We start from the raw sequence: 57,671 nt of genomic DNA on the forward strand, positions 1-57,671 counted from the left end.
TTTTAGATCGTAAAAACCGATCTATTCATCATGAATAATCTAATTTTAACGAGCTTTCTGAGGGTGTAAGATAGTAATTACGAAGTATTCACCCAATAGAGAGAATAAAAGTGAAACATCTGCACCGTTTTTTTAGTAGCGACGCCTCGGGAGGTATCATTCTGATCATCGCTGCCGCAGTCGCTATGATGATGGCAAATATCGGGGTTACCAGTGGATGGTACCACGCCTTTCTGGAAACACCTGTCCAACTGCGGGTTGGCGCGCTTGAGATCAACAAAAATATGCTGCTGTGGATCAACGACGCGTTGATGGCGGTGTTTTTCCTGTTGATTGGTCTGGAAGTGAAGCGTGAGTTAATGCAGGGTTCGCTTGCCAGCCTGCGTCAGGCGGCGTTTCCGATCATTGCCGCGATCGGGGGCATGATTGTCCCGGCGTTGCTGTATCTGGCATTCAACTATGCCGACCCTATCACTCGTGAAGGATGGGCAATTCCGGCAGCAACGGATATCGCTTTTGCATTAGGCGTGTTGGCACTGTTGGGCAGTCGTGTTCCGCTGGCGTTGAAAATCTTCCTGATGGCGCTGGCGATTATCGATGACCTCGGCGCCATCGTGATCATCGCGTTGTTCTACACCAGCGATCTCTCTTTGTTGTCTCTGGGCGTCGCCGCGTGCGCAATTCTCGTCCTGGCGGCATTGAATCTGTGTGGTGTGAGACGTACCGGTATTTATATTCTGGTTGGCGTCGTGTTGTGGACGGCAGTGCTGAAGTCCGGCGTGCATGCCACTCTGGCAGGGGTGATCGTCGGTTTCTTTATTCCGTTGAAGGAAAAACATGGGCGTTCACCCGCGAAGCGATTGGAGCATGTCCTGCATCCGTGGGTGGCCTATCTGATCCTGCCGCTGTTTGCTTTTGCTAATGCGGGTGTTTCACTGCAGGGCGTGACGATGGACGGGTTGACCTCCATCCTGCCGCTGGGGATTATTGCCGGCCTGCTTATCGGTAAGCCACTGGGGATCAGCCTGTTCTGCTGGCTGGCATTACGGCTCAAGGTAGCGCAGCTGCCTGAAGGCACGAATTTCCAGCAAATTATGGCGGTCGGTATTCTGTGCGGCATTGGCTTTACGATGTCGATTTTCATCGCCAGCCTGGCGTTTGGTAACGTTGATCCAGAGCTGATTAACTGGGCAAAACTGGGGATCCTGATCGGCTCTCTGCTGTCGGCAGTTATCGGTTATAGCTGGCTGCGTACCCGGTTGAATACGTCAGCCTGAGCAGATAACTCTTGGTGACAATTTCAGGGAGAGAGTATGTCTCATATAAATTACAACCACCTGTATTACTTCTGGCATGTGTATAAAGAAGGATCGGTGGTAGGTGCCGCAGAAGCGCTTTATCTGACACCACAAACTATTACCGGGCAGATCAAAGCGCTTGAGGAACGCTTACAAGGGAAGTTGTTTAAGCGTAAGGGGCGCGGGCTGGAACCCAGTGAGCTGGGGGAATTAGTCTTTCGGTATGCAGACAAAATGTTCACCTTAAGCCAGGAAATGCTGGATATCGTGAACTATCGCAAAGAGTCGAATTTGCTGTTTGATGTCGGTGTGGCGGATGCATTGTCCAAACAACTGGTCAGCAGCGTGCTGGATGCCGCGGTGGTTGAGAATGAGCAAATCCACCTGCGTTGTTTTGAATCAACGCACGAGATGCTGCTGGAGCAACTCAGCCAGCATAAGCTGGACATGATCATTTCCGATTGTCCGATCGACTCAACGCAGCAGGAAGGGCTGTTCTCGGTGCGGATAGGCGAATGCAGCGTGAGTTTTTGGTGTACCAAGCCGCTGCCTGAGAAACCGTTTCCGGCCTGTCTGGAAGAGCGTCGATTGCTGATCCCTGGACGTCGTTCGATGCTCGGACGTAAGCTGTTGAACTGGATTAACTCACAAGGACTGAACGTTGAAATCCTTGGCGAGTTTGATGACGCCGCGCTGATGAAAGCGTTTGGCGCAACGCATAACGCTATTTTCGTTGCGCCTACGCTGTATTCGCATAATTTCTATGCTGATGATTCTATTGTTGAAATTGGACGCGTAGAGAATGTGATGGAGGAGTATCACGCCATATTTGCGGAGAGGATGATCCAGCATCCGGCTGTGCAGCGTATTTGTAATGCGGACTACTCGACATTATTTAAGCCGCAGTAATCAAGAAAGCCGTCATGATTCCGGCTGCGGTATGTTCCCGCAGCCGGAATCATTCTACATCTGCGGATCGCGGTTGCCTTCGAAGTTGGTTGCACAAACAACAGGCATAAAAAAACCCGCTTTCGCGGGTTTTTTCACAAAGCGACAACAGACGGGCGATTAAGCCAGTTTGTTGATCTGTGCAGTCAGGTTTGCTTTATGACGTGCAGCTTTGTTTTTGTGGATCAGACCTTTAGCAGCCTGACGGTCCACGAGTGGTTGCATTTCGTTAAATGCTTTCAGTGCAGTAGCTTTGTCGCCAGCTTCAATAGCTGCGTATACTTTCTTGATGAAAGTACGCATCATAGAGCGACGGCTAGCGTTGTGCTTGCGGGCCTTTTCAGACTGAACGGCGCGCTTCTTAGCTGATTTGATATTAGCCAAGGTCCAACTCCCAAATGTGTTCTATATGGACAATTCAAAGGCCGAGGAATATGCCCTTTTAGCCTTCTTTTGTCAATGGATTTGTGCAAATAAGCGCCGTTTAAATTCCAGCACTCGTTGCGTAGTGATGGCGCAGGATTCTACCAGCTTGCGTGGCGTGAATACAGCTTTTCCACGAGAAAAATTGCATTGGTGTGCCCGTGAAGGGCGTCAATTTGATTCATAACAATGAAAAGCATCCTCTTTCTGTTTCGTAGAAACAATCGCCGGTTAACGTTGACCGCGGTACAGGGTATACTTTCACGATTTTCACTGTTTTGAGCCAGACATGAAGCTGATACGAGGCATACATAATCTCAGTCAGGCCCCGCATGGGTGTGTGCTGACTATTGGTAATTTCGACGGCGTGCACCGGGGCCACCGTGCGTTACTGCAGGGGTTACGGGAAGAAGGGCGCAAGCGCAATTTACCGGTAATGGTGATGATTTTCGAGCCGCAGCCGCTGGAGCTGTTTGCGACAGACAAGTCGCCTGCGCGCCTTACTCGTCTGCGGGAAAAACTGCGTTATCTGGCGGAATGTGGCGTGGATTACGTACTGTGCGTGCGTTTTGACAGGCGTTTTGCCGCATTAACGGCGCAGACCTTTATCAGCGATCTGCTGGTTAATCGCCTTGGTGTACAATTTCTTGCCGTTGGTGATGATTTCCGCTTTGGCGCTAGCCGTGCGGGCGATTTCTTGTTATTACAGGAAGCGGGCGCTGAGTATGGTTTTGATATCACCAGCACCCAAACCTTCTGTGAGGGCGGTGTGCGCATCAGCAGCACCGCGGTCCGTCAGGCACTGGCAGAAGATAACCTGCAACTGGCCGAAAGTCTGCTTGGGCATCCTTTTACTATCTCAGGACGTGTAGTTCATGGTGACGAGTTAGGGCGCACGATCGGTTTTCCGACGGCAAACTTACCGCTTCGTCGCCAGGTTTCTCCAGTGAAAGGGGTTTATGCGGTTGAAGTGACTGGACTGGGTGACAAACCTTTCCCCGGCGTCGCCAACATCGGCACCCGTCCGACGGTAGCAGGCGTACGCCAACAGTTGGAAGTGCATCTGTTGGATGTTGTAATGGACCTGTATGGTCGCCATATAGATGTAGTGCTGCGTAAAAAAATACGCAGCGAACAGCGATTTGCCTCGCTGGATGAACTAAAAGCGCAGATTGCGCGTGATGAGTTGACTGCCCGCGAATTTTTTGGGCTAACAAAACCGGCTTAATGCCTATACGAGTTTTAAATACGGAACCGAGAATCTGATGAGTGACTATAAATCAACCCTGAATTTGCCGGAAACAGGGTTCCCGATGCGCGGCGATCTCGCCAAGCGTGAACCGGGAATGCTGGCGCGTTGGACTGATGATGACCTGTACGGCATCATTCGTGCGGCCAAAAAAGGCAAAAAAACCTTCATTCTGCATGATGGCCCTCCTTATGCGAATGGCAGCATTCATATTGGTCACTCGGTTAACAAGATTCTGAAAGACATTATCGTGAAGTCCAAAGGACTCACGGGCTATGACTCGCCGTACGTTCCGGGCTGGGACTGCCACGGTCTGCCTATCGAGCTCAAAGTAGAGCAGGAATATGGCAAGCCGGGCGAGAAGTTCACCGCCGCTGAGTTCCGCGCCAAGTGCCGTGAATACGCCGCTACGCAGGTTGACGGACAGCGTAAAGACTTTATCCGTCTTGGCGTGCTGGGCGACTGGTCACATCCGTACCTGACCATGGACTTCAAAACCGAAGCCAACATCATTCGCGCGCTGGGTAAGATCATCGGTAACGGTCATCTGCATAAAGGTGCGAAGCCGGTTCACTGGTGCGTTGACTGCCGTTCCGCGCTGGCGGAAGCGGAAGTTGAGTATTACGACAAAACCTCCCCGTCCATCGACGTGGCGTTCCACGCTGTCGATCAGGATGCGGTGAAAGCGAAATTTGGCGTTTCTGACGTCAACGGCCCGATCTCACTGGTTATCTGGACTACCACCCCGTGGACGTTACCAGCGAACCGCGCAATCTCCCTGGCACCTGATTTTGACTATGCGCTGGTACAGATTGACGGTCAGGCCGTGATTCTGGCGAAAGATCTGGTTGAAAGCGTCATGCAGCGTATTGGCGCGGCTGAATACACCATTCTCGGCACCGTGAAAGGCGCTGAGCTGGAACTGCTGCGCTTTACCCACCCGTTTATGGGTTTTGACGTGCCGGCGATCCTGGGCGATCACGTTACGCTGGATGCGGGTACCGGGGCGGTACATACCGCGCCTGGCCACGGCCCGGACGACTATGTCATCGGTCAAAAATACGGTCTGGAAGTGGCGAACCCGGTGGGTCCGGATGGCGCTTACCTGGCGGGAACCTACCCGACCCTGGACGGTGTGAACGTTTTTAAAGCCAACGATATTGTTGTCGCTCTGCTGAGCGAAAAAGGCGCGCTGCTGCACGTTGAAAAAATGCAGCACAGCTACCCATGCTGCTGGCGCCACAAATCGCCGATCATCTTCCGTGCAACGCCGCAGTGGTTTGTTAGCATGGATCAGAAAGGCCTGCGCGCGCAGTCGCTAAAAGAGATCAAAGGCGTGCAGTGGATCCCGGACTGGGGCCAGGCGCGTATTGAATCGATGGTTGCCAACCGTCCTGACTGGTGTATCTCCCGTCAGCGTACGTGGGGTGTGCCGATGTCTCTGTTTGTCCACAAAGACACCGAAGAACTGCATCCGCGCGCTATCGAACTGATGGAAGAAGTGGCCAAACGCGTTGAAGTTGACGGCATCCAGGCGTGGTGGGATCTTGATCCGAAAGATATTCTCGGCGACGAAGCTGACCAGTATGTCAAAGTCCCGGATACGCTGGACGTATGGTTCGATTCTGGTTCAACCCACTCATCCGTCGTAGACGTGCGTCCTGAGTTTGCAGGGCATGCGGCAGATATGTATCTGGAAGGTTCTGACCAGCATCGCGGCTGGTTCATGTCATCTCTGATGATCTCCACCGCCATGAAAGGCAAAGCGCCATACCGTCAGGTACTGACCCACGGTTTCACCGTTGATGGGCAGGGGCGCAAAATGTCCAAGTCTATCGGCAATACCGTTTCTCCGCAGGACGTGATGAACAAACTGGGCGCGGATATTCTGCGTCTATGGGTCGCTTCAACCGACTACACCGGCGAAATGGCCGTTTCTGACGAAATCCTGAAACGTGCTGCCGACAGCTATCGTCGTATCCGTAACACCGCGCGCTTCCTGCTGGCGAACCTGAACGGGTTCGATCCGGTAAAAGATATGGTGAAACCGGAAGATATGGTGGTGCTGGATCGCTGGGCGGTAGGTTGCGCGCAAGCGGCGCAGGAAGAGATCCTGAAAGCTTACGAAGCCTATGACTTCCACGAAGTGGTACAGCGCCTGATGCGCTTCTGCTCCGTAGAAATGGGTTCGTTCTACCTCGACATCATTAAAGACCGCCAGTACACCGCGAAAGCCGACAGTGTGGCGCGTCGTAGCTGCCAGACCGCGCTGTTCCATATTGCAGAAGCCCTGGTTCGCTGGATGGCGCCGATCATGTCCTTCACCGCAGATGAAATCTGGGGTTACCTGCCGGGCGAGCGTGAGAAGTACGTCTTTACCGGTGAGTGGTATGAAGGCCTGTTTGGCTTAGGCGAAACCGAAGCGATGAACGATGCCTACTGGGACGAACTGCTGAAAGTGCGTGGCGAAGTGAACAAGGTCATCGAGCAGGCGCGTGCGGATAAGAAAGTCGGCGGTTCTCTGGAAGCGGCAGTGACCCTGTACGCTGAACCTGAACTGGCGGCGAAACTGACCGCATTGGGCGAAGAGTTGCGTTTTGTACTGCTGACCTCTGGTGCGACGGTTGCGGATTTTGCAGCGGCTCCTGCTGATGCTCAGCAGAGCGAACTGCTCAAAGGTCTGAAAATCGTACTGAGCAAAGCCGAAGGTGAGAAATGTCCGCGCTGCTGGCATTACACTACCGACGTCGGCCAGGTGGCGGAACATGCAGATATCTGCGGACGCTGTGTCAGCAACATCGCCGGTGATGGCGAACAACGTAAGTTTGCCTGATGAGTAAGCCTCTTTGTTCAACAGGACTACGCTGGCTGTGGCTGGTGGTAGTCGTGCTGATTATCGATTTAGGCAGCAAATACCTGATCCTCCAGAACTTTGCTCTGGGGGATACGGTGTCGCTGTTTCCATCGCTTAATCTGCACTATGCGCGTAACTATGGCGCGGCGTTTAGCTTCTTAGCTGACAGCGGTGGCTGGCAACGTTGGTTCTTTGCCGGTATCGCTATCGGAATTTGTGTCATTCTGATGGTGATGATGTATCGCTCAAAGGCGACGCAGAAGCTAAATAACATCGCGTATGCGTTAATCATTGGCGGTGCGCTGGGCAATCTGTTTGATCGCCTGTGGCACGGTTTCGTGGTTGATATGATTGACTTTTACGTTGGTGACTGGCATTTCGCGACATTCAACCTTGCCGATACGGCGATCTGTATCGGTGCGGCATTGATTGTTCTGGAAGGCTTCTTACCGTCGAAAGAGAAAAAAGCCGCATAAAAAAATGCCGGATGGCGCTATGCTAATCCGGCCGACAATTTACTGCGATCCTTGTAGGCCCGGTAAGCGTAGCGCCACCGGGCAGACAGGCGGCAGCAATTTTAAAGAGCAACCTGCATGTCTAAATCAGTACAGAGTAACAGTGCGGTGCTGGTGCACTTCACCCTTAAGCTCGACGATGGCTCCACCGCAGAGTCAACCCGCAATAACGGCAAGCCTGCGCTGTTTCGCCTGGGCGACGGTTCTCTGTCTGAAGGACTGGAGCAACACCTGCTGGGGTTAAAAGAAGGCGATAAAACCACTTTTGCTCTGGAGCCGGATGCCGCCTTTGGCGTGTCAAGTCCGGACTTAATTCAGTATTTCTCGCGTCGGGAATTTATGGACGCGGGTGAGCCAGAAATTGGCGCTATCATGCTCTTTACCGCAATGGACGGCAGTGAGATGCCAGGCGTGATCCGCGAAATCAATGGTGACTCGATCACGGTCGATTTCAACCATCCGCTGGCTGGGCATACCGTTCATTTTGATATTGAAGTGCTGGAAGTCGAACCGGCACTGGAGGCGTAAAATGCAGATCCTGTTGGCCAACCCGCGCGGTTTTTGCGCTGGCGTAGACCGCGCTATCAGCATTGTCGAAAACGCGTTGGCTATTTACGGCGCGCCGATTTATGTCCGTCATGAAGTGGTACATAACCGCTATGTGGTGGATAGCCTGCGCGAGCGCGGGGCCATTTTTATTGAGCAAATCAGCGAAGTGCCGGATGGCGCGATCCTGATCTTCTCTGCCCACGGCGTGTCTCAGGCGGTGCGTAACGAAGCCAAAGGCCGCGACCTCACGGTTTTTGATGCAACCTGTCCGCTGGTAACGAAAGTGCATATGGAAGTTGCCCGCGCCAGCCGTCGTGGCGAAGAGTCGATTCTGATTGGTCATGCCGGTCACCCGGAAGTCGAAGGCACGATGGGGCAGTACAGTAACCCGCAAGGGGGAATGTACCTGGTTGAATCACCGGAAGACGTGCTGAAACTGAATGTGAAAAATGAAGGCAAATTATCCTTCATGACGCAGACCACACTCTCCGTTGATGATACCTCTGACGTCATTGACGCACTGCGCCAACGTTTCCCGAAAATTGTCGGGCCGCGCAAAGATGATATCTGTTATGCCACCACCAACCGTCAGGAAGCGGTCCGTGCGCTGGCGGAACAGGCCGATGTGGTGCTGGTGGTCGGCTCGAAAAACTCCTCTAACTCCAACCGTCTGGCTGAACTGGCCCAGCGAATGGGGAAAGCGGCGTATTTGATTGACGATGCGACCGATATCCAGGAAGCATGGGTGAAAGAAGCCAGGTGCGTGGGCGTGACGGCTGGAGCCTCAGCGCCGGATATCCTGGTGCAAAACGTGATTGCTCGTCTGCAGGAGCTTGGCGGTGGGGAAGCTATTCCGCTGGAAGGCCGTGAAGAAAACATCGTTTTCGAAGTGCCGAAAGAGCTGCGTGTGGATGTTCGTGAAGTAGAGTAAGTCTTTCAGGTTACGATTATGAGAAGATGCCAGACTTAACGTCTGGCATTTTTTTATGGAGAAACCATGCGCTTACCGATCATTCTTGATACCGATCCCGGCATTGATGATGCCGCCGCTATTGCCGCTGCGCTGTTTGCCCCTGAGCTGGATCTGCAACTGATGACTACTGTCGCAGGCAATGTGTCGGTGGAAAAAACTACCCGTAATGCGTTGCAACTGCTGCACTTTTGGAATGCGGATATTCCGCTGGCGCAGGGGGCATCAATGCCGTTGGTGCGACCGCTGCGTGATGCCGCTTCCGTACACGGTGAGTCCGGTATGGAAGGGTATGATTTTGTCGAGCACGACCGCCACGCGATGGCAAAACCCGCCTTCCAGGCCATTCGCGATGTGCTGATGCACGCCTCACAGCCCATGACGCTGGTGGCAATTGGCCCCCTGACAAATATTGCGCTGCTGCTGACTCATTATCCTGAATGCGTGTTCAACATTAAGCGCCTGGTGATTATGGGCGGTTCTGCCGGGCGCGGAAACTTCACGCCAAACGCCGAGTTTAATATTGCTATCGATCCCGAGGCCGCCGCGAAAGTCTTCCAGAGCGGGCTGGAGATTGTGATGTGTGGGCTGGATGTCACTAATCAGGCCATGCTCGCCCCGGACTACCTGGCTACGTTGCCTCAGCTTAACCAGACGGGAAAAATGCTGCACGCGCTGTTCAGCCATTATCGTAGTGGCAGTATGAATACGGGGCTGCGCATGCACGATCTGTGCGCTATTGCCTGGCTGGTGCGCCCGGAGCTGTTTACCCTGCAACCATGCTTCGTGGCGGTTGAAACCCAGGGCGAGTATACCTCGGGTACGACGGTGGTGGACATTGAAGGACGTTTAGGTCATCAGGCAAATGCGCAGGTCGCGCTGGGGCTGGACGTTGAGGGATTTCAGCAGTGGGTGGCAGAGGTACTGGCGCTGGCCCCGTGAGGTTGTGATCCGGTCCGCAATATGCGGACAGAATTAGCAGGTTAATCGATTAATCTGCTAATCTGATGCTGTTGTTCTCCTCGGGCCGGAGACACATATGAACCTTTCTTTTATCCAGCCACCGCAGGTGGCGTGGGCAAGCGGCGCTTTAGCCGATGGCCCATTATTGCGTAAATCCACCCGTATTCAGGATCTTACTGACGTTTTTGCCGATGAAATCGCCCGTCAACAGTTGACCGGCGAGCAGGTTGTGTATGACGTTGAAATGCTGGATACGTCTCCCGCTGAAGGCGAACTCTATACCGGCGTTACTCATCTTTATCCTGGCCGGGTTGGTTGCGAATATTTTATGACTCGCGGGCATTTCCATGCGCGCCGCGAACAGGGGGAAGTCTATTTTGGCCTGCGTGGCAAGGGCCTGCTGTTGCTGCAGACTGAACAGGGCGACGCGCGGTTGGAAAAGGTATTCGCCGGATCTGTCCACATCATCCCCGGTTTTACCGCGCACCGGTTAATCAACACCGGGGAAGAGGTGCTGTCGGCGCTCGCCGTATGGCCAGGAATTGCGGGTCATGATTATGCGGCGCTCACCAGGGGCTTCAGAATAAGAGTCTTTGAGGAGAATAAGACGGTCCAGGCGAAGGAGGTACAGAATGGCTGACTTAGCACATTCTTACGGCCTGGATATGACGGTCCATCATCACCCACTTGGTTTTAGCTATGGGGACGACGTTACCGGACCGATGCCAGAGATTCGTCAACTCGATCACATTCGTGCCTCGCTGCGCGATCCGCACTGTGAAGGACCGCAGGAGGTGTATGCCATTGCGATGGATGTTGCGCGAATGCAGGATCGCGAAGAATTGAAAAAGCGGATGCTGCTGTTTGGCGTGGTGACCTATGCAGCGGGAAGGTTGGGGAAAGAACCGGTGCGTAGTCAGGGACATGTTCATCGTATCAGTCAGCACAGCGGCTGGTCTCCGCCGGAGCTTTACGAAATCTGGCAGGGAAAAGCGATCATTTATATGCAGGAATATGTTGAGGATGACCCTGGCCGGTGTTTTGCAGTCATTGCCGGACCGGGAGAGAAAGTGCTGGTACCGCCCGGCTGGGGACATGCGACCATCTCCGCAGACCCGGATGTACCATTAACCTTTGGCGCGTGGTGCGATCGTGAATATGGTTTTGAGTACGACGCCGTGCGTGCACATAAAGGATTGGCATGGTATCCGCTACTGCAGGGCAACAACATTATCTGGCAGCATAATCCCCGTTATATTCCCGGACGACTGCAGGCCGTAACTCCCCGGCAATATACGGAGTTCTCGATTACTTCCGCGCCTGTTTACCAGCAATTCATCGAGGATCCAGCGCGCTTTCAATTTATCTCGCGTCCGGACAAACACCCCGAGCTGTGGCAAAACTTTCATCCATAAAAAACCGGGGCATCGCCCCGGTTGTAATGTTTTCTGTGTATTAACCCGCAAACAGGCCCGTGGCGACGCCAAGAGCGGCCAGAATCAGCAGTAAAATCATTGCTTTCACTGGTGATACACCGCGCTTGGCCATCAGATACCAGGTGCCAAGCACCACAACCAGCGGCAGTAACTGCGGGAAGATACCGTCCAGCATCTGCTGAACGTGAATGTTCACCCCATCTTTAGTGATAAATTCCAGCCCGGTGCCAAGCTTCACGTAGCTTGCCGCTACGCCCCCCATGACAAATACTCCCAGCAGCGATAACGCTTCACGCAGACGGGCAGATTTGCTACTCACCAGCATTTCCACCGAGCCAGATCCCATTTTGTAACCTTTCAGAAACAGGAACCACGAACCAGGAATGATGATGGCCAGCCAGGCAACGGTATAAAACAGCGGTCCCAGAATGTTACCGCCGGCCGCCAGGGCCATGCCGATACTGAGCAGGATAGGGATCAACATCCCAGGGATCATGGAATCGCCGATCCCGGCGATCGGGCCCATCAGGCCAACCTTCAGGGTATTAATGGTCTCGCCATCGATCGGCTCACCGTTCGCTTTTTTCTCCTCCAGCCCCAGCACCATGCCATTTACGATTGCGCCAATCTGAGGTTCCGTATTATAGAACGAGGCGTGGCGGCGCAGCATTTCAGTACGTTGGGCTGGATCGGGATAGAGTTTTTTTGCCACCGGAAGCATGCTCAGACAAAAGCCAAAAGATTCCAGACGTTCAAAGCTCATCGATGACAAGTTGTGCATCATCCATGCACGCCAGCAGCGGCGAAGATCTTTACGCGTGAGTGTACGTTCTTCCATCAGAATTCATCCTCATCATCATCCACAACCGACTTTGCATTCGCGGTCTGCTGCGGTTCCGGTTTGTAGTTGTAATGGATCAACGCCAACAGCGAACCGACGATCACCAGCGCGACCATGTTGAGTTTTAAAAAGACGATGCAGACAAAACCCACGAGAAAGTAGATCAACATGGTGTAGTTTTTGATGATCTGTTTCAGCAAAATCGCGATCCCGACGGCGGGTAAAATGCCGCCCAGTACGTTCATCGTCGACAAGACCATTTTCGGCAAACTGTCCATAAAACCGCTGATGTATTGCGCCCCAAAGTAGACTGCAATAAAGGTCGGTACAAAACGCAGGACAAAGTTTGTTACCTGTGGCCAGATGGCGCTGTTCAGGTAAATACCGCGTTCGTCGCCTCGTTCCAGCGCCACATCTGCCCGGTGATTCCAGAAGGAATTCAGTACCATCATCGCGTTAAACAAAATGGTTCCGGCGATACCGATGGTGGCTGCCAGCGCGACCGCAACCTCGGGACCTTTTCCTGAAAGGATACCTAAAGCAATTGCCGGGTAAGCAACAAAGTTGAGATCGGCCGGCATCGAACCGCCGGGCGTTACCATCGCGATATACACTGCCTGAACCGCGACGCCAATCATGATTCCGGTTTTAATGTCGCCGAGGATAATCCCGACCAACATTCCGGAAATCAGTGGGCGGGTGATCAGATACCAGCCGCCGGTCAGTCCCAGAAGCCAGGGGCTGCTGAGGGCGCCGAGATAGCAAAGTATGCCAATCAACGTAGCTTCGATAATCATCGTGCGCTCCTTATTTCAGCTTCTGGCGTGCGTCCTGCCAGCTGTAGCTACTGGCATCAGGAACCAGGCGAAACTCAACCAGATGTCCATGCTGCGTCAGCCAGTCAAAGGCGGCAATTTCATCCCCGTTGACCGACTGATTCGGGCCGATGGTGGTAGTATCAGCACGAGCACTCATTGGACCCACATTAATCTTGCCGTTGGCATTTTTCAGGCTGATACCCGCTTCTTCAATGCGCTTGAGCGTGACGGGAGATTTGCCAATGACGAAATAACGCTTTTCGCTGGCAATGACTTTCGGCAATTTTTCAATCGCGGTAGCCGTATCAAACAACCAGACTTTAGTGTCCTGTACGGCGCCTTTCATCACCGAGGAGAGCAGAGGGTCGGCCGCGACGGCGTCGTCTATAGCGACAATCCCGTCACAGGGCAGCTCTTTGGCCCAACGTGTCACGAGCTGCCCATGAATTACGCGGTCATCGATACGTACAAAAGAAATACTCATAATGGTTTCCTTTAAAAATCGTCGGACTGAACGGATAAAACCGGGGCGGCTTTAATCAGCGTGGGTACTGTTAACGCCAACAGCTCGACGGCTGCGGCATGAACATCCGTTAAATGGCAGATCTCCTCACTTTGTAACAGCATCGGGAAATTAACGCCCGCGACGACAGCAACGGGAGGAACCGTTTGTGCAGAAAACGCATGATGGCAGGCGACATTCCACGGCGTACCGCTTTGCATGTCACACAGCACCAGAACGCCGTCAGCGTCTTTTCCCGCACTCGCGAGAACCTGAGTGAACGTCTGTTTAAACCCTTCGATACCCGCCTGTTCACTCAGCGTGACGGGGAAAACGTGCGGTAATTCTCCATAAACCATACGACCGCTGGCGAGAAGCGCTTCCGCCAGGGGACCATGGGTGGCAACAATAACGTTAATCATGCGCTTATCCTCTAACCCAGGCTTTAATCGTGGCGAGCTGTTGACCGATGCCTTTGCCAAAAGGCGAAATGCGATACTCTCCTACGGCGGCTGGGATGATAAAGGTCTCTGCATAGTTGACGACGAACGGGGGAAATGCGCCGTTCGGGCTTTCGACAACGGCCTGCGCGCCTTCGACCAGGTTCAGGACGTTGACGCCGCCATGGGTATGGTGAGTGACGGGCGCCGTAAACCAGTGGCGACGCGTTTCGATAAATTCGCGTTCGTGCATCCCGGTTCTTTCTTCCCGCCAACCGTCACCTTCAGCGATGGGTTCAATACGGTTGATCAGGTTGTCGTGCACCCATTGCGTGTCGCGCTGCCAGTCAATAACCTGCTGACCGTGATCAAGATGCACTGGGCGCGGTAAGCCGTCTAAGCCTAAACGACCCCAGTCCCACAGCTTGAAGGTGAAAATATAAGGTGTTGCGCTGATCTCCAGCACCATGGTTCCTGCTCCCGAGCAATGTACGGTGCCGGCGGGGATCAGGAAGTGATCATGTTTATGCGCGGGGATCTGATTCACGAATCGCTCATCATCAAAGATTTTTTCGCCACGTCCTGCGGCCCGGAGATCATCGAGCATATCCTGCGGTGCGATCCCAGTTTTTGTCCCGAGATACACCACGGCCCCCGGTTCGGCTTCGAGAATGTAATAGCTCTCATCCTGGGTATAGTGCATACCAAACTGCTGCTGTATGTATTCGGTGAGCGGATGAACCTGGAAGCTCAAATTCTGCCCGCCAATGGTGTCAAGGAAGTCAAAACGGATCGGGAATTCCGCGCCAAAGCGCGCGTGAACTTTTTCACCCAGCAGGGGGCGCGGATAAGTTAATACCAGGTCCTGAGAAGGGATCTCGATCCGCACGTTGCCAAAACGCAGTAACAGGCTGTTTTCCTCGGGCACGCAATCAAAACACCACGCGTAATTGGGGGCTGAGGGATCGAGATCGAAGTGTTGTTTCATCCATTGGCCGCCCCAGACGCCAGGGTCAAAGAAAGGGGCAACGCGAAACGGTTGTTCGGTTGTTTGTTGCAGGCCAGCGCGTAGCGCGTCACCGCTGACCATCGCGGGATTACTTTCTACCGTGGTATCAAGCAAATAATCGGCGCGTTTGAGTAACGGTGTTTTGTGTCTGTCGAATACCCGCCATTCAATGAAAAAAGCACGTTTGTAACGACGAAGAATATCTTCATCCTGGTTTTCTGCCCCCCAGTTTCCCAGCCCGTCATGGCGCATACGCTGTTGAATTTCCCAACGGGGAAGATCGGCATAAACCAGTATGTCACCAGAATGTGCCAGCGCAGCGCCAGAGCCGTACACCACGACAAGCCCTTCGGTAACGGCATCAATTTGTTGGCGGAGCTGGCGGAGTTTATTGCTATCAAAAAACTCATCCAGATGGTGGCAGGAGAGAACACCAAATACGCGATCGTCGGTCAGGTTGCGCGCCAGTAAATGATGCAGGGCCTGCTCATCGCGGCGGGCGGATTCAATATTCAGCACCAGTGCGGCATCTAACGTCGTAACGAGCTGTTGCTCCAGCTCGTCAAGCCGCACGCCCGGATAGCAATCGACGATCAATACGGTTTTTGCTGCATCAGAAACTCTGGCGTTAAGCACTGAATGGATCGACGACCACCCCTGCCAGGCGTGGTTGTCATAGCCCTGAACGGTAACCTCAGGGAATTTATTATAAGTTGTATGCATTTTCTGTCTCCGTGTTGGCTTATTTAAGATTAATCGATTAACCTTATTTTCATAGTGTGGTTAACGCGATTAACCCGCCATAATCTGAAACCAGTGCGATGAAAAGCACGCTGGCGTGATGTGAATCACACGTAAAAAGGCATTATTTAGGTTATTCGATTAACCTTTGAAAAAAACAGGAGAAGTCATGACCACAGTCACGCTGGCGCAGGTTGCTGAACGCGCGGGAGTGTCCACGGCAACCGTTTCAATGGTGCTGCGTAACCGGGGACGCATTTCTCAGGCAACACGTGACCGGGTACTTAAAGCGCTGGACGATGCTGGCTACGTTTATAATCAAACCGCTGCTAATCTGCGTAACCGGAGCAGTAATCAGGTTGGATTGTTGTTACACGACATCACTAACCCTTTTTATGGTGAGATGACAGCAGGGCTAAGCCATGAGATGGAGCGGCATGACCTGCTGTTGTTTCTGGCAAACAGCGAAGAGTCAGGAGAACGGCAGCAAAAATTTGTCGACTCATTAATGCGCAATAATGCCTGCGGGATGGTGCTCTGCGCGGCGCGCGAAACACCGACATCCTTTTTTGAAGCACTGAAAAGGCGCAATATTCCTGCCATCATGGTGGTCCGCCCCCTCAGCGATCCTGATTTTGATTTTGTGGGAACGGATAACTTTCTTGGTACGCAAATGGCCACTACTCATTTAGTCAGAATGGGGCATAAGAATATTGCGTTTATTGGGGGGAGCCCAAGTTCAGGTAGCCGGGCACAGCGTATCGGTGGCTTCACCAGCACGTTGCTGGAGCAGGGGATATCACCGAATCCGGAATGGATAGTCGCCACGCAGGCCAGCCAAATTGACGGCGCAAAAGCGGCGGAGTCTCTTTTTCTGCGTTTCCCGCAAATTACCGCCGCCGTTTGTTATCAGGACATCGTAGCGCTTGGGGTCATGCAGGCATTACGTAAAATGGGGCGTGAACCGGGGCGCGATTTTGCGCTGGTGGGATTCGATGACATCACCGAAGCGGCGCTGGTGCAACCTGCGCTTACTACCGTCTCAGTGGCCGCAAAAGAGATTGGTCGCAAGGCTGGAGAGCTGCTTTATAGCCGCATTCAGGGAAATGACGAACCACCGAAACGCATTATTCTGCCGCCTGCGCTGGTGGTCAGAGAATCATGTGGTTTTAGCTGATCGTCATGCCTTTTACTGATATCTCTGCCTGTTTATCATTAAATTCTAATTATCGACGTTTTCGGCTGGCGGTGCAGCGTTGCGCTGGTTAATCTGAAAACGATTTACGTAAAATTAACAAAAGAGAATAGCTATGCATGATGCACAAATCCGCGTTGCCATCGCGGGAGCCGGAGGACGCATGGGGCGTCAGTTGATTCAAGCCACTCTCGGCATGGATGGCGTACAGCTCGGCGCGGCGCTGGAGCGCGAAGGCTCGTCCTTACTGGGAAGCGATGCCGGAGAGTTAGCGGGAGCCGGGAAAACGGGCGTTACCGTACAAAGTAGCCTTGAAGCGGTGAAAGATGATTTTGATGTTTTCATCGATTTTACCCGCCCGGAAGGCACGCTGACGCATCTGGCGTTTTGCCGCCAGCACGGTAAAGGAATGGTGATTGGCACCACCGGCTTTGATGACACAGGTAAACAGGCTATTCGCGATGCCGCGCAGGAGATTGCTATTGTTTTCGCCGCGAACTTTAGCGTGGGTGTGAATGTCATGCTGAAGCTGCTGGAGAAGGCGGCGAAAGTGATGGGTGATTACACCGATATTGAGATTATCGAAGCGCACCACCGCCACAAGGTGGATGCGCCGTCAGGCACTGCGCTGGCCATGGGCGAGGCGATTGCTGGGGCGCTGGATAAAGATCTGAAAGACTGCGCAGTCTATTCCCGTGAGGGTTACACTGGCGAGCGCGTACCGGGCACGATCGGTTTTGCCACGGTACGAGCGGGGGATATCGTCGGGGAACACACCGCGATGTTCGCCGATATTGGCGAGCGTATTGAGATTACGCACAAGGCGTCCAGTCGCATGACCTTTGCTAACGGTGCGGTGAGATCGGCAATTTGGCTGAAATCAAAGTCAAATGGTCTTTTTGATATGAAAGATGTGCTTGATTTACGTAATTTATAGCTTTTACTACCCTTCGTGATGTGGTTATTGTAATCATAATTAATTGATTACATGGGGCAATACTTTATTGCCCTTTAATTTTTAGTGTTTGAGTATTGTTTTTCATTTAAATGCGATTTTACCAGTTTTTTGTGGTGGTATTTTGTTATCTGAATGTGAGTTTTGACCAAATGGTCCACTTTTTACTATCGCACTTCCTGTTTTTACACTCTTTATCTTCCGCAAGCGTTTTCCATCCCAAGTTAGCTGATCTTTTTGCCTGTTAAATCGTGTGATTTATCCCAGTGGCGTAAAATAATAATAAAAAATGTCCTTTTGGGTAGACTTTTACGTGGGCTGTCTCTAGAATGCCGCCGTTTGCCAGAAATCCATAGGTAAGCAAATTTGCATTGATTCATGATGTGTAAATGAATTAATATGCAAATAAAGTGAGTGAATATTCTCTGGAGGGTGTTTTGATTAAGTCAGCGCTATTGGTTCTGGAAGACGGAACCCAGTTTCACGGTCGGGCCATAGGGGCAACAGGTTCGGCGGTTGGGGAAGTCGTTTTCAATACTTCAATGACCGGTTATCAAGAAATCCTCACTGATCCTTCCTATTCCCGCCAAATCGTCACTCTTACTTATCCTCATATCGGTAATGTCGGCACCAATGAAGCCGATGCTGAATCTTCTCAGGTACATGCGCAAGGCCTGGTCATCCGCGACCTGCCGCTGATTGCCAGCAACTTCCGCGATACCGAAGACCTCTCTTCCTACCTCAAGCGCCATAACATTGTGGCGATTGCTGATATTGATACCCGTAAGTTGACGCGTTTGCTGCGTGAAAAAGGCGCACAAAACGGTTGCATCATTGCGGGCGATAACCCGGATGCCGTGCTGGCGCTGGAAAAAGCGAAAGCATTCCCGGGCCTCAATGGTATGGACCTTGCGAAAGAAGTCACCACCGCGGAGCCGTATAGCTGGACGCAAGGTAGTTGGACACTGGCCGGTGACCTGCCGGAAGCCAAATCTACCGATGAACTGCCGTTCCACGTTGTGGCGTACGATTTCGGCGCTAAACGTAACATTCTGCGTATGTTAGCGGACCGCGGCTGCCGCCTGACGGTGGTTCCAGCGAAAACCTCCGCTGAAGACGTTCTGAAGATGAATCCGGACGGTATCTTCCTGTCTAACGGCCCTGGTGACCCGGCACCGTGTGATTACGCGATCACGGCAATTCAAAAGTTCCTCGAAACCGATATTCCGGTATTTGGCATCTGCCTCGGCCATCAGTTGCTGGCGCTGGCGAGCGGTGCGAAGACCATCAAGATGAAGTTCGGCCATCACGGCGGTAACCACCCGGTAAAAGACATTGATAAAAATGTGGTGATGATTACCGCGCAGAACCACGGTTTTGCGGTTGATGAAACCACGCTGCCGGCTAACCTGCGCGTGACCCACAAGTCGCTGTTCGACGGCACCCTGCAAGGGATTCATCGCACCGACAAACCGGCGTTCAGTTTCCAGGGGCACCCGGAAGCGAGCCCGGGTCCGCACGATGCCGCACCGCTGTTCGACCACTTTATCGAGTTAATTGAGCAATACCGTCAGTCCGCGAAATAATCAGGAGTAAAAGAGCCATGCCAAAACGTACAGACATAAAAAGTATCCTGATTCTGGGCGCGGGTCCGATTGTTATCGGTCAGGCGTGTGAGTTTGACTATTCCGGCGCACAGGCGTGTAAAGCCCTGCGTGAAGAGGGTTACCGCGTTATTCTGGTGAACTCTAACCCGGCAACCATCATGACCGACCCGGAAATGGCCGATGCCACCTATATCGAGCCGATTCATTGGGAAGTGGTACGCAAAATTATTGAGAAAGAGCGCCCGGATGCGGTGCTGCCAACCATGGGCGGCCAGACAGCGCTGAACTGCGCGCTGGAGTTGGAGCGCCAGGGCGTACTGGCTGAGTTCGGTGTGACCATGATTGGCGCGACGGCGGATGCCATTGATAAAGCGGAAGACCGTCGTCGCTTCGATATCGCGATGAAGAAGATTGGTCTCGACACCGCGCGTTCAGGCATCGCTCACACCATGGAAGAAGCGCTGGCAGTTGCCGCTGACGTTGGCTTCCCGTGCATTATTCGCCCTAGCTTCACCATGGGCGGCACTGGCGGTGGTATCGCCTACAACCGTGAAGAGTTCGAAGAAATCTGTGAACGCGGTCTGGACCTTTCCCCAACCAACGAACTGCTGATTGATGAATCGCTGATTGGCTGGAAAGAGTACGAGATGGAAGTGGTTCGTGATAAAAACGACAACTGCATCATCGTCTGCTCCATCGAAAACTTCGACGCGATGGGCATCCATACCGGTGACTCCATCACTGTGGCGCCAGCCCAGACGTTAACCGACAAAGAATATCAAATCATGCGTAACGCCTCGATGGCGGTACTGCGTGAAATCGGCGTGGAAACCGGCGGCTCTAACGTCCAGTTTGCGGTAAACCCGAAAAACGGTCGTCTGATTGTTATTGAGATGAACCCGCGCGTGTCCCGCTCCTCAGCGCTGGCGTCCAAAGCAACCGGCTTCCCGATTGCTAAAGTCGCTGCCAAGCTGGCGGTAGGTTACACACTCGACGAGCTGATGAACGACATCACTGGCGGCCGCACTCCGGCTTCGTTTGAGCCGTCCATCGACTACGTTGTGACGAAAATTCCCCGTTTCAACTTCGAGAAATTCGTTGGCGCTAACGACCGTCTGACCACGCAGATGAAATCTGTCGGTGAAGTGATGGCGATTGGCCGTACCCAGCAGGAATCGCTGCAGAAAGCGCTGCGTGGTCTGGAAGTGGGCGCGACCGGCTTCGACCCGAAAGTAAGCCTGGACGATCCTGAAGCGCTGACCAAAATTCGCCGCGAGCTGAAAGACGCGGGCGCAGAGCGTATCTGGTATATCGCCGATGCCTTCCGCGCGGGCCTGTCCGTCGACGGCGTGTTCAACCTGACCAACATCGACCGCTGGTTCCTGGTGCAAATTGAAGAACTGGTACGCCTGGAAGAAAAAGTAGCCGACCTTGGCATCAACGGCCTCGACGCTGACTTCCTGCGCATGCTGAAACGTAAAGGTTTCGCCGATGCGCGTCTGGCGAAACTGGCCGGCGTTCGCGAAGCGGAAATTCGCAAACTGCGTGACCAGTACAATCTGCATCCGGTCTACAAGCGCGTGGATACCTGCGCAGCAGAATTTGCCACCGACACCGCCTACATGTACTCCACTTATGAAGATGAGTGTGAAGCAAATCCGTCCGTCGACCGCGATAAAATCATGGTGCTGGGCGGCGGTCCAAACCGTATCGGTCAGGGCATCGAGTTTGACTACTGCTGCGTACACGCCTCGCTGGCACTGCGCGAAGATGGTTTTGAGACCATCATGGTCAACTGTAACCCGGAAACCGTTTCTACCGACTACGACACCTCCGACCGTCTGTACTTCGAGCCGGTAACGTTGGAAGACGTACTGGAAATCGTGCGCATCGAGAAGCCGAAAGGCGTTATTGTGCAGTACGGTGGCCAGACTCCGCTGAAGCTGGCGCGCGCGCTGGAAGCAGCAGGCGTGCCGGTAATCGGTACCAGCCCGGATGCCATTGACCGTGCGGAAGACCGTGAGCGCTTCCAGCACGCGGTTGACCGTCTGAAGCTGAAACAACCGGCGAACGCCACCGTGACGGCCATTGAACAGGCTGTTGAGAAGGCGAAAGAAATTGGTTACCCGCTGGTGGTGCGCCCATCCTACGTTCTCGGTGGTCGCGCGATGGAAATCGTCTATGACGAAGCCGACCTGCGTCGCTACTTCCAGACTGCGGTCAGCGTGTCTAACGATGCACCGGTGCTGCTGGACCGTTTCCTTGATGATGCGGTTGAAGTGGACGTGGATGCTATCTGCGACGGCGAAATGGTGCTGATTGGCGGCATCATGGAGCACATCGAACAGGCGGGCGTACACTCTGGTGACTCCGCATGTTCTCTGCCTGCGTACACGCTGAGCCAGGAAATTCAGGATGTAATGCGCCAGCAGGTGCAGAAACTGGCCTTCGAACTGCAGGTTCGCGGTCTGATGAACGTCCAGTTTGCGGTGAAGAATAACGAAGTTTACCTGATTGAAGTCAACCCGCGTGCGGCACGTACCGTTCCATTCGTCTCCAAAGCAACGGGTGTACCGTTGGCGAAAGTCGCGGCGCGCGTAATGGTCGGAAAAACGCTGGCACAGCAGGGCGTCACCAAAGAAGTTATCCCGCCATACTACTCGGTAAAAGAAGTGGTGTTGCCGTTCAACAAGTTCCCGGGCGTTGACCCGCTGTTAGGGCCTGAAATGCGCTCTACCGGGGAAGTGATGGGCGTGGGTCGTACCTTCGCAGAAGCGTTCGCCAAGGCACAGCTGGGCAGCAGCTCCACCATGAAAAAACAGGGTCGTGCACTGCTCTCCGTTCGCGAAGGCGATAAAGAGCGCGTGGTTGACCTGGCGGCGAAGCTGCTGAAGTTTGGTTTTGAGCTGGATGCAACGCACGGCACGGCAATTGTGCTGGGCGAAGCGGGTATCAACCCACGTCTGGTGAACAAGGTGCATGAAGGGCGTCCGCACATTCAGGATCGTATCAAGAATGGCGAGTACACTTACATCATCAACACCACCGAAGGTCGTCAGGCGATTGAAGACTCTAAGCTGATTCGCCGCAGCGCGCTGCAGTACAAAGTGCATTATGACACCACTTTGAACGGCGGTTTCGCGACGGCGATGGCGCTGAATGCCGATGCCACTGAGAAGGTGACCTCGGTGCAGGAAATGCACGCGCAGATCAAAAAGGCATAAGCAAAGGGGCCGGTGATAATTGCGTTAACCGGACCTGTAATATTATCTTGAAAGGGTTTCTGTAAAGAAACCCTTTTTTACCTCTCGTAAGGTCATTCCTGGCCAAATGCAGTTTCATAACCACATTTTCAATGTAATAAGCACGATATTGCTCACACTAATCAACATTCAAGTCGCATACTATCTTTTATATCCACAATTTTAATATGGCTTAGTTTTTATTAATTTGGACAGGCCGTAGCCAGATTTTTAATTTGTGAAATGGTGTGCTTATGTGTGAAAAATATGTTGAAAGACCGCTTTATTTGTTAATTGCTGACTGGATGATGGCTGAAGATCGTTGGATCACCGCAAAGGAAATTTCCCGCCATTTTGATATTGAACACTGCAAGGCAATTAATACGCTCTCTTATATTTTGTCGGAAGTGGGAGAAATTGTTTGTGAAGTTAAGATGATCCCTAATCAGATTGCAGGCCGGGGCTGCCAGTGCCAGCGTCTGGTGAAAGTCATCAGTATTGATTCCCACCTCTACAACCGATTGAGCCACAATTTGCAGGAAAAAAAGGTGAGTGTGGCGAAAACGCCGCGACTGTCTGGCGTTCCGCCAACAGAGCTCAACCGTGAGCAGAAATGGCAGATGATGCTGTCAAAAAGTATGCGTCGCTAATGATTCGCTTACCTGATGGTAGCGTTAACGGTGATTGATTCGTAGGCCGGATAAGCGTTAGCGCATCCGGCATAGATTACTGGGCTGATTTGGGTTTCACGTCCGTCGTGCCTTTCAGGCGCGGCCGGTTTTCTTCGACCTGCGTTAATGGCTGCGTTTCACGTAAACCTGCCCGGCAGCGGACCGCAAGGTCCTGATACTCTTTAGTGTTCAGTCGCTTCCAGTGCAGTTCCTGGTCAGTGACTTCACGCAGTACGCGAGCAGGTGAACCGACCAGCAGTTGCCTTGCTTCCCCCTGAAATCCGGCTTTGACAAAGCTCATGGCGGCGACAATGCTCTCTTCGCCAATCACCGCGCCGTCCATAATTACGCTGTTCATGCCGATCAGCGCGTCCCTGCCCACCACGCAACCGTGCAGGATTGCACCGTGGCCGATGTGCCCATTTTCATGCACGATGGTGTCAGTGTCGCAATAACCATGCATGATGCAGCCATCCTGCAAGTTAGAACCCGCCTCCAGAATCAGGCGACCATAGTCACCGCGCAGTGAGACGTGTGGGCCGACGTAGACGCCAGCTCCCACGATCACATCACCAATCAACACGGCGCTGGGATGAACATACGCCTCTGGATGCACTACCGGAATCAGGCCTTCAAAGGCGTAATAGCTCATCGGTTATCAGCGTCCTTTCCACACCGGATCGCGTTTTTCTGCAAATGCCTGAGGTCCTTCGAGCGCATCTTCTGAGTGCAGCACCGACGGATAGTGCTTCAGTACTCCGCTGCGGATGTAACGGTAGCCTTCTTCTACCGGCATTTCACTGGTCGCACGATAAATTTCTTTCAGTGCGGCGATAGCCAGCGGGGCGCTATTCACCAACTGCTGCGCCAGTTCGCGCGCGCTATCCATCAGCTCGCTCTGGCTGACAACGCGGTTGACGATACCCCAACGCAGCGCTTCTTCTGCGCTCATTCGTCTGCCTGTCATCACCATTTCGTTGACGATAGCCGGTGGCAGCAGTTTAGGCAGACGCAGTACGCCGCCGCTGTCAGGTACGATCCCCAGTTTGGCTTCTGGTAGCGCAAAGCTGGCATTTTCCGCACAGACGATAAAATCCGCTGCCAGCGCCAGCTCAAAACCGCCACCAAACGCATAGCCGTTAACTGCGGCGATAACCGGCTTATCGAGGTCGAAAATTTCGGTTAAACCAGCAAAACCGCCGGGGCCAAAGTCGGCATCAGGCGCTTCACCTTCGGCCGCTGCTTTTAAGTCCCAGCCCGCAGAAAAGAATTTCTCACCGCCGCCGGTGATAATCGCGACGCGTAATTCCGGGTCGTCACGAAAATGAAGAAAAGCTTCCCCCATGGCAAAACTGGTTTTTGCGTCAATAGCGTTGGCTTTAGGACGATCGAGAGTAATTTCCAGGATCGGGCCATTACGGGTCAGATGTAATGATTCACTCATAGTTCATCTCCAGATAAATAAATTTCCCGGCAGGAGGAATTCCAGCCGGAAGGGTTATTTCAGATTTTTTTTGATTATTTTTCCTGAACAATTGCGTGGCAGGTCGGTTCTTATCTCCATAAACGAGGGAACCTTGAATTTCGCCATATTGTTTTCGCAGAAGCTAAAGAACTCAGCTTCGCTTAATGTTTCACCTTCATTGAGCACGATAAATGCTTTAATGGCTTCATCACGGATCGAATCTTTTATACCGACAACCACAATGTCCTGAATTTTCGGGTGCGCAGAAATAATATTTTCCAGCTCGACGCAGGAGACATTTTCCCCGCCGCGTTTAATCATGTTGCAGCGCCTGTCGACGAAATAAAAAAATCCGTCCGCATCCTGGTAACCCGAATCTCCGGTATGTAACCAACCCTCAGGTTCCAGCGCTTTGGCGGTAGCCTCCGGCTGCGCATAGTACTCTTTGAAGATAGTTTTGCCCGGCACGCCTTTAATGCAGATTTCGCCAATTTCTCCGGCGGGCAGGGGACGGTTTTGATCGTCACGGATTTCGGCTTCATAGCTAAAACCCACGCGACCTATAGAGGGCCAGCGCCGTTTGTCTCCTGGGCGATCGCCAATAATGCCAACGATGGTTTCGGTCATACCGTAGGACGTCAGCAGCCTGACGCCAAAGCGTTCGGTAAAGGCGTCTTTTTCCTGCTCGGATAAATTGAGATAGAACATCACTTCGCGCAGGCGATGCTGTCTGTCCGTTGGGGCCGCGGGTTGTACCATCAGGGTTCTGATCATCATCGGAATGCATTCGGTGACCGTCGCCTGGTATCTACGTACCTGATCCCAGAACGCCCTGGCGCTGTACTTCTCCAACAGCACAAAGGTGCTGCCTGCAGAGAATGCCGCCATGGCCGCCGTACACTGACAGTCGATATGAAAAGCGGGCATCACCGTCATGTAGACGTCGTCATCACGCAGGGCGATTTGCCAGGAGGTGTAATAGCCGGCAAATCGCAGGTTGTAGTGGGTAATGACAACCCCTTTAGGTCGTGAGGTGGTGCCAGAGGTAAACAGAATTTCTGCCGTATCATCAGTGGATAACGCGGGCGTATAACACAGCGTAGTCGACTGGCGGGCTTGCAGTTGGGTAAAGTGGCTCACGCCGTCGTCAACCGGAAGTTGCTCGCCAATCAGGCAAATATGATTAAGCGGAGTCGTATTTTCCAGCCGTATCTGGCGATACATAGGATAAAACTGGGCACTGGTGACTAACAGGCTCACATGGCTGTTTTGCAGGATCCAGGCGCTTTCTTCGCCCAGTAATCGGGCATTAATCGGCACCATAATGGCGCCAATTTTTGCCAGCCCAAACCAGCAAAAGATGAATTCCGGACAGTTATCAAGATGCAACGCGACCTTGTCGCCTTTGCGGATCCCTAAGGAATGGAAAAGGTTCGCCGTGCGGTTAATCTCTTCATTGAGCGAGGCATAGCTAAACTGCCGAACGTTTCCTTCGCAGGATTCGAAAATTAACGCCGTTTTATCTTCGTACACCCCGGCCAGGTCGTCCCACATCTGACGTAAGTTTTGTCCGCCAACGATATCCATATTGCTTTATCCACTGAAATCAGGCGTGAGCGCTAACCCACTCGCGGGTCAGCGCGTCACGTTTATTCCTCAACTCTGGCCAGGCCTTTGCCGACCAGCTCATTTATGTCTGCTTCGCTATAACCAATGTTTTTCAGAATGGCGGCGGTATCCATGCCATGTGACGGCATGCCACGCCAGATTTTCCCCGGGTTGTTTTTAAATTTCGGCATGATATTCGGTCCTTTGCAGGTGCGACCATCCATCGTTTGCCACTGAGTAATAGATTCACGAGCAACGTACTGCGGGTTGCCTTCCAGTTCCGGAATGGTCAGTACCTTCGCGCAGGCGATATTCAGCTCTGCAAAGCGCGCCTGCACTTCGGCGATGGTGTGCGTTGCCAACCACGCATCCAGTTTCTCTTCCACGAGCGGGCCATAAGGGCATTCCACGCGATGGATAAGCTGGGTACCTTCCGGGACTTCTGGCGTACCAAGAATATGGGCGAGGCCGATATCTTTGAAGCATTCATTGATTTGTGTGATGCCTACCAGCTCCATGACGATATAACCATCGGCGCATTTATACAGGCCGCAGCCAGCGTAATACGGATCTTTGCCTTTGGTCATGCGTGGGCAAATTTCGCCGCCGTTAAAGTAATCCATCATGAAGTACTGACCCATACGCAGCATGACTTCGTACATGGCGATATCAATGCTTTCACCTTTGCCCGTTTCGCGTACTTTGTGCAGGGCAGCCAGCGCCGCTGTCGTTGCGGTCATTCCTGAGAAGTAATCGGCGGTGTACGGGAAAGCAGGCATCGGCTGATCAACGTCGCCGTTTTGGATCAGATAGCCGCTGAACGCCTGCGCGATAGTGTTATATGCCGGAAGATTAGTGTACTCATCGGTCCCAAACTGGCCGAAGCCGGAAAGGTGGGCGATTACCAGTTTCGGGTTATGTTCCCACAGCACTTCATCAGTAATTCCGCGACGAGCAAAGGCCGGGCCTTTACTGGCTTCAATGAAGATATCGGTGGTTTCCATTAGCTTCAGAAATGCTTCCCGACCTTCATCTTTGAAAATATTCAGCGACAGGGCGTGTAGGTTACGACGTGAGAGCTGCGGATAGTTAGGCTGTACGCGGATGGTATCGGCCCACGCAACGTTTTCAATCCAGATAACCTCAGCACCCCATTCGGCGAACATCTGTCCGGCGAACGGACCGGCAATCTCGATCCCTGAAAATACAACTCGTACCCCGGCAAGTGGGCCAAAGGTTGGCATTGGTAAGTGATCCATAATTTTGCTCCTGGCATTTTTTTGTATGCCCGGTAAGCACAGCTCCACCGGGCATATTGCCGGATGGCGGCGTTAACGCCTTATCCGACCTACGAAACGAACGAATCAACGGTATTGCTTCAATACCGCACGACCCAACGTCAGGATCTGCATTTCGTCAGAACCACCAGAAACACGGTCAACGCGCAGGTCACGCCAGAAGCGCGTGATGCGATGATTGCCCGCGATACCCACTCCGCCCAGCACCTGCATGGCGGTGTCTACCACTTCAAATGCCGCGTTGGCGCAGAAGTATTTGCACATTGCCGCGTCACCCGAGGTAATGGTGCCGTTATCCGCTTTCCAGGCAGCTTCCAGCAGCATGTTTTTCATGGAGTTCAGTTTGATCGCCATATGCGCAAACTTCTCCTGAATCAGCTGGAAACGGCCGATAGCTTCGCCAAACTGCACGCGCTGATTGGCGTAGCGCGCCGCATCTTCAAACGCGCACATTGCCGTACCGTAGTTGGTCAGTGCGACGAGGAAGCGTTCATGGTCAAACTCTTCTTTTACGCGATTGAAACCGTTACCTTCCCGACCGAACATGTCTTTCTCGTCCAGCTCAACGTCGTCAAAGGTGATTTCACAGCAGCTATCCATGCGCAGACCGAGTTTCTCCAGTTTGTTGACCTTGATGCCCGCTTTGCTCATGTCAACGAACCACTCGGTGTAAACAGGTTTATCCGGCGATGCGCCATCTCTCGCCATTACCACGATGTAAGGGGTATAGGCACTACTGGTGATAAAGCACTTACTGCCATTAAGATAAACCTTACCATTTTTACGTGTATAAGTGGTTTTCAGGCTGCCAACATCCGATCCCGCTCCCGGTTCGGTGATCGCAGAGTTCCACATCTGCTTACCGGTTCCCTGGAACGCCATAATTTTATCGATTTGTTCCTGGGTCCCTTCACGCAGGAAGGTGTTAAAACCCCCCGGTAACTGGTACAGCACATAGGTTGGCGCGCCCAGGCGGCCGAGTTCCATCCAGACGGCGGCCACGGTGACAAAACCCGCTTCCAGTCCACCGTGTTCTTCCGGAATCAACAGGCTATCGATGCCCATATCCGCCAGCGCTTTAACAAAACGCTCAGGGTAGACGCTGTCGCGATCGCACTCGGCAAAATAAGCTTCCCAGTTCTCACTGGCCATCAGTTCACGAATACCGGCGACAAACAGCTCCTGCTCGTCATTTAAGTTGAAATCCATCTTTCAGCCTCTTGATCAATTGGGTTAATAAGAATTACTTGTCTTTCCAGTGCACTTTGGCGTCTTTAATAAAGGACAGCGTCACCATGATATTGACGAAGAACAGCGGGCATCCTCCGGCGATAATCGCGGTCTGTATTGGCTTCAGCCCGCCCAGCGCCAGTAGAACGATACCGATGATGCCGACCAGCACGGACCAGCCGATACGCACTAACAGCGGTGGTTCTTCACCATCGCGGACTTCGCGACAGGTGGACATCGCCAGGGTATAAGAGCAGGCGTTAATCAGCGTGACGGTGGCAATAAAACAAAGGATGAAGAAGCCCCACATGGTGGCGGTGCTGAATGGCAAGGCGGCCCAGGTTTCGATAATGGCGCGCGCCACGCCGTGTTGTTCAATCAGCTGTGGGATGTTGAGAATGTTTTTATCCATCAGCAGCAGGGTATTGCTGCCAAGGACTGTCCACAGGATCCAGGTAGAAGCGGTCAGGCCCAGCACCATCCCAAAGCACAGTTCACGTACGGTACGACCACGAGAAATACGTGCCAGGAAGATGCTCATCTGGATGGCGTAAATGACCCACCATGCCCAGTAGAAGACGGTCCAACCCTGCGGGAAGCCGCCTTTGCCGATGGCATCGGTATAGAACAGCATGCGCGGCAGATACATCAGCAGCATGCCGACCGAGTCGGTAAAGTAGTTCATGATGAAGCTGGCGCCGCTGACGATAAACACCCAGCCCAGCATCAGGAAGCTCAGGTAGCTACGTACGTCGCTGGCGATTCTGACTCCTTTTTGCAGGCCGCAGGCTACGCAAATGGCGTTCAGAATGATCCAGCAGGTAATGATGATGGCATCTAATTGCAGTGTATGCGGAATACCGAACAGCCATTGCATACACTCGGTTACCAGCGGTGTCGCCAGACCGAGGCTGGTACCCATCGCAAAAATCAGCGCTACCAGGTAGAAGTTATCAACGATGGTGCCGAACAGCCCTTTCGCATGCTTTTCGCCCACTAATGGTACCAGCGTGGAGCTAGGACGGATGACGTCCATCTTGCGCACAAAGAAGAAATAGGCGAAGGCCACGGAAAGGAAGCTGTAGGTTGCCCATGGCAGCGGTCCCCAGTGGAACAGGCTGTAAGCCAGACCTATCTCTTTCGCACCCGTGGAATTGGGTTCCAGGGCGAACGGTGGGGTGGAGATATAGTAGTAGATCTCGATGGAGCCCCAGAACAGTACCGCTGCTGAAGTACAGGAGGCGAACATCATAAAGATCCAGCTGGCGGTACTAAACTCCGGTTTTTCGTCGCCTAATTTCTTTTTGGCATACGGGCCAAAAACCAACCAGAACCAGCCGAAGAGCATGACGACCATATACCATTCAAATGCCCAGCCCCAGACACTGGTGACATAACTGAATACCGCATTAATAACGACGTTAGCGGCATCGAGATCTCTTACTGTTAGCCAACAAAGTATTCCAACTATTATTAATGGCGGAAAAAAAACCTTCGGTTCAATTCCCGACTTTCTCTTTTCATTTTTCATAAGTGAATTCCAGTGTGAAAACGAAATTTATTTAGCGTGCCCGTGTGTGATCGTTTGTTTATTTATTATTAATGATTTGTTGATAACTTTTTAACCTCTGGGGCGCCTCAGTGAGTAACTCATAATGAGTATTCATTTCGGGTGGTTCTGTTATCTGTGTCACACTTTTTTACGCTGGTTAATTTGCTTAAATTCATGCTGTTTTTTGTTGTTAATCAGTGTGTTATCTGTGGTTTTTTAACTTTTTTAAGTGGCTGGCATTCAATATTGTTGAACCCGCAGACAATATTGAAAATTTTTATATTTGTCGTAATTCTTTCAATATTGGTGAGGTGCGTAACACTATTGAAAGTTACGAATTTCAATGTGTGACATTTTCAATATTGGTGATTAAGGTTTTATTTCCGAATTAAAGAGCGTGATATCTGTATTTAACACCGCCGATATAAATACGTTTCCTTCATGATTTCTGGAGATGCAATGAAGATAATTACTTGCTACAAATGCGTACCTGATGAACAGGATATTGCGATTAATAATGCTGATGGTTCACTCGATTTCAGCAAAGCGGATGGCAAAATCAGCCAGTACGACCTGAATGCGATCGAAGCAGCTTGCCAGTTAAAACAACAGGCAGGCGAGGCCCAGGTTGTGGCCATGAGCGTCGGCGGCAAAGCGCTGACCAATGCAAAAGGGCGCAAAGATGTGCTCTCCCGTGGTCCTGATGAACTGATTGTTGTGATTGACGATCAATTTGAACAGGCGCTGCCACAACAAACGGCTACCGTGTTGGCTGCCGCCGCGCAAAAAGCCGGTTTCGATCTAATTATCTGTGGTGACGGTTCTTCCGATCTCTATGCTCAGCAGGTTGGCCTGCTGGTGGGCGAAGCACTGAACGTTCCCACGATTAACGGCGTGAGTAAAATCCTCTCTCTTACCGACAGCACGCTGACGGTAGAGCGTGAACTGGAAGATGAAGTCGAAACACTGAGCATCCCGCTTCCGGCGATCATCGCGGTCTCAACGGATATCAACACCCCACAAATCCCTTCCATGAAAGCCATTCTTGGCGCGGCGAAAAAACCGGTTCAGGTTTGGTCGCCTGCAGACATTGGACTGAACAGCGTGCAGGCGTATTCCGCACAGCAGGTTGCTGCGCCGAAGCAGCGCGAGCGTCAGCGCGTTGTGATTGAAGGTGACGGTGAAGAACAGATTGCCGCGTTTGTCGAGAATCTTCGCAAAATCATTTAATTATCAGGGGATGTTATGAACAAATTTTCCAGTATCTGGGTATTCAGCGATACCCCTTCTCGTCTGCCGGAACTGATGAAAGGTGCGCAGGCTTTAGGTGAAAAAGTTAACACGTTTGTACTGAGCGATGCAGACAGCGCGACGGCATGTCATTTGGGGGCAGATCATGTCTGGTTGCTCAGCGGTAAACCAGAAGAGCGTATGGTCGAAGACTACGCCGAAGTGATGGCCCAGACCATTCGTCAGCACAGCGAGGACGGCGCAGTACTGCTGCCCAATACGCGTCGGGGCAAGTTGCTAGCGGCAAAACTGGGCTTTCGCTTGTCAGCTGCAGTTTCAAACGATGCCAGCGCAGTCGTCGTACAGGATGGTAAAGCGGCGGTCAAACATATGGTCTACGGCGGCCTGGCGATAGGGGCGGAAACAATCGCTTCGCCGTTTGCCGTGATTACACTCAGCAGCGGGACGTTTGACGCGCAGCAACCCGATGCTACCCGCAGCGGCGAGATGCATACCGTACAGTGGCAGGCTCCGGCCGTTGCCGTGACCCGTACGGCAACTCAGGCGCGTCAGAGCAACAGCGTCGACCTCGACAAGGCTCGCCTGGTGGTCAGCGTGGGACGTGGTATCGGCAGCAAAGAAAATATCTCGCTGGCCGAAGCGCTGTGCCAGACGATTGGCGCTGAGCTGGCCTGTTCCCGTCCGGTGGCGGAAAACGAGAAGTGGATGGAGCACGAACGCTACGTCGGTATCTCCAACCTGATGCTCAAGCCTGAACTGTATCTGGCGGTGGGGATTTCCGGGCAGATCCAACATATGGTCGGCGCCAACGGCGCACAGACGATTTTCGCCATTAACAAAGATAAAAATGCGCCGATATTTCAGTATGCGGATTACGGCATCGTTGGCGATGCGCTGAAGATCCTGCCTGCGCTGACGGCTGCCTTAGCGCGTTAAACCATTTCGGGCAGGATGCGAAGGTGTCCTGCCGCTGACAGGAGTACGTATGTCCGAAGATATCTTTGATGCCATCATCGTGGGTGCAGGTCTGGCTGGTTCGGTTGCGGCGCTGGTGCTGGCTCGGGAAGGCGCACAGGTGCTGGTTATCGAGCGCGGCAATTCTGCTGGCGCGAAGAATGTCACCGGTGGGCGCATGTATGCGCATAGCCTGGAGCGCATCATTCCCGGTTTTGCTGAGCAGGCCCCCATTGAACGCGTCATCACCCACGAGAAACTCGCCTTTATGACCGATAAAGGGGCGATGTCCATTGATTATTGCAACGGCGAAGACGCCACATCGTCGCAGGTTTCTTATTCCGTCTTACGCAGCAAATTTGATGCCTGGCTGATGGAACAGGCCGAGGAGGCGGGCGCTCAGCTCATCACCGGTATTCGCGTGGATAACGTTGTGCAGCGCGAGGGTAAAGTCGTGGGCGTGGAAGCCGATGGCGATATTCTGGAGTCCAGGGTAGTGATCCTTGCTGATGGCGTAAACTCTCTGTTGGCTGAAAAGTTGGGTATGGCAAAGCGCGTCGAGGCATCGCATGTTGCCGTCGGCGTAAAAGAGCTGATCGAATTGCCGAAATCAGTGATTGAAGATCGTTTCCAGTTACAGGGGAACGAAGGCGCAGCCTGTCTGTTTGCCGGATCGCCAACCGATGGATTGATGGGCGGTGGCTTTCTCTATACGAATGAAACAACCCTTTCTCTGGGACTGGTCTGCGGTCTTCATCATCTGAAAGACGCGAAAAAATCGGTCCCACAAATGCTGGAAGATTTCAAACAGCATCCGGCAGTTGCCCCGCTGATCGCCGGTGGCAAGCTGGTGGAATATGCCGCGCACGTTGTACCTGAAGCCGGTATCAACATGCAGCCAGAACTGGTGGGTGACGGCGTACTGATTGCCGGTGACGCTGCCGGAATGTGTATGAACCTCGGCTTTACTATTCGCGGTATGGATTTGGCCATCGCCGCAGGCGAAGCGGCGGCGAAAACGGTGCTTTCAGCCATGAAGCGTGACGACTTTAGCAAGCAGTCGCTGGGTGAATACCGTCAGCATCTGGACGACGGCCCGATGCGTGATATGCGTATGTATCAAAAGCTGCCCGCTTTTCTTGATAACCCGCGCATGTTTACCGCTTATCCCGAAATGGCGGTCAGTATCGCACGCGACCTGTTCACCGTAGATGGTTCCGCCCCGGTGCCAATGCGTAAAAAAATCCTGCGCCATGCGAAGAAAGTGGGCTTCATCAACCTGATGAAAGATGGCCTGAAAGGAGTGACCGTATTATGACTTCTCCCGTCAATGTGGACGTCAAACTGGGCGTCAATAAGTTCAATGTCGATGAAGACAGCCCACACATCATTCTCAAAACCGATCCTGATAAACAGGCGCTGGAGGTGCTGATTAAGGCCTGCCCGGCTGGACTGTATAAAAAGCAGGACGACGGCAGCGTACGCTTTGATTACGCCGGATGCCTCGAGTGTGGGACGTGTCGAATTCTTGGACTCGATACAGCGCTGGAAAAATGGGAATACCCGCGCGGGACGTTTGGCGTGGAGTTCCGCTATGGCTAAACCTGGTGCCGGATGGCGGCTTCGCCTTATCCGGCTTACAGGTACGGTTCATAGGCCTGATAGGCGCTATCAGGCATTAAGTTAAAATAAAACAGGATATAGCCATGCAGCAGCCCAGGAACTTTGATGACATCAAATTTACCTCTATTCACCGCCGGATAATGCTGTGGGGAAGCGGTGGGCCGTTTCTGGATGGTTATGTGCTGGTGATGATTGGCGTGGCGCTCGAACAGCTCACGCCAGCGTTGAAACTGGATGCCGAGTGGATTGGTCTGCTGGGGGCTGGTACGCTCGCCGGTTTGTTTGTCGGGACGTCGCTGTTTGGCTACATTTCCGATAAGGTCGGGCGCCGTAAAATGTTTATCATCGATATTATCGCCATTGGCGTGATATCGGCGGCAACCATGTTTGTCTCCTCGCCCGTTGAGTTGTTGGTGATGCGGGTGCTGATCGGGGTGGTGATTGGGGCTGATTACCCGATCGCAACCTCAATGATTACCGAGTTCTCCAATACCCGCCAGCGCGCTTTCTCCATCGGTTTTATCGCGGCGATGTGGTATGTCGGCGCCACCTGTGCCGATCTGGTCGGTTACTTTTTGTATGATGTTGAGGGCGGATGGCGCTGGATGTTGGGCAGCGCGGTGATCCCCTGCATTTTGATCCTGATTGGGCGTTTCGATCTTCCTGAATCGCCACGCTGGTTGCTGCGTAAAGGTCGGGTGAAAGAGTGCGAGGAGATGATGATCAAACTGTTTGGCGAACCGGTGGTATTCGACGAAGAAGCACCCCAGCAGACGCGTTTCCTTCAGTTGTTTAATCGCCGACATTTCCCGTTTGTCCTGTTTGTTGCCGCCATCTGGACCTGTCAAGTGATCCCGATGTTTGCCATTTATACCTTTGGTCCGCAGATTGTTGGGCTACTGGGGCTCGGCGCCGGGAAAAGCGCCGCGTTGGGCAATGTGGTGATCAGCCTGTGCTTTATGCTGGGGTGTATTCCTCCCATGTTCTGGCTCAATAGCGCGGGCCGTCGACCGCTGTTAATTGGCAGCTTTATTATGATGACGCTGGCGCTGGCTGTGCTGGGGCTAATCCCTGATATGGGCGCATGGCTGGTGGTGCTGGCGTTTGCCGTGTACGCGTTTTTCTCGGGGGGGCCGGGAAACCTGCAATGGCTATACCCAAACGAACTGTTTCCCACCGATATTCGTGCCTCTGCAGTCGGGGTGATTATGTCGTTAAGCCGTATCGGCACCATTGTGTCAACCTGGGCGCTGCCGGTGTTCATCACCAAATACGGGATCAGTAATGTGATGCTGATGGGCGCGGGAATTTCGCTGGTAGGCCTGCTCGTGTCCATCGCTTTCGCCCCGGAAACGCGAGGTCTGACGCTGGCGCAAACCAGCCAAATGACGATTCGTAGTAAGCCGGTGGTCAGGGCAGGCTATTAAGAGTGTTCTGTATTTTCCCTGCAACTCAGTCAGTTAGCCTACAGTTAACGGATATATCACTGAAAACGACTGAAAAGCAGGGAGAACACCATGCAGAAACATATTCTGATCACTTCCATTTTTACCGCAGCAGCACTGTTTACCGTAGCCGGTTGCTCCTCAAATCAGGCGGTGAAAACCACCGATGGTAAAACCATCGTCACCGACGGCAAACCGCAGGTTGATGATGATACCGGCCTGGTGTCGTACAAAAACGCGCAAACAGGTAAGACGGAACAAATTAACCGCGATCAGGTTAAGGATATGAGCGAACTGGATAACTAGCTCAGATTTTTCCATTTATCTGCTCAATAATATTGACTGTTAGCCTGTGGATTAACTGACTAAACTCACTGTTATTACAATAATGCAGTGATACAGGCTAATCATGATTCTCATCATTTACGCGCATCCCTATCCTCAGCATTCGCATGCGAATAAGCGGATGCTTGAACAGGCAAGGACGCTGGAGGGCGTGGAGATCCGCTCGCTCTACCAGCTCTACCCCGACTTTAATATCGATATTGCCGCTGAACAGGAAGCCCTGGCGCGCGCAGAGTTGATTATCTGGCAGCATCCTATGCAGTGGTATAGCACACCTCCGTTACTCAAGCTGTGGATGGATAAGGTCCTTGCACACGGTTGGGCATACGGTCACGACGGTACTGCGCTGCACGGTAAGCATCTCATGTGGGCTGTGACCACCGGCGGCGGTGAAAACCACTTTAATATCGGCTCCCATCCAGGCTTTGATGTGCTTTCCCAACCTTTGCAGGCCACGGCATTATATTGTGGTCTCAAATGGCTGCCGCCATTTGCGATGCACTGTACGTTTATCTGTGATGACGAGACGCTGCAGGCGCAAGCGCGTCATTATAAACAGCGTCTGCTCGAGTGGCAGGAGGTTCATCATGGATAGTCATACGCTGATTCAGGCGCTGATTTATCTTGGATCGGCGGCGCTGATTGTCCCCATCGCCGTGCGGCTGGGGCTAGGGTCGGTACTGGGGTATCTCATCGCCGGGTGCATTATCGGACCATGGGGTCTGAGGCTGGTGACGGACGCCGAATCAATCCTGCATTTTGCCGAGATCGGCGTGGTGCTGATGCTGTTTGTCATCGGCCTGGAGCTGGATCCGCAGCGTTTGTGGAAACTGCGGGCTTCGGTGTTCGGCGGCGGTGCGCTACAGATGGTGGTTTGCGGCGGTTTGATTGGTTTGTTCTGTATGTTCCTTGGCCTGCGCTGGCAGGTGGCGGAGCTGATCGGCATGACGCTGGCGCTTTCCTCGACAGCCATCGCGATGCAGGCGATGAATGAACGTAACCTGATGGTGTCGCAACTGGGGCGTAGCGCATTTGCCGTGCTGCTGTTCCAGGATATCGCCGCTATTCCTCTGGTGGCAATGATTCCCTTACTGGCGGCAAGCGGCGCATCGACCACGCTTGGGGCATTTGCATTGTCAGCCCTTAAGGTAGCTGGCGCGCTGGTGCTGGTGGTGCTGTTAGGGCGTTATGTCACCCGTCCTGCCTTGCGTTTTGTTGCGCGCTCAGGCCTGCGGGAAGTTTTCAGCGCCGTCGCGCTGTTCCTCGTTTTCGGTTTTGGTCTGCTGTTGGAAGAAGTTGGTCTTTCGATGGCGATGGGGGCGTTCCTGGCCGGCGTGTTGCTGGCGAGTTCTGAGTATCGCCACGCGTTGGAAAGCGATATTGAGCCGTTTAAAGGGCTGCTGCTGGGGCTGTTCTTCATCGGCGTGGGGATGTCTATCGACTTTGGTACGCTGATTGATAATCCTTTGCGCATCATCATTCTGCTGGTTGGTTTCCTGGTGATTAAAACAGTCATGCTATGGCTGATAGCGAAACCGTTACAGGTGCCGAACAAGCAGCGCAGATGGTTTGCCGTATTACTTGGGCAGGGCAGTGAGTTTGCCTTCGTGGTGTTTGGCGCGGCACAAATGGCAAACGTGCTTGATCCTGACTGGGCGAAATCGCTGACGCTGGCGGTGGCGTTGTCGATGGCGGCTACGCCGATTTTGCTGGTGATTTTGACGCGTCTGGAAAAATCGGCGACTGGTGAAGCGCGGGAAGCGGATGAAATCGATGAGGAGCAACCGCGGGTGATCATCGCTGGATTTGGGCGATTTGGCCAGATAACCGGTCGTTTGCTGTTGTCGAGTGGGGTCAAAATGGTGGTTCTTGATCATGACCCGGACCATATCGAAACGCTGCGTAAATTCGGGATGAAGGTTTTCTATGGCGATGCGACCCGGATGGATCTGCTGGAGTCAGCCGGAGCGGCTAAAGCAGAGGTGATTATTAATGCCATTGACGATCCCCAAACCAGCCTGCAACTGACCGAAATGGTGAAAGAGCATTTCCCACATCTACAAATTATTGCCCGCGCGCGCGACGTGGATCATTACATCCGGCTGCGTCAGGCGGGTGTGGACATGCCTGAACGTGAGACCTTTGAAGGCGCGCTGAAAACCGGACGCCTGGCGCTGGAAAGGCTCGGGCTTGGGCGCTATGAAGCGCGTGAGCGGGCCGATGTCTTCCGCCGCTTCAATACGTTAATGGTTGAGGAGATGGTGAAAGGGGAAAATGACGCAATTTCCCGCGCGGCGGTTTATAAGCGCACCAGTGCAATGCTAAGTGAAATTATTGCGGAAGATCGTCAGCACTTATCATTGATTCAACGCCATGGCTGGCAAGGCACGGATGAAGGTAAACATACGGGCGATGTCGCCGATGAACCGGAAGTGAAACCGTCAGCATAGGGTAAAAAATGTGATGTTCTGCAAACTTTACTGCTAATTGGCTGTTTTTGAACTACTGTAATGCTGGGAGTCCACTCAGAAGTCGCGGACTCGCCAGCAGAACAGAAAATTTTCATGCACATCTTCCTTTGGCTAGTCGACGAAAGATTGCGCTTTCCGTATAGTGGCGACAATTTTTTTGTATCCGGGAAATATTCAATGATCAGTCTGATTGCGGCGTTAGCGGTAGATCGCGTCATCGGTATGGAAAACGCCATGCCGTGGAACCTACCTGCCGATCTCGCCTGGTTTAAACGTAATACCTTAAACAAGCCGGTCGTCATGGGGCGCCACACTTGGGAATCCATCGGGCGACCGTTGCCGGGGCGTAAAAATATCGTCATCAGCAGCAAGCCCGGCACCGACGATCGTGTGCAGTGGGTGAAGTCTGTTGATGAAGCCATTGCGGCCTGTGGCGATGAGCCTGAAATTATGGTGATTGGCGGTGGGCGTGTGTATGAGCAGTTCCTGCCGAAAGCGCAGAAGCTGTATCTGACACACATTGATGCGGAAGTGGAGGGAGATACCCATTTCCCGGACTACGAACCGGACGACTGGGAATCTGTTTTCAGCGAATTCCACGATGCCGACGCGCAAAACTCTCACAGCTACTGCTTCGAGATTCTGGAACGTCGTTAATACTGTAAGTGCCGGATGGCGGCGAAATGCCTTATCCGGCCAACTCTTGTGCCCGATGTAGGCCTGATAAGCTTAGCGCCATCAGGCCTGAACCTCTCAGCAGACGATTATCAGGCGTTGACCGCTTCGCCGGGATCCATATTCAGATGGCGATTTGATGGCTGCACAAAGTAGCGTTTGTCTTCCCAGCGCAGACAGGTGAGATCGCCTCCCCAGCAACACCCCGTATCCAACGCGTAAATACCTTCTGGCGTGCCTTTGCCCTCCAGCGATGCCCAGTGCCCGAATGCAATGCTATAGGCGTCACTAACGGGGCCTGGAATGGCAAACCACGGCTTCAGCGGAGCTGGCGCATCTTCTGGCGACTCTTTGCTGTACATATCAAGTTGACCGTTGGGGAAGCAGTAACGCATGCGGGTGAACGCGTTGGTAATAAAACGCAGGCGGGCCAGCCCCGTCAGCTCCGGGGTCCAGTTATTAGGCATGTCACCGTACATTGCATCGAGGAAAAACGGATACGAGTCGCTCGACAACACGGCTTCAACATCGCGTGCACAGTCCTTCGCCGTCTGTAGGTCCCACTGTGGGGTAATCCCTGCATGCGCCATCACCAGCTTCTTCTCTTCATCAATCTGCAACAGCGGCTGGCGACGCAGCCAGTTAAGCAGTGCATCAGCATCCGGAGCTTCAAGCAGCGGTGTGAGTCGGTCTTTCGGTTTATTACGGCTAATGCCGGCAAACACGGCCAGCAGGTGTAAATCGTGATTACCGAGAACTAACCGCACGCTATCGCCCAGCGATTTAACGTAGCGTAAAACGTCTAACGAGCCTGGCCCTCGCGCAACCAGATCGCCGGTGAGCCATAAGGTGTCTTGCTCGGGATTAAAGTCTACCTGGTGCAGCAAGGCTATCAGTTCATCGTAACAACCGTGAACGTCGCCAATGAGGTATGTTGCCATAGCTATTGTTTTAATGAATGAGTGTAGGAACGGCGAGTCTGAACACGGGAATGTCGATGGTAAAGGCGATCCCTTGTTCATCGATCATTTCGTAATGACCCTGCATGGTGCCAAGCGGCGTTTCAATCACCGCGCCGCTGGTGTACTGGTACTCTTCGCCAGGTTCGATGTGGGGCTGAACGCCAACCACACCTTCGCCCTGAACTTCGGTTTCACGGCCATGACCATTGGTGATCAACCAATAACGCCCCAATAGCTGCACAGGCGCTCGCCCCAAATTGCGGATAGTCACGGTATAAGCAAAAACGTAACGTTCATCATCAGGTGAGGATTGCGCTTCAATGTAGACGCTTTGTACCTGAATGCACACTCGGGGCGAATTGATCATGTTTAACTCTCCTTCGATGGCGCGTTTTCCGACAGATAGTTAGCCATCCGGCAGTATTGCGCGACAGAGATATTTTCCGCTCGCATCGCCGGATCAACGCCCAGCTCTGTCAGTACTTCAACGCTAAACAAATTGCCGAGGCTGTTACGTACCGTTTTACGACGCTGATTAAACGCTTCAGTGGTAATACGGCTCAGCACACGAACATCTTTAACCGGATACGGCATTGTTGCGTGAGGGACCAGACGCACAACGGCAGAATCGACTTTAGGCGCTGGCGTAAATGCGGATGGCGGCACTTCAAGTACCGGGATCACATTGCAGTAATACTGCGCCATGACGCTTAATCGACCATACGCTTTACTGTTTGGCCCTGCAACCAGACGGTTTACCACCTCTTTTTGCAACATGAAATGCATGTCGGCAATGGCATCAGTATAGGTAAAAAGATGGAACATCAGCGGTGTGGAGATGTTGTACGGCAGGTTACCGAATACGCGCAGCGGTTGCCCCATTGTTTGGGCGAGTTCGCCGAAGTTCATGGTCATGGCGTCTTGCTGATAAATCGTCAGCTTCGGCCCTAAAAACGGGTGCGTTTGCAGGCGCGCGGCGAGATCGCGGTCTAACTCAATGACCGTGAGCTGGTCCAGGCGTTCGCCTACTGGCTCGGTTAGCGCAGCCAGGCCTGGGCCGATTTCGACCATAGCCTGACCCTTCTGCGGGTTGATTGCAGAGACAATACTTTCGATCACAAACTGATCGTTGAGGAAGTTTTGCCCGAAACGTTTACGGGCTAAGTGGCCCTGATGGACTCGATTATTCATTGGTATTAACAATCATTTTGATGGCGAGATTAAGCGCCGTAATAAAACTGCCGACATCTGCTTGTCCACGTCCCGCAAGTTCAAGCGCGGTACCGTGATCGACGGATGTGCGAATAAAGGGCAGGCCCAGCGTGATGTTCACACCGCGACCAAATCCCTGGTATTTTAGCACGGGGAGACCCTGATCGTGGTACATTGCCAGCACGGCATCCGCGTGGTCGAGATACTTGGGCTGAAACAGCGTATCTGCGGGCAGCGGGCCATTCAATTTCATCCCCTGCGCACGCAGTTCATCGAGAACCGGAATGATAGTTTCTATCTCTTCCGTTCCCATATGACCGCCTTCACCGGCATGCGGGTTAAGACCGCACACCAGAATATGCGGATCGGCAATGCCGAACTTAGTACGCAAATCATGATGCAGAATACCGATCACTTCCTGAAGCAGAGCGGGCGTAATGGCATCAGCAACGGCTCTGAGCGGCAGATGCGTGGTTGCCACGGCAACGCGCAGCTCTTCGGTTGCCAGCATCATGACAACTTTCTTCGCCTGTGATCGCTCTTCAAAGAACTCGGTGTGCCCGGTAAACGGGACGCCAGCGTCATTGATTACGCCCTTGTGAACCGGACCGGTAATCAATGCCGCAAACTCCCCTCGCAGACAACCATCGCAGGCGCGAGCCAGCGTATCCACCACATATTGCCCGTTCTCTACTGCCAACTGACCCGCGACTACAGGTGTTCGCAGCGCAATCGGTAACAGCGTCAGCGTGCCTGCTGATTGCGGTCGGGCTGGGGTATCTGGAGTGTAGGGGAGGAGTGAAAGCGGTAAACCGAGCATTGCTGCCCGGTCACTGAGGAGTGCTGCATCCGCACAGACAACGAGTTCTACAGGCCACTCACGCTGCGCGAGTTGAACCACCAGATCGGGGCCAATCCCGGCGGGTTCGCCGGGAGTGATAACAACGCGTTGAGTACGAGTCATTAGTTGCTCAGAACTTTGACGTAGGCGCTGGCGCGCTGTTCCTGCATCCAGGTTGCCGCTTCTTCCGAGAATTTACGGTTCATCAGCATACGATAAGCTCTGTCTTTCTGCGCGGCGTCAGTTTTATCAACGTTACGCGTGTCCAGCAGCTCGATCAGATGCCAGCCGAAAGAGGAGTGCACTGGGGTGCTCATCTGGCCTTTGTGAAGTTTGGTCAGCGCATCGCGGAAAGCTGGGTCGAAAATATCCGCTGCAGCCCAGCCCAGATCGCCGCCCTGGTTAGCAGAACCCGGATCCTGAGAAAACTCTTTAGCTGCTGCCGCGAAGGTGGTTTTACCGCTCTTAATATCTGCCGCGATTTGTTCCAGTTTCAGACGCGCCTGTTGGTCGGTCATGATCGGCGACGGTTTGAGCAGAATATGGCGGGCATGAACTTCAGTCACGGAAATGCTTTGGCTCTGACCACGCATATCGTTGACTTTCAGAATATGGAAGCCGACTCCAGAGCGAATTGGACCAATGATATCGCCTTTTTTCGCGGTGCTTAACGCCTGGGCAAAGATGCCCGGCAGTTCCTGAATGCGTCCCCAACCCATCTGGCCGCCTTTCAACGCCTGCTGATCGGCGGAATAAGTGATGGCCAATTTGCCAAAATCGCTACCGTTACGTGCTTCATCAACTACTGAACGCGCCTGGCTTTCCGCTTCGTTTACCTGATCGGAAGTTGGGTTTTCCGGCAGTGGGATCAGAATGTGGCTCAGGTTCAGTTCGGTGCTGGCATCATTTTGGTTGCCGACCTGCTTCGCCAGGGCATCCACTTCCTGTGGCAATATGGTAACGCGACGGCGAACTTCGTTGTTACGCACTTCAGAGATAGTCATCTCTTTGCGGATCTGGTTACGATAAGTGGAATAGTTTAAACCATCCTGTGCCAGACGGCTGCGCATCTGATCCAGCGTCATGTTGTTTTGCCTGGCGATATTGGCGATAGCCTGATCCAACTGCTCGTCAGAGATTTTTACACCCATCTTCTGACCCATCTGCAGGAGAATTTGATCCATGATCAAACGTTCCAGGATCTGATGACGCAGCGTGGCATCGTCCGGTAACTGTTGACCCGCCTGACCCGCATTTAGTTTTACTGACTGCATTAAGCCATCGACGTCGCTTTCCAGAACGACGCCGTTATTGACGACGGCTGCGACTTTATCGACCACCTGTGGGGCAGCGAAACTGGTATTCGCGATCATGGCGATACCGAGAAGCAGCGTTTTCCAGTTCTTCATACTTTTTCCATTATCAATTAACCGCAATGCGGATTACGTTGTAAATCAATCAGATCATAAAGAGCTTTGATACGGCAGAATGTTCGAACGCAGCATTTGGTTAGTGCCCAGACCATAGTTGGAACTCAGGCCGCGCAGTTCGATATTAAAGCCGATCGTGTTGTCATAAATCGCGTGTTTCTGGGTGTTATCCCAGCCGTTCAGCTTACGTTCGTAGCCGAAGCGAATGGCGTAACAGCAGGAGTTGTACTGCAGTCCCAGCATTGAATCTGCTTCTTTGTTCACGTTGGTATCGAAGTAGTAAGCGCCAACAATCGACCAACGGTCAGCGATTGGGAAGCTTGCCACCGCGCCTACCTGTGAGATCCCGTTTTTATACTGCTCTGCCGTAGAGTAGTAAGACGGCAGGGTAGCCTGGATATACTCCGAGCTGGCATAACGGTAGTTCAACTGCAGCATACGGTTTTCGTCGCGGCGGTATTCGATACTGCTGCTACTGGTTGCGACGCTGTCCAGACGTGTGTCGTACTGGATCCCACTGCGCAAACCCCAGCGATCGGAGATGCGCCAGTAGGTGTCGCCAGCCCATACCAGTGAGCCCGTTTTGTCGTCATTCTCCCATTTTATGTTGTCATCGCCAGTGCGAGACTCGGTGAAATAGTAGATTTGACCCACGGAAATATTAAAACGTTCAACCGCCGCATCATCATAAACACGAGATGTGACCCCGGTCGTCACCTGGTTGGCTGAGGCGATACGGTCCAGGCCGCCATAAGTACGGTCACGGAACAGGCCGCTGTAGTCAGATTGCAGCAGGGAAGAGTCATAGTTATAGATATGACTTTGGTCACGATACGGTACGTAAAGATACTGCGCGCGCGGCTCCAGCGTTTGGGTATAGCCCGGCGCCAGCATTTGCATGTCACGCTCGAACACCAGCTTGCCGTCAACTTTAAACTGCGGCATGACGCGGTTGGCTGAATCATCGAGTTTGTTAACGTTACTCGGGTTATTGTTGTACCAATCGAGATTAGTCTGCTGATAGTGTGTTGCCAGCAGTTTTGCTTCGGTATTGATACTTCCCCAGTTGTTCGACAACGGCAGGTTGATGGTCGGTTCAAGATGAACGCGCGTGGCTTCCGGCATGTTGTCGTTAGTGTTAACGAAATGAACCGCCTGGCCATAAATACGGGTATCAAACGGCCCGACGTCATTCTGGTAATAGTTGACGTCTAACTGCGGCTGCGCAGAATAGCTGTTACTGTTTTGCGCGTCGAAGACCTGGAATTGCTTGGTCGAAACCGTCGCGTCAAAGTTTTGTACCGCGTAGCCAACGCTGAATTTTTGCGTGGCATAGCCGTCGGTACTGGAACCGTATTTATTGTCAAAATCATTAAAGTAGCTGGTATCGCTGACCTTGGTGTAATCGACGTTGAAACGCCACACCTGGTCCATCACGCCAGCGTGCTGCCAGTAGAACAGCCAGCGACGAGAATTGTCATCCTTCGGATGCTCATCCTCGTACACTTTATCTGAGTTCAGATAGTCGAACTCCATCAGGCCAGCGCCCGCCTGAGTCAGGTAGCGGAATTCGTTCTCCCACATAACACCGCCACGACGGTGCATATAATGCGGCGTAATGGTGGCGTCCATGTTGGGCGCAATGTTCCAGTAATACGGCAGGTAGAACTCAAAATAGTTCGTGGTGGAGTATTTTGCGTTCGGGATCAGGAAACCGGAACGGCGCTTATCGCCGACGGGTAACTGCAAATAAGGACTATAAAAGACCGGAACTGGACCCAGTTTAAAACGGGCGTTCCAGATCTCTGCGACCTGTTCTTCACGGTCGTGGATCACTTCGCTACCCACGACGCTCCAGGTATCGGAACCCGGCAGACAGGAGGTGAAGCTACCGTTTTCCAGAATAGTGTAACGGTTTTCGCCTCGCTGTTTCATCAGGTCGGCTTTTCCGCGCCCCTGACGACCTACCATCTGATAATCACCTTCCCAGATGTTAGTATCTTTAGTATTCAGATTAGACCAGCCTTTCGGCCCCTTCAGAATAACCTGATTGTCATCATAATGAACGTTGCCCAGCGCATCGACGGTACGTACTGGCTCAGGCTGGCCTTCAGCCTGCTTCTGATGAAGCTGCACTTCGTCGGCCTGCAGGCGGCTGTTACCCTGCGCAATATCCACGTTGCCGGTAAACACCGCATCATCCGGGTAATTCCCTTTTGCGTTGTCGGCATTGATAGTGACGGGTAATTCATTGGTCTCGCCCTGCACCAGAGGACGGTTATAGCTTGGCACGCCTAACATGCACTGTGAGGCGAGATCGGCTGCCAGACCCTGTTGGCTATAAAGGGCGCTGGCAATCATGGTGGCCAGAAGAGTGGGAATACGTTTTTTCATACGTTGTATTTATTGTTCCATCATCAGTAGCGTCGCGCGTGACAAACGGTCACAGCCTAACTTATCTCATCTTCACTGCGCTAGTGTTAATCCTGCCGATTAAGGCTCCGTGGTGTTAGGCACGGCATTGAATGACAGGTATGATAATGCAAATTATAGGCGATGTCCCACAATTGACCGCTGCCATAAATCGGTAAAAGCACCTTATATTGTGGGACATAGCCTGGCTGAGAGCAGAAAGATTTGGGGAGTCTATGCAGTATTGGGGAAAGATAATTGGCGTAGCCGTGGCTTTAATGATGGGCGGCGGCTTCTGGGGTGTGGTTCTGGGCCTGTTAGTTGGCCACATGTTCGACAAAGCCCGCATGCGCAAAATGGCGTGGTTTGCCAACCAACGTGAACGCCAGGCGCTGTTTTTTGCTACCACTTTTGAGGTGATGGGGCATCTGACCAAATCCAAAGGCCGTGTCACGGAAGCCGATATTCATATCGCCAGCCAGCTGATGGACCGGATGAATTTGCACGGCGACTCGCGTACGGCCGCACAACATGCTTTCCGGGTGGGAAAATCGGATAATTACCCATTACGTGAAAAAATGCGTCAGTTTCGCAGCGTCTGTTTTGGTCGATTCGATCTGATCCGCATGTTCCTGGAGATTCAGATTCAGGCGGCATTTGCCGATGGATCATTGCATCCTAATGAGCGTGAAGTGCTGTATGTGATTGCTGAAGAGTTGGGTATCTCACGGACCCAATTTGATCAGTTCCTGCGTATGATGCAGGGCGGCGCGCAGTTTGGCGGTGGATATCAGCAGCAGTCCGGCGGCGGTGGCTGGCAGCAGGCGCAACGTGGCCCGACGCTGGAAGACGCCTGCAATGTGCTGGGGGTGAAAGCGACCGATGATGCGACTACGATTAAGCGCGCATACCGCAAGCTGATGAGCGAGCACCATCCGGACAAACTGGTTGCGAAAGGTCTGCCGCCAGAAATGATGGAAATGGCGAAGCAAAAAGCGCAGGAAATTCAAAAGGCTTACGAGCTAATCAAAGAACAGAAAGGCTTCAAGTAAATATACATGGCATCCTTCAGGCTGCCTCTTTGTTGGCTGAACTGTGAAACCCCAGTCGCATAGTTATCTGTGCTCCTGGGGATTTCTTCGTTTGCCGCCTCGATGCATCTCGAATGATTTGTATTAATAAGTAAAAACGAAATGTGTCACAGCAACGTTTTAAAAATCCGCCGGGACTTTAAACGTCATACTGTTGCCGTATTCGGGATGCGTGATGGTTAGCATTTCGGCGTGCAGCAGCAGACGGGGTGCCAACGCCAGTGCTTCGGGCGGAGCATAGAAGCGATCGCCGAGGATGGGATGCCCTAATGCCAGCATATGCACACGCAGCTGGTGGGAGCGTCCGGTAATCGGTTTCAGTACGACCCTCGCGGTGTTATCTGCTGCAAACTCCACCACCTCATACTCGGTTTGCGCCGATTTCCCGGTTTCATAACACACTTTCTGCTTTGGCCGATTTGGCCAGTCGCAAATTAGCGGTAAATCAACCAGACCTTCGGCAGGAGCAGGATGTCCCCACACGCGCGCGACATACTGTTTCTTCGGCTCACGTTCGCGAAACTGGCGTTTTAGCTCGCGCTCTGCCGCTTTCGTTAGCGCCACTACAATCACGCCGCTGGTGGCCATATCCAGACGATGGACGGATTCAGCCTGCGGATAGTCGCGCTGAATACGCGTCATCACGCTGTCTTTGTGTTCATCCAGACGACCCGGTACGGACAACAAGCCGCTCGGCTTGTTGACTACCATAATGTGTTCATCCTGATACAGGATAACCAGCCAGGGTTCCTGCGGCGGATTGTAGTTTTCCATCCCCATGTATGGCTCCGTTACTGATGCGTCACGACGATCAGACGCAGGGCATCAAGACGCCATCCCGCCTGGTCCAGGCTTTCCATCACCTGCTGACGGTTACTTTCAATTGCGCTGAGTTCGTCATCACGGATGTTCGGGTTAACGGCGCGCAGCGCTTCCAGACGGGAGAGTTCCGCCGTCAGTTTTTCGTCCGCTTCTTTACGTGCCGCGTCGATCAGCGCACGAGCCGATTTTTCCACCTGCGCCTCACCGAGTTGCAGAATGGCATGAACGTCCTGCTGCACGGCGTTGACCAGTTTACTGCCAGTATGGCGGTTAACAGCGCTGAGTTGGCGGTTAAAGGTTTCGAATTCAACCTGCGCGGCAAGGTTATTGCCGTTTTTATCAAGCAGCATACGTACCGGCGTTGGCGGCAGGAAACGGTTTAACTGCAGCTGTTTCGGCGCTTGCGCTTCAACCACATACACCAGCTCAACCAACAGGGTGCCAACCGGTAATGCTTTGTTTTTCAACAGAGATATTGTGCTGCTACCCGTGTCGCCGGAGAGGATAAGATCCAGACCATTACGGATTAACGGATGCTCCCAGGTAATAAACTGTGCGTCTTCACGCGACAGGGCGACATCACGTTCGAACGTAATGGTGCAGCCATCTTCCGGCAGTCCTGGGAAATCAGGCACCAGCATATGATCGGACGGCGTCAGCACGATTAAATTGTCACCACGGTCATCCTGATTAATACCAACGATATCAAACAGGTTCATGGCGAAGGCGATCAGGCTGGTATCATCGTCCTGCTCTTCAATACTCTCAGCCAGTGCCAGCGCTTTTTCGCCGCCGTTAGAGTGGATCTCCAACAGGCGATCTCGACCTTGTTCCAGTTGCGCTTTCAACGCGTCATGCTGTTCGCGGCAGGTTTTGATTAGATCATCAAAGCCATAGGTATTTTCTGGCTCAGCCAGGTAGCCGATCAGGTTGTTATATACCGTGTCATAGATAGTACGTCCGGTCGGGCAGGTGTGCTCGAACGCATCCAGACCTTCGTGGTACCAGCGCACCAGTACGGATTGCGCGGTTTTTTCTAAGTAAGGCACGTGAATCTGAATATCATGCGCCTGACCAATACGGTCCAGACGACCAATACGCTGTTCCAGCAGATCCGGGTTGAACGGCAGGTCAAACATCACCAGATTGCTGGCGAACTGGAAGTTACGCCCCTCGGAGCCGATCTCAGAGCACAGCATCACCTGGGCGCCGCTATCTTCTTCGCTAAACCAGGCCGCAGCGCGGTCACGTTCAATGATCGACATGCCCTCATGGAACACGGCGGCGCGGATACCTTCGCGCTCGCGCAGCACCTGCTCCAGCTGTAGCGCGGTGGTGGCTTTCGCACAAATAACGAGTACTTTTTGCGAGCGGTGGCTGGTCAGGTAGCCCATCAGCCATTCCACGCGCGGATCAAAATTCCACCAGGTGCCGGTGTCGCCTTCGAATTCCTGATAAATCTGTTCCGGATAGAGCATGTCGCGCGCCCGGTCTTCCGCACTCTTACGCGCGCCCATGATGCCGGAGACTTTAATCGCCGTCTGGTATTGGGTTGGCAAGGGTAGCTTGATGGTATGCAGCTCGCGTTTCGGGAAGCCTTTCACGCCGTTACGGGTGTTACGAAACAGCACGCGGCTGGTGCCGTGTCTGTCCATTAGCATTGAAACCAGCTCCTGACGCGCGCTCTGGGCGTCTTCGCTGTCGCTGTTTGCCGCCTGCAATAACGGTTCAATGTCCTGTTCGCCAATCATGTCACCTAACATGTTCAGCTCATTGTTGCTTAGCTGGTTGCCTGCCAGCAGCATGGCGACGGCATCGGCGACCGGACGGTAATTTTTTTGTTCTTCAACAAACTGGGCGAAATCGTGGAAGCGACTTGGGTCCAGCAGGCGCAGGCGCGCAAAGTGGCTTTCCAGGCCCAACTGTTCCGGTGTTGCGGTCAGCAGTAGGATGCCCGGTACGCGTTCTGCCAGTTGTTCAACGGCCATATATTCACGGCTGGGCGCGTCTTCGCTCCACACCAGGTGATGGGCTTCATCGACAATAAGCAGATCCCATTCGGCGTCACACAGATGCTCCAGGCGCTGTTTACTGCGACGGGCAAAGTCCAGCGAACAGATAACTAACTGTTCGGTTTCAAACGGGTTGTAGGCGTCGTGCTGCGCCTCTGCATAACGCTCATCATCAAACAGCGCAAAGCGCAGGTTAAAACGACGCAGCATTTCGACCAGCCATTGGTGCTGTAACGTCTCCGGAACGATGATCAATACACGCTCTGCGGCACCTGACAGCAGCTGTTGATGCAGGATCATCCCGGCTTCAATGGTTTTACCTAAACCCACTTCGTCAGCCAGCAATACGCGAGGAGCATGACGACGACCGACGTCATGAGCAATGTTGAGCTGGTGAGGGATCAGGCTGGTACGTTGACCACGCAAACCACTCCACGGCATACGATACTGCTCGCTCTGAAATTTACGTGCGCGATAGCGCAGTGCAAAGCGGTCCATACGGTCAATCTGACCGGCAAACAGGCGATCCTGTGGTTTGCTGAAGACCAGCTTGCTGTCGAGCAGCACTTCACGCAGCGTGACACCGGTTTCTTCGGTATCAAGGCGAGTTCCGATATAGGAAAGCAGGCCGTTTTCTTCTTTTACTTCATCGACATGCAGTTGCCAGCCTTCATGGCTCGTTATCGTATCACCAGGATTGAACATCACGCGGGTCACGGGGGAATCACTGCGCGCATACAGACGGTTTTCGCCCGTCGAAGAGAAAAGTAATGTGACGGTTCGTGCATCCATGGCGACAACGGTACCAAGTCCCAATTCGCTTTCTGTATCGCTGATCCAGCGTTGACCAAGTGTAAAAGGCATATATGTTCGGCTCTATATCTTTAGTTGCAGGCAATACTCACCCTCTGCCAGAGTAAAGGGGCAGCAAGTGTATTGGGGTCCAGGAATGGAAAGGGCGCTATGGTACTGGATGGCGACGGTTTCGTCACGCGTCAAAATAACCCCAGTTGCCCTGTAAGTAGTGTAGCAAAGTTATCATCGATAAAGGGAAGTATTCCCTCGGCAACTGGCTGGATCTGCCGGGTCAAATAGTGCTCATAGTCAAGAGCAGAAAGCTGATAATCCACGGGTTCTGGACCATTTATCGTCCAGACATATTTAATGGTACCGCGATTCTGATACTGCGGCGGACGTCCCAGCTTTACATTTTGCTCATCGGCGAGGCGCGCGGCGCGCACGTGTGGCGGCACATTGCGCTGGTATTCGCTTAACGGGCGACGCAGGCGTTTGCGATACACCAGTTGGTCGTCCAGTTCACCCGCCATCAGACGGTCGATAGTCTCGCGAATAAACTCCTGATAAGGTTGGTTACGAAAAATTCGTAGGTACAGCTCCTGCTGAAACTGTTGAGCCAGCGGCGTCCAGTCAGTTCGTACCGTTTCGAGGCCCTTAAACACCATGCGTTGCTCTGCGCCTGTCTGAATCATCCCGGCGTAGCGTTTTTTGCTACCGGTATCTGCGCCGCGAATGGTCGGCATCAGAAAGCGACAAAAATGGGTTTCAAATTCCAGCTCCAGCGCGCTGGTCAGTTTTTGCTGCTTCAGCGACTGCGCCCACCAGTCATTGACGTAACTCACCAGCTCCTGACCAATCCGGGCTGAATCATCCTCTGAGTGTGCTTTTTTAAGCCAGACAAAAGTGGAGTCGGTATCGCCATAGATGACATCGTAGCCCTGAGCTTCAATCAGCGCTTTGGTCTGACGCATGATCGCGTGGCCACGCATGGTGATGGACGAAGCCAGCCTCGGGTCGAAAAAGCGGCAGGCGGTGGTTCCCAGCACGCCGTAAAACGCGTTCATGATGATTTTCAGTGCCTGTGAGAGCGGCTTATTCCCGAGGCGTTTTGCTTCATCGCGCCCGTGCCAGATCTGGGTCACGATTTCGGGTAGGCAGTGCTTTTCGCGTGAGAACCAGGCGTCAAGGAACCCTTCGGTACTGTGCTCCCGATCCGGATGCGCCATCCCTTCGATAAGCCCCACCGGATCGATCAAGAAGGTACGAATAATTGACGGGTACAGGCTTTTGTAATCCAGCACCAGCACGGAATCGTACAGACCCGGGCGTGAGTCCATCACGTAACCGCCGGGGCTGGCGTGCGCAGGGATTTCACCCAGATTCGGTGCAACGTAGCCCGCCCGGTGCATTCGCGGCAGGTAGAGATGGCCAAACGCGGCGACTGAACCGCCGTGCCTGTCGACCTGCAAGCCGTTAACCGTTGAACGCTCCAGCAGAAATGGCATGATCTCGGTTTTATGAAAAATGCGGGTGACCAGTTCACAGTCTTTGAGATTGTAGGTGGCAAGCGTGGGCTTATCGTGGGCAAACCGGCGATCGATTTCGTCCATTCTGTCCCACGGGTTATCAATCGACTTCCCCTCACCCAGCAACTCTTGCGACACCGTTTCCAGTGAGAATGATGAGAAATTCCAGAATGCGGATTTGAGCGCCTCAATGCCGTCAATAATCAGACGACCTTTAGCCTGTGCGAAGAAGACGCCATTTTTGAAGCCATGCTCGCGCCACTCCAGTTCGCTGTTATCGCGGCCAAAACGCAGGGGAATGCGGTAACGCTCGGCATGTTTTTGCAAAACGCGAAGATCGAACTGCACCACGTTCCAGCCGATGATGACATCAGGATCGTGCCGGGTAAGCCAGTCATTGAGCTTCTCCAGTAACTGCGGGCGACTCGTCACATACTCAAGCTGAAAGTCGAGCGCGGAGGCATCGCCATTCGCCGGACCGAGCATATAAACAATTCGCTGCCCGCAGCCTTCAAGGCCGATGCAGTACAGTTCACCGTGGCGGGTGGTTTCGATATCCAGAGAGACCCACTTCAGCGGAGGCCGGTAATCTGCGTGCGGCTTCAGGCGAGCATTAACGATAGCGCCATTACGCAGGTCGCCATCCACCCAAACGGGAGAGGTGATAAAGCGCTCCATCAAATACCGCTCCGGCGGACGTACATCGGCCTCGTAGACCGTTACACCATTTTCGCGCAGCAGTTTTTCCAGCCGCATAAGCTGGCGATGTGAGTGGCAATACAGGCCAGAAACGGGCTGACGATGAAAGTCTTGCAGCTGAAGCGGCGTCAGGCGATAACCTTTTTCGGTACGTAACAGTGTGGTGACGCGGGGTGTCTGGTTGGTGGGGATAAAAGCGACCGACTCCTGCGGCGCAAGCGTGACATGCAATGGCCCGCTGTCTGTTGCCAGCCAGAATGAAACCTCTGTCCCCTGCGGGGTATCCCGCCAGTGCCGGGTTAAGATAAAGCCTGCCTGCGCCACGCTGTGTATCCATTAAAAAACCAGGCATGATTATAGCCTGGTTCTGATAGATTTGCTGTGGTTTTATACAGTTGTCCTGTGCCAGCAGAGACTACTGTCCGTAATAGGCTTTTGCGCCGTGTTTGCGCAGGTAGTGTTTATCTAACAGGGTTTGCTGCATATCCGGCAACTGCGGCGCGAGCTGGCGGCAGAAAATCCCCATGTAGGCGACTTCTTCCAGCACGATGGCGTTGTGTACGGCATCTTCGGCATCTTTTCCCCAGGCGAACGGACCGTGAGAGTGCACCAGCACGCCTGGCATCTGCGAAGCATCAATGCCTTGTTGCTCAAAAGCTTCCACGATCACGTTACCGGTTTCCCACTCATATTCGCCGTTGATTTCTTCCTCGGTCATTTTCCGTGTGCAGGGAATCGTGCCGTAGAAATAGTCCGCATGAGTGGTCCCCGTGGCGGGAATAGACTGACCCGCCTGCGCCCAGATGGTTGCATGACGGGAATGGGTGTGAACAATGCCGCCAATGGTGGGGAAAGCCTGATACAGCAGGCGGTGCGTTGGGGTATCGGAGGAGGGCTTTTTATTACCTTCCACCACTTCACCGGTTGCAATACTGACAACGACCATATCGCCGGCAGTCATTACGCTGTAATCGACACCGGAGGGTTTAATCACAAACACGCCGCGCTCGCGATCGACAGCGCTAACGTTTCCCCAGGTCAGCGTCACCAGGTTGTGCTTTGGCAGCGCCAGATTCGCTTCCAGTACCTGACGTTTAAGATCTTCTAGCATGTTAACTCCTGAATGCCGGATGGCGCTTCGCTTATCCGGCCTACGGTGATTTGTAGACCCGGTAAATGAAATGCCACCGGGCAATCCGTTTCGACAATTAACGTTTGAACCCGTAATACACGTCGTTCCAGCGTAGCGAGTCTTTAAAGGCTGGCAGGCGGGTATCGTTGTCGATCACGGCGATCTCGATATCGTGCATTTCTGCGAACTGACGCATATCGTTCAGATCCAGCGCGTGACTGAAGACGGTGTGGTGCGCGCCGCCGGCAAGGATCCAGGCTTCAGATGCGGTCGGCAGATCGGGCTGAGCCTTCCACAATGCGTTGGCCACCGGCAGTTTCGGTAGGGAGTGCGGCGTTTGTACCGTATCGATGCAGTTAACCAGCAGGCGAAAACGATCGCCGAGATCGATCAGGCTGGCAACCACGGCCGGGCCGGTTTTGGTGTTGAAGATCAGACGGGCAGGATCATCTTTACCGCCAATACCGAGGTGCTGAACGTCGAGGATTGGTTTCTCTTCCACCGCGATGGACGGGCACACTTCCAGCATGTGAGAACCGAGTACCAGATCGTTGCCTTTCTCGAAGTGGTAGGTGTAATCCTCCATAAATGAGGTGCCGCCCTGCAGACCGGTTGACATCACCTTCATGATGCGAAGCAGAGCGGCGGTTTTCCAGTCGCCTTCGCCCGCAAAGCCGTAGCCTTGCTGCATCAGACGCTGTACGGCCAGACCCGGGAGCTGTTTCAGGCCGTGTAAATCTTCAAATGTGGTAGTGAAGGCGTGGAATCCTCCCTGTTCCAGGAAGCGCTTCATCCCCAGTTCAATACGTGCCGCTTCCAGTACGTTCTGACGTTTTTCACCGTGGACTTGTGTGGCCGCCGTCATGGTGTAGGTGCTTTCGTACTCGTCGATCAGCGCATTGATTTCGCCGTCGCTAATTGCGTTCACGACCTGTACCAGGTCGCCTACGGCCCAGGTGTTGACCGAGAAACCGAACTTGATCTGCGCGGCAACTTTATCGCCGTCAGTGACCGCAACTTCGCGCATGTTGTCGCCAAAACGGCAGACTTTCAGATGGCGAGTATCCTGTTTGGACACGGCCTGGCGCATCCAGGAGCCGATGCGTTCGTGCGCCTGTTTGTCCTGCCAATGACCGGTGACCACGGCGTGCTGCTGACGCATACGTGCGCCGATGAAGCCGAACTCACGACCGCCGTGCGCGGTTTGGTTCAGGTTCATAAAGTCCATGTCAATGCTGTCCCACGGCAGGGCAGCGTTGAACTGGGTGTGGAACTGAAGTAGCGGTTTGTTGAGAATCGTCAGGCCGTTGATCCACATTTTCGCTGGCGAGAAGGTGTGGAGCCACACCACCATTCCTGCGCATTTGTCGTCGTAGTTGGCGTCGCGACAGAGGTTGGTGATTTCATCCGGACGCGTGCCCAGCGGTTTTAATACCAGCTTACAGGGCAGTTTGGCTTCAGTATTCAGTGCGTTAACGACGTGCTCCGCATGTTGGGTTACCTGACGCAGGGTTTCAGGGCCATACAGATGCTGGCTACCAATCACAAACCACACTTCATAGTTATCAAAAATCGTCATTGTCGTGTCCTTAATGTGTCAGGGTTGCCAGGTCTACCGGGGCTTGTTGCGCCGGAGCGGCAGTCGGAAGGTATTGTTGTTCAGCACTAATCGCCCACTGCTGGTAGCGGCGGTAAAGCTGTTCAAAACGTTGAGCCTGTTCTGGGTGAGGTTGCAGTGTGTTTTCCACGGCACTCGCCATTTTTTGCTGAGCGGCCGGGATATCGGCATGTACTTTCGCGGCAACGGCGGCGAAGATAGCCGCGCCGAGTGCGCAGCACTGGTCGGAGGCGACAATCTGTAGCGGACGGTTTAGCACGTCACAGCAGGCCTGCATGATGACCGGATTTTTACGGGCGATGCCGCCTAACGCCATCACGTTATTAACTGCAATGCCCTGTTCGGTGAAGCATTCCTGAATGGCACGCGCGCCAAAGGCCGTGGCGGCAATCAGCCCACCGAACAGCGCGGGTGCGTCGGTGGCCAGATTGAGATCGGTAATCACCCCTTTCAAACGCTGATTGGCATTGGGCGTACGGCGACCGTTAAACCAGTCGAGCACCACCGGCAGGTGATCCAGTGACGGATTTTTTGCCCAGGCTTCGGTGAGTGCTGGCAGCAGTTGTTTTTGGCTGGTTTTAATCTGGGTCTTAAGCTCCGGATGCTGCGCCGCAAGCTGCTCCAGCGGCCAGCTCAGCACGCGGCTAAACCAGGCATAGATATCGCCGAATGCGGACTGTCCCGCTTCGAGGCCAATAAAATCAGGCACTACGCTGCCATCAACCTGACCGCATATGCCTTTCACCGCGCGTTCGCCGACGCTGTGTTTGTCGGCAATCAGAATGTCGCAGGTCGACGTGCCGATGACTTTTACCAGCGTATTGGGCTGTGCGCCCGCGCCGACCGCCCCCATATGGCAGTCAAAAGCGCCGCCTGCAATCACCACGCTTTCCGGTAGCCCCAGACGCTGCGCCCACTCGGCGCACAAGGTGCCAACCGGCAGGTCGGCCGTGAAGGTATCGGTAAACATTGGGTATGGCAGATGGCGGTTAAGGATGGGGTCGAGCTCATCAAAGAAACTGGCTGGCGGTAGGCCGCCCCAGCTTTCATGCCACAGGGATTTGTGTCCGGCGCTGCAGCGTCCGCGGCGAATATCCTGTGGACGTACGGTATTGGAGAGCAGGGCCGGAACCCAGTCGCACAACTCAATCCACGAAACCGCGGCCTCTGCGACCGCGTCATCCTGGCGGGTCACATGCAGGATTTTGGCCCAGAACCATTCGCTGGAATAAATACCGCCGATATAGCGGGAGTAATCGATCTTGCCTGGCGTGTGGCACAGACGGGTAATCTCTTCCGCTTCTTCGACTGAGGTGTGATCTTTCCACAGGACAAACATTGCATTCGGGTTTTCAGCGAACTCCGGACGCAGCGCCAGTACGTTGCCCTCGGCATCGATAGGCGCCGGGGTTGAGCCGGTACTGTCAACGCCAATCCCGATCACTTCCGCGCGCTGTTCAACACTCAGTTCGGCCAGCACGGTTTTCAGCGCCGTTTCCATTGACTCAATATAGTCGCGCGGATGATGGCGAAACTGGTTGTTCGGGCCGTCGCAATACAGACCTTCCTGCCAACGTGGGTACCATTTTACGCTGGTGGCGATTTCTTCACCGGTGGCACACTCCACTGCCAACGCGCGTACTGAATCACTACCAAAATCGAGGCCAATTGTTATCGCCATCGTCTTACTCCATCCAAAAATACGGGTATGGATAAACAGTAGTGACAAGGGATAAAAACCGTCAGGCAGGATCCGCTAATCTTATGGATTAAAATGCTGTGGCATCACAAAGTGTGACGCCGTGCAAATAATCAATGTGGACATTTCTGCCGTAGTTATAGACACTTTTGTTAGCCGGTTTTGACGTTGGCTTGGTACATATTTTTTCACAAAGTGCTTTTCACAAGCGGGGTTGATGGTCCATTACCGCAGACACAGCGGCCCGCAGGGGCGATGGTGATGATGTCTGGCG

49 protein-coding genes are annotated in these 57,671 nt (G+C 53.2%); 25 read left to right on the plus strand and 24 right to left on the minus strand.

The genetic code is table 11. The annotated features are described in order from the left end of the window. The first annotated feature begins 110 nt into the window (after positions 1 to 110). Entirely contained in the window at positions 111 to 1,277 is a 1,167-nt protein-coding gene (gene nhaA, locus OGX99_RS03095) for a Na+/H+ antiporter NhaA (protein WP_187253705.1), read from the plus strand. Between the two features lie 36 nt (positions 1,278 to 1,313). Continuing rightward, positions 1,314 to 2,207 (plus strand): transcriptional activator NhaR, encoded by an 894-nt coding sequence (gene nhaR, locus OGX99_RS03100; RefSeq protein ID WP_151216694.1) that lies wholly within the window; start codon positions 1,314 to 1,316, stop codon positions 2,205 to 2,207. Between the two features lie 159 nt (positions 2,208 to 2,366). Here the strand turns inward: nhaR and rpsT are convergent, their stop codons facing one another. Beyond that, positions 2,367 to 2,630, minus strand: a complete 264-nt coding sequence (gene rpsT / locus OGX99_RS03105) for a 30S ribosomal protein S20 (RefSeq protein ID WP_038637070.1) — start codon at positions 2,628 to 2,630, stop codon at positions 2,367 to 2,369. Positions 2,631 to 2,958: 328 nt separating this feature from the next. Here rpsT and ribF point away from each other — a divergent pair, with 328 nt between their 5' ends. From ribF to OGX99_RS03150, 8 genes are all read left to right on the plus strand, one after another. Then, a complete protein-coding gene (gene ribF / locus OGX99_RS03115; protein ID WP_286542649.1) occupies positions 2,959 to 3,897 on the plus strand; it encodes a bifunctional riboflavin kinase/FAD synthetase in 939 nt (312 codons plus the stop codon). A gap of 37 nt (positions 3,898 to 3,934) precedes the next feature. Continuing rightward, complete coding sequence (gene ileS / locus OGX99_RS03120) at positions 3,935 to 6,751, plus strand: isoleucine--tRNA ligase (protein ID WP_187253706.1); 2,817 nt, start codon at positions 3,935 to 3,937, stop codon at positions 6,749 to 6,751. Beyond that, entirely contained in the window at positions 6,751 to 7,248 is a 498-nt protein-coding gene (lspA, locus tag OGX99_RS03125; RefSeq protein ID WP_003018932.1) for a signal peptidase II, read from the plus strand. The genes ileS and lspA overlap by 1 nt, the downstream gene beginning before the upstream one ends. 117 nt (positions 7,249 to 7,365) lie before the next feature. Then, positions 7,366 to 7,815, plus strand: coding sequence for an FKBP-type peptidyl-prolyl cis-trans isomerase (fkpB, locus tag OGX99_RS03130; RefSeq protein WP_003018929.1), 450 nt, complete (start codon positions 7,366 to 7,368; stop codon positions 7,813 to 7,815). Position 7,816: 1 nt separating this feature from the next. Then, complete coding sequence (ispH, locus tag OGX99_RS03135; RefSeq protein ID WP_151216696.1) at positions 7,817 to 8,767, plus strand: 4-hydroxy-3-methylbut-2-enyl diphosphate reductase; 951 nt, start codon at positions 7,817 to 7,819, stop codon at positions 8,765 to 8,767. A gap of 66 nt (positions 8,768 to 8,833) precedes the next feature. Beyond that, a complete protein-coding gene (gene rihC, locus OGX99_RS03140; RefSeq protein ID WP_151216697.1) occupies positions 8,834 to 9,748 on the plus strand; it encodes a ribonucleoside hydrolase RihC in 915 nt (304 codons plus the stop codon). Positions 9,749 to 9,845: 97 nt separating this feature from the next. Further along, positions 9,846 to 10,409, plus strand: a complete 564-nt coding sequence (locus tag OGX99_RS03145; RefSeq protein WP_187253707.1) for a glucose-6-phosphate isomerase family protein — start codon at positions 9,846 to 9,848, stop codon at positions 10,407 to 10,409. Then, on the plus strand, positions 10,402 to 11,184 hold the full coding sequence (locus OGX99_RS03150) for a glucose-6-phosphate isomerase family protein (protein WP_151216699.1): 783 nt from the start codon (positions 10,402 to 10,404) through the stop codon (positions 11,182 to 11,184). Before OGX99_RS03145 ends, OGX99_RS03150 begins: the two co-directional genes overlap by 8 nt. A gap of 40 nt (positions 11,185 to 11,224) precedes the next feature. On the opposite strand, the gene OGX99_RS03155 is transcribed toward OGX99_RS03150, so the two are convergent. From OGX99_RS03155 to OGX99_RS03175, 5 genes are read right to left on the minus strand one after another with little or no spacing between them, the layout of a single operon-like run. Then, positions 11,225 to 12,043 (minus strand): PTS system mannose/fructose/sorbose family transporter subunit IID, encoded by an 819-nt coding sequence (locus tag OGX99_RS03155; RefSeq protein WP_151216700.1) that lies wholly within the window; start codon positions 12,041 to 12,043, stop codon positions 11,225 to 11,227. Continuing rightward, positions 12,043 to 12,843 carry a PTS mannose/fructose/sorbose/N-acetylgalactosamine transporter subunit IIC gene (locus tag OGX99_RS03160; protein WP_151224535.1) on the minus strand — a complete coding sequence of 267 codons (801 nt, stop codon included), beginning with the start codon at positions 12,841 to 12,843 and terminating at the stop codon, positions 12,043 to 12,045. The genes OGX99_RS03155 and OGX99_RS03160 overlap by 1 nt, the downstream gene beginning before the upstream one ends. A gap of 10 nt (positions 12,844 to 12,853) precedes the next feature. Beyond that, positions 12,854 to 13,348 carry a PTS sugar transporter subunit IIB gene (locus OGX99_RS03165; protein ID WP_151216702.1) on the minus strand — a complete coding sequence of 165 codons (495 nt, stop codon included), beginning with the start codon at positions 13,346 to 13,348 and terminating at the stop codon, positions 12,854 to 12,856. Positions 13,349 to 13,359: 11 nt separating this feature from the next. Continuing rightward, positions 13,360 to 13,788 (minus strand): PTS sugar transporter subunit IIA, encoded by a 429-nt coding sequence (locus OGX99_RS03170; protein WP_151216703.1) that lies wholly within the window; start codon positions 13,786 to 13,788, stop codon positions 13,360 to 13,362. 4 nt (positions 13,789 to 13,792) lie between these two features. Next, complete coding sequence (locus tag OGX99_RS03175) at positions 13,793 to 15,538, minus strand: class I mannose-6-phosphate isomerase (RefSeq protein ID WP_151216704.1); 1,746 nt, start codon at positions 15,536 to 15,538, stop codon at positions 13,793 to 13,795. A gap of 187 nt (positions 15,539 to 15,725) precedes the next feature. Here OGX99_RS03175 and OGX99_RS03180 point away from each other — a divergent pair, with 187 nt between their 5' ends. From OGX99_RS03180 to caiF, 5 genes are all read left to right on the plus strand, one after another. After that, the gene (locus OGX99_RS03180) at positions 15,726 to 16,733 is read left to right on the plus strand and encodes a LacI family DNA-binding transcriptional regulator (RefSeq protein WP_286542654.1); all 1,008 of its coding nucleotides are present in this window, start codon (positions 15,726 to 15,728) and stop codon (positions 16,731 to 16,733) included. 133 nt (positions 16,734 to 16,866) lie between these two features. Then, positions 16,867 to 17,688, plus strand: a complete 822-nt coding sequence (gene dapB / locus OGX99_RS03185) for a 4-hydroxy-tetrahydrodipicolinate reductase (RefSeq protein ID WP_252838426.1) — start codon at positions 16,867 to 16,869, stop codon at positions 17,686 to 17,688. 455 nt (positions 17,689 to 18,143) lie between these two features. After that, a complete protein-coding gene (gene carA / locus OGX99_RS03190; protein ID WP_286542658.1) occupies positions 18,144 to 19,292 on the plus strand; it encodes a glutamine-hydrolyzing carbamoyl-phosphate synthase small subunit in 1,149 nt (382 codons plus the stop codon). A 17-nt stretch (positions 19,293 to 19,309) separates the two neighbouring features. Then, positions 19,310 to 22,537, plus strand: coding sequence for a carbamoyl-phosphate synthase large subunit (carB, locus tag OGX99_RS03195; protein ID WP_151216707.1), 3,228 nt, complete (start codon positions 19,310 to 19,312; stop codon positions 22,535 to 22,537). 272 nt (positions 22,538 to 22,809) lie between these two features. After that, positions 22,810 to 23,205 (plus strand): carnitine metabolism transcriptional regulator CaiF, encoded by a 396-nt coding sequence (gene caiF, locus OGX99_RS03200; RefSeq protein ID WP_151216708.1) that lies wholly within the window; start codon positions 22,810 to 22,812, stop codon positions 23,203 to 23,205. A gap of 76 nt (positions 23,206 to 23,281) precedes the next feature. Here the strand turns inward: caiF and caiE are convergent, their stop codons facing one another. The 6 genes from caiE to caiT all read right to left on the minus strand — a co-directional run bounded on the left by caiE (position 23,282) and on the right by caiT (position 30,358). Next, positions 23,282 to 23,878: a carnitine operon protein CaiE gene (gene caiE, locus OGX99_RS03205; RefSeq protein WP_286542660.1), complete on the minus strand. Its 597-nt coding sequence runs from the start codon at positions 23,876 to 23,878 to the stop codon at positions 23,282 to 23,284. A gap of 6 nt (positions 23,879 to 23,884) precedes the next feature. Then, positions 23,885 to 24,670, minus strand: coding sequence for a crotonobetainyl-CoA hydratase (caiD, locus tag OGX99_RS03210; RefSeq protein WP_116360653.1), 786 nt, complete (start codon positions 24,668 to 24,670; stop codon positions 23,885 to 23,887). Positions 24,671 to 24,724: 54 nt separating this feature from the next. Beyond that, positions 24,725 to 26,278 carry a crotonobetaine/carnitine-CoA ligase gene (gene caiC / locus OGX99_RS03215; protein ID WP_151216710.1) on the minus strand — a complete coding sequence of 518 codons (1,554 nt, stop codon included), beginning with the start codon at positions 26,276 to 26,278 and terminating at the stop codon, positions 24,725 to 24,727. Between the two features lie 62 nt (positions 26,279 to 26,340). After that, entirely contained in the window at positions 26,341 to 27,558 is a 1,218-nt protein-coding gene (gene caiB / locus OGX99_RS03220) for an L-carnitine CoA-transferase (protein WP_151216711.1), read from the minus strand. A gap of 105 nt (positions 27,559 to 27,663) precedes the next feature. Further along, positions 27,664 to 28,806 (minus strand): crotonobetainyl-CoA dehydrogenase, encoded by a 1,143-nt coding sequence (gene caiA, locus OGX99_RS03225; RefSeq protein ID WP_005124373.1) that lies wholly within the window; start codon positions 28,804 to 28,806, stop codon positions 27,664 to 27,666. Between the two features lie 34 nt (positions 28,807 to 28,840). Beyond that, positions 28,841 to 30,358, minus strand: coding sequence for an L-carnitine/gamma-butyrobetaine antiporter (gene caiT, locus OGX99_RS03230; RefSeq protein ID WP_151216712.1), 1,518 nt, complete (start codon positions 30,356 to 30,358; stop codon positions 28,841 to 28,843). 480 nt (positions 30,359 to 30,838) lie between these two features. Here caiT and OGX99_RS03235 point away from each other — a divergent pair, with 480 nt between their 5' ends. From OGX99_RS03235 to folA, 9 genes are all read left to right on the plus strand, one after another. Further along, the gene (locus tag OGX99_RS03235) at positions 30,839 to 31,609 is read left to right on the plus strand and encodes an electron transfer flavoprotein FixA (RefSeq protein ID WP_286542664.1); all 771 of its coding nucleotides are present in this window, start codon (positions 30,839 to 30,841) and stop codon (positions 31,607 to 31,609) included. Between the two features lie 15 nt (positions 31,610 to 31,624). After that, positions 31,625 to 32,566 carry an electron transfer flavoprotein subunit alpha/FixB family protein gene (locus OGX99_RS03240; protein ID WP_286542665.1) on the plus strand — a complete coding sequence of 314 codons (942 nt, stop codon included), beginning with the start codon at positions 31,625 to 31,627 and terminating at the stop codon, positions 32,564 to 32,566. A 49-nt stretch (positions 32,567 to 32,615) separates the two neighbouring features. After that, the gene (locus OGX99_RS03245) at positions 32,616 to 33,902 is read left to right on the plus strand and encodes an FAD-dependent oxidoreductase (RefSeq protein WP_286542667.1); all 1,287 of its coding nucleotides are present in this window, start codon (positions 32,616 to 32,618) and stop codon (positions 33,900 to 33,902) included. Then, positions 33,899 to 34,186 (plus strand): ferredoxin-like protein FixX, encoded by a 288-nt coding sequence (fixX, locus tag OGX99_RS03250; RefSeq protein WP_000203736.1) that lies wholly within the window; start codon positions 33,899 to 33,901, stop codon positions 34,184 to 34,186. The genes OGX99_RS03245 and fixX overlap by 4 nt, the downstream gene beginning before the upstream one ends. A gap of 104 nt (positions 34,187 to 34,290) precedes the next feature. Beyond that, positions 34,291 to 35,634 carry an MFS transporter gene (locus OGX99_RS03255; RefSeq protein WP_151216715.1) on the plus strand — a complete coding sequence of 448 codons (1,344 nt, stop codon included), beginning with the start codon at positions 34,291 to 34,293 and terminating at the stop codon, positions 35,632 to 35,634. A 90-nt stretch (positions 35,635 to 35,724) separates the two neighbouring features. Further along, on the plus strand, positions 35,725 to 35,958 hold the full coding sequence (locus tag OGX99_RS03260; RefSeq protein ID WP_003018880.1) for a YgdI/YgdR family lipoprotein: 234 nt from the start codon (positions 35,725 to 35,727) through the stop codon (positions 35,956 to 35,958). 103 nt (positions 35,959 to 36,061) lie between these two features. Continuing rightward, on the plus strand, positions 36,062 to 36,592 hold the full coding sequence (kefF, locus tag OGX99_RS03265; RefSeq protein WP_151216716.1) for a glutathione-regulated potassium-efflux system oxidoreductase KefF: 531 nt from the start codon (positions 36,062 to 36,064) through the stop codon (positions 36,590 to 36,592). Continuing rightward, positions 36,585 to 38,447 carry a glutathione-regulated potassium-efflux system protein KefC gene (gene kefC / locus OGX99_RS03270; protein ID WP_286542669.1) on the plus strand — a complete coding sequence of 621 codons (1,863 nt, stop codon included), beginning with the start codon at positions 36,585 to 36,587 and terminating at the stop codon, positions 38,445 to 38,447. The genes kefF and kefC overlap by 8 nt, the downstream gene beginning before the upstream one ends. Positions 38,448 to 38,645: 198 nt before the next feature. Continuing rightward, positions 38,646 to 39,125 carry a type 3 dihydrofolate reductase gene (gene folA / locus OGX99_RS03275; protein WP_003018873.1) on the plus strand — a complete coding sequence of 160 codons (480 nt, stop codon included), beginning with the start codon at positions 38,646 to 38,648 and terminating at the stop codon, positions 39,123 to 39,125. Positions 39,126 to 39,235: 110 nt separating this feature from the next. Here folA and apaH read toward each other — a convergent pair whose 3' ends face one another. From apaH to lptD, 6 genes are read right to left on the minus strand one after another with little or no spacing between them, the layout of a single operon-like run. Further along, the gene (apaH, locus tag OGX99_RS03280; protein ID WP_151216718.1) at positions 39,236 to 40,084 is read right to left on the minus strand and encodes a bis(5'-nucleosyl)-tetraphosphatase (symmetrical) ApaH; all 849 of its coding nucleotides are present in this window, start codon (positions 40,082 to 40,084) and stop codon (positions 39,236 to 39,238) included. A gap of 10 nt (positions 40,085 to 40,094) precedes the next feature. After that, the gene (gene apaG, locus OGX99_RS03285; RefSeq protein ID WP_003018867.1) at positions 40,095 to 40,472 is read right to left on the minus strand and encodes a Co2+/Mg2+ efflux facilitator ApaG/CorD; all 378 of its coding nucleotides are present in this window, start codon (positions 40,470 to 40,472) and stop codon (positions 40,095 to 40,097) included. Between the two features lie 2 nt (positions 40,473 to 40,474). Beyond that, positions 40,475 to 41,296, minus strand: a complete 822-nt coding sequence (rsmA, locus tag OGX99_RS03290) for a 16S rRNA (adenine(1518)-N(6)/adenine(1519)-N(6))-dimethyltransferase RsmA (RefSeq protein WP_187253710.1) — start codon at positions 41,294 to 41,296, stop codon at positions 40,475 to 40,477. Beyond that, positions 41,289 to 42,281: a 4-hydroxythreonine-4-phosphate dehydrogenase PdxA gene (gene pdxA / locus OGX99_RS03295; protein WP_151216720.1), complete on the minus strand. Its 993-nt coding sequence runs from the start codon at positions 42,279 to 42,281 to the stop codon at positions 41,289 to 41,291. The genes rsmA and pdxA overlap by 8 nt, the downstream gene beginning before the upstream one ends. Next, entirely contained in the window at positions 42,281 to 43,567 is a 1,287-nt protein-coding gene (gene surA / locus OGX99_RS03300) for a peptidylprolyl isomerase SurA (RefSeq protein ID WP_187253711.1), read from the minus strand. Before surA ends, pdxA begins: the two co-directional genes overlap by 1 nt. A 54-nt stretch (positions 43,568 to 43,621) precedes the next feature. Beyond that, positions 43,622 to 45,982: an LPS assembly protein LptD gene (gene lptD, locus OGX99_RS03305; RefSeq protein WP_151216721.1), complete on the minus strand. Its 2,361-nt coding sequence runs from the start codon at positions 45,980 to 45,982 to the stop codon at positions 43,622 to 43,624. 254 nt (positions 45,983 to 46,236) lie between these two features. On the opposite strand from lptD, the gene djlA reads away from it, so the two are divergent. Next, positions 46,237 to 47,052 carry a co-chaperone DjlA gene (gene djlA, locus OGX99_RS03310; RefSeq protein WP_005124510.1) on the plus strand — a complete coding sequence of 272 codons (816 nt, stop codon included), beginning with the start codon at positions 46,237 to 46,239 and terminating at the stop codon, positions 47,050 to 47,052. Between the two features lie 159 nt (positions 47,053 to 47,211). Here djlA and rluA read toward each other — a convergent pair whose 3' ends face one another. From rluA to araB, 6 genes are all read right to left on the minus strand, one after another. After that, positions 47,212 to 47,871, minus strand: a complete 660-nt coding sequence (rluA, locus tag OGX99_RS03315; protein WP_003018849.1) for a bifunctional tRNA pseudouridine(32) synthase/23S rRNA pseudouridine(746) synthase RluA — start codon at positions 47,869 to 47,871, stop codon at positions 47,212 to 47,214. A gap of 11 nt (positions 47,872 to 47,882) precedes the next feature. Continuing rightward, complete coding sequence (gene rapA, locus OGX99_RS03320) at positions 47,883 to 50,789, minus strand: RNA polymerase-associated protein RapA (protein ID WP_286542671.1); 2,907 nt, start codon at positions 50,787 to 50,789, stop codon at positions 47,883 to 47,885. Between the two features lie 131 nt (positions 50,790 to 50,920). Then, positions 50,921 to 53,272 carry a DNA polymerase II gene (gene polB / locus OGX99_RS03325; RefSeq protein WP_286542673.1) on the minus strand — a complete coding sequence of 784 codons (2,352 nt, stop codon included), beginning with the start codon at positions 53,270 to 53,272 and terminating at the stop codon, positions 50,921 to 50,923. A gap of 91 nt (positions 53,273 to 53,363) precedes the next feature. Further along, positions 53,364 to 54,059: an L-ribulose-5-phosphate 4-epimerase gene (araD, locus tag OGX99_RS03330; RefSeq protein ID WP_151216723.1), complete on the minus strand. Its 696-nt coding sequence runs from the start codon at positions 54,057 to 54,059 to the stop codon at positions 53,364 to 53,366. Between the two features lie 97 nt (positions 54,060 to 54,156). Continuing rightward, positions 54,157 to 55,659: an L-arabinose isomerase gene (araA, locus tag OGX99_RS03335; RefSeq protein ID WP_151224542.1), complete on the minus strand. Its 1,503-nt coding sequence runs from the start codon at positions 55,657 to 55,659 to the stop codon at positions 54,157 to 54,159. Positions 55,660 to 55,669: 10 nt separating this feature from the next. Further along, positions 55,670 to 57,379, minus strand: coding sequence for a ribulokinase (gene araB / locus OGX99_RS03340; protein WP_286542675.1), 1,710 nt, complete (start codon positions 57,377 to 57,379; stop codon positions 55,670 to 55,672). Between the last annotated feature and the right edge of the window lie 292 nt (positions 57,380 to 57,671).

It is taken from the genome of Citrobacter sp. Cu096 (assembly GCF_030332285.1).
GTDB classification, from domain to species: domain Bacteria; phylum Pseudomonadota; class Gammaproteobacteria; order Enterobacterales; family Enterobacteriaceae; genus Citrobacter; species Citrobacter meridianamericanus.

Bases quoted from the DNA above. Each gene is read 5' to 3' on its own strand.
- ileS (WP_187253706.1), top strand. From the start codon at position 3,935: ATGAGTGACTATAAATCAACCCTGAATTTGCCGGAAACAGGGTTCCCG.
- OGX99_RS03255 (WP_151216715.1), top strand. From the start codon at position 34,291: ATGCAGCAGCCCAGGAACTTTGATGACATCAAATTTACCTCTATTCAC.
- caiA (WP_005124373.1), bottom strand. From the start codon at position 28,806: ATGGATTTCAACTTAAATGACGAGCAGGAGCTGTTTGTCGCCGGTATT.
- apaH (WP_151216718.1), bottom strand. From the start codon at position 40,084: ATGGCAACATACCTCATTGGCGACGTTCACGGTTGTTACGATGAACTG.
- caiC (WP_151216710.1), bottom strand. From the start codon at position 26,278: ATGGATATCGTTGGCGGACAAAACTTACGTCAGATGTGGGACGACCTG.
- caiE (WP_286542660.1), bottom strand. From the start codon at position 23,878: ATGAGCTATTACGCCTTTGAAGGCCTGATTCCGGTAGTGCATCCAGAG.
- OGX99_RS03160 (WP_151224535.1), bottom strand. From the start codon at position 12,843: ATGATTATCGAAGCTACGTTGATTGGCATACTTTGCTATCTCGGCGCC.
- ispH (WP_151216696.1), top strand. From the start codon at position 7,817: ATGCAGATCCTGTTGGCCAACCCGCGCGGTTTTTGCGCTGGCGTAGAC.
- pdxA (WP_151216720.1), bottom strand. From the start codon at position 42,281: ATGACTCGTACTCAACGCGTTGTTATCACTCCCGGCGAACCCGCCGGG.
- OGX99_RS03245 (WP_286542667.1), top strand. From the start codon at position 32,616: ATGTCCGAAGATATCTTTGATGCCATCATCGTGGGTGCAGGTCTGGCT.
- araD (WP_151216723.1), bottom strand. From the start codon at position 54,059: ATGCTAGAAGATCTTAAACGTCAGGTACTGGAAGCGAATCTGGCGCTG.
- nhaR (WP_151216694.1), top strand. From the start codon at position 1,314: ATGTCTCATATAAATTACAACCACCTGTATTACTTCTGGCATGTGTAT.
- apaG (WP_003018867.1), bottom strand. From the start codon at position 40,472: ATGATCAATTCGCCCCGAGTGTGCATTCAGGTACAAAGCGTCTACATT.
- OGX99_RS03180 (WP_286542654.1), top strand. From the start codon at position 15,726: ATGACCACAGTCACGCTGGCGCAGGTTGCTGAACGCGCGGGAGTGTCC.
- fixX (WP_000203736.1), top strand. From the start codon at position 33,899: ATGACTTCTCCCGTCAATGTGGACGTCAAACTGGGCGTCAATAAGTTC.
- rsmA (WP_187253710.1), bottom strand. From the start codon at position 41,296: ATGAATAATCGAGTCCATCAGGGCCACTTAGCCCGTAAACGTTTCGGG.
- fkpB (WP_003018929.1), top strand. From the start codon at position 7,366: ATGTCTAAATCAGTACAGAGTAACAGTGCGGTGCTGGTGCACTTCACC.
- caiT (WP_151216712.1), bottom strand. From the start codon at position 30,358: ATGAAAAATGAAAAGAGAAAGTCGGGAATTGAACCGAAGGTTTTTTTT.
- folA (WP_003018873.1), top strand. From the start codon at position 38,646: ATGATCAGTCTGATTGCGGCGTTAGCGGTAGATCGCGTCATCGGTATG.
- kefC (WP_286542669.1), top strand. From the start codon at position 36,585: ATGGATAGTCATACGCTGATTCAGGCGCTGATTTATCTTGGATCGGCG.
- rihC (WP_151216697.1), top strand. From the start codon at position 8,834: ATGCGCTTACCGATCATTCTTGATACCGATCCCGGCATTGATGATGCC.
- dapB (WP_252838426.1), top strand. From the start codon at position 16,867: ATGCATGATGCACAAATCCGCGTTGCCATCGCGGGAGCCGGAGGACGC.
- caiF (WP_151216708.1), top strand. From the start codon at position 22,810: ATGTGTGAAAAATATGTTGAAAGACCGCTTTATTTGTTAATTGCTGAC.
- ribF (WP_286542649.1), top strand. From the start codon at position 2,959: ATGAAGCTGATACGAGGCATACATAATCTCAGTCAGGCCCCGCATGGG.
- lptD (WP_151216721.1), bottom strand. From the start codon at position 45,982: ATGAAAAAACGTATTCCCACTCTTCTGGCCACCATGATTGCCAGCGCC.
- OGX99_RS03175 (WP_151216704.1), bottom strand. From the start codon at position 15,538: ATGCATACAACTTATAATAAATTCCCTGAGGTTACCGTTCAGGGCTAT.
- OGX99_RS03235 (WP_286542664.1), top strand. From the start codon at position 30,839: ATGAAGATAATTACTTGCTACAAATGCGTACCTGATGAACAGGATATT.
- surA (WP_187253711.1), bottom strand. From the start codon at position 43,567: ATGAAGAACTGGAAAACGCTGCTTCTCGGTATCGCCATGATCGCGAAT.
- caiD (WP_116360653.1), bottom strand. From the start codon at position 24,670: ATGAGTGAATCATTACATCTGACCCGTAATGGCCCGATCCTGGAAATT.
- OGX99_RS03145 (WP_187253707.1), top strand. From the start codon at position 9,846: ATGAACCTTTCTTTTATCCAGCCACCGCAGGTGGCGTGGGCAAGCGGC.
- djlA (WP_005124510.1), top strand. From the start codon at position 46,237: ATGCAGTATTGGGGAAAGATAATTGGCGTAGCCGTGGCTTTAATGATG.
- carB (WP_151216707.1), top strand. From the start codon at position 19,310: ATGCCAAAACGTACAGACATAAAAAGTATCCTGATTCTGGGCGCGGGT.
- OGX99_RS03165 (WP_151216702.1), bottom strand. From the start codon at position 13,348: ATGAGTATTTCTTTTGTACGTATCGATGACCGCGTAATTCATGGGCAG.
- lspA (WP_003018932.1), top strand. From the start codon at position 6,751: ATGAGTAAGCCTCTTTGTTCAACAGGACTACGCTGGCTGTGGCTGGTG.
- rluA (WP_003018849.1), bottom strand. From the start codon at position 47,871: ATGGGGATGGAAAACTACAATCCGCCGCAGGAACCCTGGCTGGTTATC.
- OGX99_RS03170 (WP_151216703.1), bottom strand. From the start codon at position 13,788: ATGATTAACGTTATTGTTGCCACCCATGGTCCCCTGGCGGAAGCGCTT.
- araA (WP_151224542.1), bottom strand. From the start codon at position 55,659: ATGACGATTTTTGATAACTATGAAGTGTGGTTTGTGATTGGTAGCCAG.
- OGX99_RS03240 (WP_286542665.1), top strand. From the start codon at position 31,625: ATGAACAAATTTTCCAGTATCTGGGTATTCAGCGATACCCCTTCTCGT.
- araB (WP_286542675.1), bottom strand. From the start codon at position 57,379: ATGGCGATAACAATTGGCCTCGATTTTGGTAGTGATTCAGTACGCGCG.
- OGX99_RS03260 (WP_003018880.1), top strand. From the start codon at position 35,725: ATGCAGAAACATATTCTGATCACTTCCATTTTTACCGCAGCAGCACTG.
- rapA (WP_286542671.1), bottom strand. From the start codon at position 50,789: ATGCCTTTTACACTTGGTCAACGCTGGATCAGCGATACAGAAAGCGAA.
- OGX99_RS03150 (WP_151216699.1), top strand. From the start codon at position 10,402: ATGGCTGACTTAGCACATTCTTACGGCCTGGATATGACGGTCCATCAT.
- OGX99_RS03155 (WP_151216700.1), bottom strand. From the start codon at position 12,043: ATGGAAGAACGTACACTCACGCGTAAAGATCTTCGCCGCTGCTGGCGT.
- kefF (WP_151216716.1), top strand. From the start codon at position 36,062: ATGATTCTCATCATTTACGCGCATCCCTATCCTCAGCATTCGCATGCG.
- caiB (WP_151216711.1), bottom strand. From the start codon at position 27,558: ATGGATCACTTACCAATGCCAACCTTTGGCCCACTTGCCGGGGTACGA.